A 57,671-nucleotide genomic window follows, 5' to 3' on the forward strand; every position below is an offset into this window, starting at 1 on the left:
CAACCCCCCTAAAGTTCCGCTTGCTGTGCAAGATTACTGCCGATTGCCAGCAAGACTTTCGCCCCTTCAAAGGCCCGATGTACCAGCCGGTTAGCAATGATGTTTTAGCTGCAAGTGCGATCGGATAATCAGCAACAATAAGTAAAATTACGATCGCAGAATTAGGAAAAAAGTCAAGTTAATTATTGTGAATTGAATACAGATTGAATACAGAAAATTGCACAATTTAGACGAATAATTAGCTAGCTGTTGACATTTTTTACATAATAGAGTATCTTTGAGCTAATTTATCGATTCCAAATTCCGCATTCTCAGTTAAGCCCATGCAATTTATGAAAATCATTAGAGCTATACGCTGCTAATAATTTTCATTAGTATTGTTGCGCTAAATGAAACAAATTCGAGTTCTAATTTTTATACTTAGAACTCGTATGGGTGCGAAATTGACCGATTAGAAACTTCCGCAAATTGTAAGTATGAACAAAAAAATAAAGATTGGGGTTGCTGAAGCTTTTGGTACTTTTGTGTTGGTATTAGGTGGATGTGGCAGTGCGGTTTTAGCTGGAGACAAAATCGGTTTTTTGGGAGTTTCGATCGCCTTTGGTCTATCCCTCTTAATCATGGCTTATACCATCGGCCCTATCTCTGGATGCCACATTAATCCGGCGGTAAGCATCGGTTTAGTAGTTGCCAAACTGATCGATGCTGTTTTGCTTCCTTATTATATAGGAGGTCAGATTGTAGGGGGAATTCTAGGCGGTCTTGTTTTGTATATGATAGCATCAGGAAAACCAGGTTTTGATGCGGCAGCTTCGGGATTTGCATCTAACGGTTTTGGAGAACATTCTCCCACTGGTTACGGACTTTTGGCAGCAGCTTTGACGGAAATTGTACTGACTGCTTTTCTGTTATTTACAATCATGGGTACTACCCATCCCAAATATCCAGTCGGTTTTGGTGGAATTCCCATCGGCTTGATGCTGGTGTTGATTCACTTAGTCGGAATTCCCATAACTAATACTTCAGTTAACCCAGCTAGAAGTATCGGTGTTGCACTTTTTCAAGGCGGATGGGCAATCCAACAGTTGTGGGCGTTTATTGTATTCCCAGTGATTGGTGGAATTATCGGCGTTTTGGCTTATAATCTCATTAAACCCACTATGGAAGAAATTTGATCGAGAATCAAAAATAAACCGGGTTTATTGATTTTTTTAGGGTGGTAGAATTCATCCGGCAACTTAAGAAACCCGGTTTGTCGATCGCACAACTTGATAAAATTGCAAGTATTCGGTAAATAGGTGCCATGATTACGATCGTGATGGGAGTCTCAGGTTCTGGGAAAACAACTGTTGGCAAGTTGCTGGCGCAATCTCTCAATTGGGATTTCAGCGATGCCGACGATTTTCACCCATCAGCTAATATCGATAAAATGAGTCGGGGCATTCCTTTAGAAGATGCTGATCGCCTTCCTTGGCTATTACAATTGCAAGCTACAATAGACAGGTGGCTGTTAGAAAATAAAAATGTGGTTTTGGCTTGTTCTGCTTTAAAAACATCTTACCGCGAAATGCTCTACCGAGACCACAAGCGAATGAAGATAGTTTATCTAAAATGTTCTTTTCAGCTATTAGCCACAAGGTTAAAAACTCGCGAAAATCACTACATGAAAGCAGATTTGCTGTTAAGTCAGTTAGACAGTCTCGAAGAACCTGAAGATGCAATTATCATAGATGCTTCGCAGCCGTTAGAGTTAATCTTGCGCCAAATTAGAATTCATCTGATGTGCCGTTAATTGGACACAATAAAACCTCTAATACCAAATCTAGCTTCAATACCCCTTAATTTCTTAGTTTCTCTCCGCTAGGAGAGATTTTTAAGGCGGATTTAGTATAAAAGTTATTTTTTTATGAAAAACCTAGTTTCTGAACTAAATTTAGCCCCCTCTTCGTTTCCAGGCTGATAGGTTTGCGGCCCTAATTTTTGTACAAATACAAGAAAGCTTCTACTTCAGCCCCAGTAGGTTGAGCTCTAATGGCCCCGGGTTTCATCGCTGTCATCGCACCTACCGCACTGGCATAAGTTACAATTGTTTGGGCTATTTTTGGATCGGCTAAATTCTTAATTCCCTGCTTGCACAACTGTCGCACAAAACCAGCCAGAAATGCGTCGCCTGCACCTGTTGTATCCTCAACATCTACTGTAAATGCGGGGATTTTTCCTTCATTTTCAGAGATACAATAAGCGCAACCTTTCTCGCCTGCTGTCACCAAAACGCCTTCTACAGAATCGAGACGGTAGGTAATAGCTCCAGCGTCGGTAGTGTCAAACAACCATTCGGCTTCTTCCTCAGATAACTTGACAAAATCAACTTTTTTTAATATTTTTCTAATGCGCGCTTTTGCTTCGTCTGGATTTGGCCAAAACACGGGACGCCAATTGATGTCAAGTATAATTTTAACGTCGTACTGTTCTGCTAGTTCGATCGCTCGGACGATCGCCTCTCGACTTTCAGGATAAGCTAATTCTAAAGTGCCTAGCACTAAATATTCGGCATTTTCAAACAGCACTTCGGGTAGTTGTGCAGCGAGGAGGCGGGTGTCAGCAAAATCCGCAGTATCAAATTTGCCAAAACCGGCAAAAGATCGATCGCCCACTTCATTTCGCAAGACATAAACTTGTCGCGTCGGCGCACTTGGATGTCGCTGCAATCCAGCAAGATCAACCCCTACTTCTTGCAACACCTGCACTAGGGAATTCCCCAATTCATCCCCACCTACAGCACCGATAAATCCCGCCGCCGTCCCCAATTTAACCAAAGCACAGGCAACATTAGCAGGAGCACCGCCGGGATATGCAGTCCAAGATTCTACCTCTTCGAGAGATACTCCTGGTTTGTCTGCTAAACAATCAAATAAAACTTCACCCAGACACAGAACGCGAGGATAAGTCATAGAAAGTTGAGATTTGAGATTTGAGATTTTAGACCAGCAGTAGACAGGTCAATAATGATTTTTAACCCATCCCAGGAAAATTGCAAGCTATTTTTTTATGGCTGCTCCTATAATATCAGACTTACTGATATTGGCAGTTACTCCCTAAAGGCTCAAATATAGTGCGGGGGTATCAGTTAGTTGTTTTACGCGCCAACATCTGCAGGTTGGGCCCGGATGTCAGATGGAGGTAGGTAAAGGCAGCATCCGCCACCCGACGCACAAGGAGTGGTGGCTGCCCGTCTTGCCTTGTGCGCGCTGGGTTTGCACTCGTGGCGATTCTGCAAGCGAGTTGGTGCTTCTGGCCCGAAAAAGTAGCACAGCAAATTTAATTTTCTCTTCATACTTGATCCCTCATCCTTTAGAATTGTAGATAGGTAAATATGCAGACATAGGAAAAATTTATGAGTGGGATTGTCTCTGGAACCCCTGTCACCCTGTCGGACAGAGAATTGCAAGTGGTAGAGTTAGTAGCAGCGGGATTGACTAATGAGAAAATCGCCGAAAAGTTAGAGATTAGCAAGCGTACAGTTGACAACCACATTAGCAATATCTTGAACAAGACGCGGGCTGACAATCGAGTTACGCTTGTACGCTGGGCGTTGCAGTGGGGAAAGGTATGTTTGGACAATATTAACTGCTGTCCTCTACCGCGGCCGATCGATAAAGAAGTATCTTAAGTAGGGATTTTGGTTGGAGACAGGCAAAGAAATGATGCAAACGGCACAAGAAAAACAACTCCGCTATCAAATTCAAAGCCCTGGATTGCCGCTGGCGGTGTATCGCGAAGTGGCGACCCATTTGCGTCAAGTTGAAGGGGTGCAAACCGGTTTAATTCCGCAGCAGTCGCAGCGGTTTGATTACTACGACAGCCAAGTTGGGGGTTTGTGGATACAGTATCCTGAAGGGTTCGATTTGGCAGGTCGCGAGCGGGTCGATCGCATTTTGGCTTATTATGGCGATCGTTACGGAGCGTGGGAATTATTAAGTCATTAGTTATTGGTAATTGTTGACTGCTAACTGTTGACTGTTAACTAATGACTAATGACTAATGACTACTGACTAATGACTAATGACTACTGACTAATGACTACTGACTAACAAAATGAGTGCAATTAAAACTTTACCGGGAACGCGGGATATTTTGCCCGCTGAAATTCAATATTGGCAAAATATAGAAGAAGTCGCTAGAACCATTTTAAAAAAAGCGGCTTATCGAGAAATTCGGACGCCAATTTTTGAACAGACATCTTTATTTGAACGCGGCATCGGCGAAGCTACCGATGTTGTGGGCAAAGAAATGTACACTTTTAAGGATAAGGGCGATCGATCGACTACTTTGCGACCAGAAGGCACAGCCGGAGTAGTCCGAGCTTTTATTCAAAACAGTTTGTACGCGGCGGGAGACGTGCAGCGTCTGTGGTATGCGGGGCCGATGTTTCGCTACGAACGCGCGCAAGAGGGAAGACAGCGGCAGTTTAATCAAATTGGCGTGGAAGTCTTGGGGAGTGCGAATCCTCGTGCGGATGTCGAGGTAATGGCGATCGCCTGTGATATCCTGCAAACTCTCGGTTTAAAAAATTTGCGCCTCGATATTAACTCTGTCGGAAATAAGGAAGACCGACAAAATTATCGACAAGCATTAATAGATTATTTTACACCGCACAAAGACGAATTAGACGCCGATTCTCAAGACCGCTTGACTAGAAACCCGCTGCGGATTTTGGATAGTAAAAATGAGCGCACTCAGGAAATTGTCAAGGGTGCACCGAGTATTTTAGAATATTTGGGCGATGAGTCGCGATCGCACTTCGAGCAAGTGCAGCTTATGCTCACAAATTTAGGAATTAGCTATCAGTTAAATCCCAGATTAGTGCGCGGTTTAGATTACTATACCTACACCGCATTTGAAATTATCTCCGACGATTTGGGAGCGCAAGCAACAGTTTGCGGAGGCGGCAGATACGACGGTTTAGTCAAGGAATTGGGCGGCCCAGATACGGCGGCAGTCGGTTGGGCAATGGGTATCGAAAGGTTGATTATCCTGCTGCAAAAGTTACAACCTTTGCCCGCGCCGAAGTTAGATTTCTATTTTGTATCTAGGGGCGAAAAAGCAGAACAGCAATCGGTATTGTTAGCTCAAAAATTGCGAAGTGCGGGGTTTAGTGTCGAGATAGATTTGAGCGGCAGTGCTTTCGGGAAACAGTTTAAAAGAGCCGACAGAAGCGGTGCTGTTGCGTGTTTAGTTTTGGGAGATGCGGAAGCTGAAAACGAGACGGTACAATTGAAGTGGTTGGCGAGTGGTGAACAAAGTGCGATCGCCCAATCGGAACTACTAGCAATGACAAACGAGCTACAGCAGAAAATTAACAACCCTTAGAACTCTCGGTTTTAGCCCAGTCTATATCCCCCTAAATCCCCCTTAATAAGGGGGACTTTGACGGCACTCTTGTCCCCCCTGATTGAGAATGGCTTTGACGGCACTCTTGTCCCCCCCTTATTAAGGGGGGCTAGGGGGGATCTAGACTTCGATACAAACAAAAGAAACGGTCGGTTTCCTCGTTACCAGGCTCTGCCCGGTAACGCATATCCAGAGGATCTGCCTCGTCATTAAGCCATTAACATGAATCCGAAAAACCAAAAGATATAATTTAAACATTAAAACATTTAACCTCTGATAAACTATGTCTGTAGCCACTAAAACCCCAGCAACAAAACTCACAATCACCTGGCCGCTACTACCAGAAGATTTCCAACTACCAGACGACCCCGTGGAAGACGAAAGCCAACCATTATTAGCCGCCGCTTTGCGCCAGCCGCTAACAGCATTTCCAGAATTAATGCAGGATGCCTTAATTGTTTCCAACTTTGTCGTGTGTGCCGGTATAAGTTTTCCAGGTTCAACCAGCGAGGAACAGCGTATTATCTGCAAAGCACCAGATTGGATGTACGTGAAACCCGTCAATCCAAAAAATGTCTCGCAAGTCCGCCGTAGTTACACTCCACACACAGAAGGAACCATCCCCCAAATCGTGATGGAATTTCTTTCAGAAACCTATGGAGAAGAATACTCTGTAGAGTTTACCTCGCGGGTGGGAAAGTGGTATTTTTACGAGCAAGTAATCAAAGTCCCCCGATACGTCATATTCCGAGCCAAAACAGCTCATTTAGAAGTTTACGCTTTAGAATCAGAGCACTACAACTTGCAAAAACCTGATAAAAACGGACGTTATTGGATACCGGGATTAGACTTGTTTTTAGGAGTTTGGGAAGGAACCCACGAAGGAAGGACAGGCTGTTGGTTGAGGTGGTGGAATCCTGAAGGCGAATTGTTGCTTTGGTCGGAAGAACGGGGCGATCGCGAAAGACTCCGCGCTGAAAAATTGGCCGAAAAACTGCGTCAAGCGGGGATCGAGTTAGATGACGAAGAGTGAAATATCAATTGATGAGTCGAATTCGATCGGGTTTTGGTATGATGACACTCTTGTGGTGCGGGCATCCAGCCCGCCCTTGGCTAACTTTGCACTCCTATGTTAATCGAACGTCTCCAGCCGATCGCCTGGGCAAAAAAACCGCGACTCATATCTTTATTTTCTGGTTGCGGCGGCATGGACTTGCCCTTCCACCAAGCCGGATTTGAGGTAGTTTGGGCGATCGACTCCAATAAATACGCCTGCAAAACATTCAGCCGAAACATTGCTGATGTCATCGTCAACGACAGCATAGAAAATATAGACATTGCACAAGTTCCCGAAGCAGAAATATGTATAGGAGGGTTCCCCTGTCAAGATTTCTCCCTAATTTGGAAGCGCCCCGGACTTGAAGGAACCAGAGGCAATTTATATACATACTTTCTCGATTTTGTCAACAAAAAAAAGCCCAAAGCTTTTGTAGCAGAAAATGTCAAAGGCTTATTAAGTGCCAATAATTATCAAGCAATAAAACAAATAATTTCTGACTTTGAAAGTATAGCTCCCGGCTACTTAGTTAAACCTAAACTCTACAACTTTGCCGATTACGGAGTTCCGCAATTTCGGCAAAGAGTGTTATTAGTTGGGATTCGGATGGATACAGGATTTAACTTTGTGCATCCTCAGCCAGAATACGGTCAAAATCGCAAACATCCTTATCGAACAGCGGGCGAAGCACTCAAAAATGTGGAAGCAGTTCTTGACAATAACCAACATCATAAAATTCAAGCCCGCACCGTTGAAATTTTAAATCGAATTAAACCGGGAGGCAATTTCTCTGATATTCCCAAGGATAGTCCATACTATGTCAAAGGCATGATCAGTCACGTTTATCGGCGAATTCATCCTGATAAACCATCATCGACAATTATTGCTGGTGGAGGTGGCGGAACTTGGGGTTATCATTATTTAGAACCGCGTTCTTTGACAAATCGTGAAAGGGCAAGATTGCAAACATTTCCCGATGATTTTGTTTTTGAAGGTTCTACGACAGAAGTGCGGCGGCAGATTGGCAATGCAGTGCCGCCGCAGGGAATCGCTGCTGTTGTTGAGGCTTTAATTCCGCTATTTAAGGGGGATTATCCGCAAGTGGATTTATATGAAATGAGTAAAAAGTTGCAGGGGATGTCTATTCAAGAACGATTAAAATGGGCTGAATAAGAGGGGTACGAGCAGAGTTTTCCGTTAATTTAAAAGTGTGGTATAATCAAAATACCTGAGTCAGACGAAGCTTAAATCTTATATCTAAGTCAGGTTATATATTTTTATTTATCGGTGTGTGCAAAATGAATCATTACTCACGTGAACAAAAACTTCACTACAGGAAACCCCTCTAGAAACACACCTCATTACGAGTATCCCGAAGGCATACCTGAGTGCCATGCGGACATCGTAGAGGAACTACAGACGAAAGTTCAAGATATTCGGTTGATCCATATCCAAAAAGGAGATTCAAATAAAAAAAATCGTTCTGGCAATGCTGCTGTTGTCAAGTTGGAGATCCCGACAGGCAAAGTCTATAACCTAGAAGCTACCAGCAAGCGAGATCCTCTGAATATTCCAGGTGAAGAGGATGGGCCAAAGCAGTTTTTTGTACCGAGGTTTGATAGAGCAAGAGGCTGTTTGAATGAGTGTGACGCTGAGTATAAGCTTTTTAATGCACTCGCACAAGACTTGGAAAGAGATGATGTTTCCTTGGATGTAGAAGGAATACTCTACCTCTACACTGAGAAAGATATGTGTTCTGGCTGTAACATTACTTGTGATGAGGACTTTAAAATGAGATTTCCGAATATTCAAGTGATTATCTTCTACAACCAGCCATATCCGTAGAAGTACAGGATAGAAAGTCAGTAGAGCTTACCAGGGCTTTACTGGCTTTTCTGGGTAAGGTAGAATGGAGGTGATATGAAGCTTAATATTACCTGGCTCCTAGTTTACGATTAAGAAAAATACCTAAGGAGGGAAGTCAATGATACAGTTTGACATAGGTCATTACACCGATTTCAAGTTGCCCAACAATTCAGATATTCCAGAGCAATTACAACAAACACTTCACACAGTTTGGGACAGAAAGTATCGCGATTTATACGAAAGAGGCGGAAACAGCGATGTAGAAGAAGCCTTTGTAGAAGTAATGACATCCTTTGGGATGCCTAATAATCAAATATCCCATCAGCGATACGTCTATATGGCTTATGGAATAGCATTAGCAGCTAAACCGACGATTAAACATTACTTTCCTGAAGAAGACAAGGCTGATAGAGTTCAAAAAATTGTATTTTCTTGGCTGAAGGATGGTTGTGAAATTCCCGAAACTTGTGCAGATACCTTGTTTCCTAATATCAACAAAATTGGAAAATATCAAGCTACTGACGAAGCTTATAATATCTTCTATGGCTTGCTGCAAACACTCAATACAAAAACAGCCTATAATGCCATCTTAGATATTCTGTATGATGCCATTACCGGCGATGCTATTTCTGGTTTTGCTGTGGCAAAACGAGATATGTTTAATTGGTGGTTGATTGAGGTGATTCCGGCTGCCTATTGTTTAAAGTTGCCATCTACTTTATATTCAGGAAAATGGGAATTTCCGCCACTGAGTCAGTGCGCTTAAGTGATGACCAAAGTGATTGGCACAGCTTAATTAGTTAATAATCATGGGAATCCAGTTATTGACAATTACGAGCGCTCTCATTCATACTATAACTAAGCGTTGTAGGAGCTAACTTTAATGTCGGAGCTACTCGCAAGAATCACTGTTAATCCTAGACAGTGCGACAGTCGCCCTTGCATTCGCGGCATGAGAATTCGGGTATCAGACGTACTGGACTTATTTGTGGCTGGTTTGAGTGAGGAACAAATACTAGAAGAAATGCCCGATCTTGAAGCTGACGATCTGAAAGCATCTCTTTTGTATGCTTAGCGCAAACTCAATCATCCGGTATTGGTTGTATGACAATAATTTGGGTAGATACAGAATCAATCAAAATTACATCAGCGTTAATCAGCGTTCATCGGCGGTTCAAAAAATCTCAACTATTAAATTAGTTAATCATCAATCTGGAATTATCAATCAGGCACCATCAAACCCTTCAATATTCTCCCCTTTTCCTCCTCCCTCAACCCCTTACACTGCACCAAAACCCCAAAACCCCCCAAACCCATCGGATCGATCAATTGATGCAAAGCCTCCCGGCGCTGCAAAAACGTTGCCACATCCAATACTTCTGCATCATTTGTTGATAAAGAAGCAATACGATCGCCCAAACCCAACGCCATCAAAAACAAAGCCTGCTGAGTAAACCCTACCACATCCAAACCGCACAATTCACCCTGCCTTTCCAGCGCCGTAAAATTAACATGAGCCGTCAAATCCTGCCGCCCCACATTAATATAAGGATTGCTGTGATATCGGTGGCGATAATAACACTGTAGCGTCCCCTCCCTGCGCCTCGGATTGTAATAGCGGTGCGCCGCATAGCCATAATCAATAGTTAACAAATATCCTCGCTGCAACTTTTGAGCAACTGTACTCATCCAGTTCAAAGCAGCCAAATTTACCTCACTGCGATATCCGTCCCCATAAACACTCGCCGACAAATCGATGCCCACAAAATCCAAATACTCGCCAATTTTAGGGGTGGAAACTTCGTCAATTACTTCAATAAATTTTATCTCTTTTTGTTCATTCTTGGGCGTTTCTGCGGCAACGTAAATCTCCCTAACTTGCCCTTCTTCCAGAATGAATTGATGCACTGGCAAAGCATCCACTAACTCGTTAGAAAAGAAACAGCCCACAATCGAATTATTAACTATCTCATCCCAATCGCACCACTTAACACACTTGATATCACTTAAGCTTTGGCGTTGTTCCGCTTGAAGTATTGGCGAAATTTCAACAATTATGTATGTTAAAGCTTTAAATAAGTCGGGATGTTGCCGTTGCAGATATTGCAGCACATTTTCTGCAAAATTCCCCCGCCCAGCGCCCATTTCTACGATCGCGAAATTGAAGGGGCGATCGAGCAATTCCCACATTTCCAAAAACTGCTGTGCCAAAACCTCCGCAAAATCAGCACCCCAATGAGACGACGTGATAAAATCGCCTTGTTTGCCGATCGAGGGGCGATCGCTATTATAATATCCGTGCTGCGGATGATATAATGCCAAATCCATATATTCAGCAAAAGTAATTCGCTGCTGCGGAGTTGCCGCAATTCTTTCGCAGATTAAAGCGCAGAGCTCCGGGTTGCTGTCATTGATATCTGATTGCTGAACTTTCATAATTTATCGAATCAAAGTTGATGTTATTTCCTTTGTGAAGGAGAGATTTTTTTATTAACCGCAGAGGGCGCAGAGGGCGCAGAGGAAGAGAGAAGAGAGAAATAAGGTAGATTTTAGCGACGTTAATAGCAATATTAATCGATATCCATCCGCGTTTATCCGCGTTCATCTGCGGTTTAAAAAAATTAACCCGGTTCCACAAAAAAACCGGGTTAAGTTCTCAGATAAAAACCGACAAAACCTACCTGTCAACCGAGCCCATAATAATGTCGATACTCCCCAAAATCGCCACCAAATCCGCAATCTTCACGCCGCGCACAATGTGAGGCAAAATCTGCAAATTATTAAAATCCCCAGTCCGAATCTTCCAGCGCCAAGGAAAGACACTATCATCCCCGATAATATAAATCCCCAACTCACCTTTGCCGCTTTCAACGCGGACATAATGTTCGCCCTTGGGAATCTTAAAAGTCGGCGCTACTTTTTTGCCAATAAACTGATAGTCAAAACCATTCCATTCAGATTTTGGCCCGCTTTCGAGTCGCTTCGCTTCCAAATTCTCGTAAGAGCCACCGGGGAGTCCTTTCAAGGCTTGATAGATAATCTTAACCGACTCGCGCATCTCCCGAACCCGCACCACATACCGGGCCAAACAATCGCCAGCAGCTTCGGTACAAACTTCCCAGTCGAAGTCGTCATAACATTCGTAATGGTCAACTTTCCGCAAATCCCACTTAACGCCGGAAGCGCGCAACATCGGACCGGAAAGTCCCCAGTTAATCGCTTCTTCGCGAGAAATAGTACCCAGGCCTTCAATCCGGCGGCGGAAGATTGGATTGTTGGTAATTAAACGTTCGTACTCGTCAATTTTGGGAACGAAATAATCGCAGTAATCTTCGCACTTATCTACCCAACCGTAAGGCAAATCGGCGGCAACTCCGCCAATGCGGAAATAGTTATTATTCACCATGCGATAACCTGTGGCTGCTTCCCACAAGTCTAAAATCATCTCGCGATCACGCATAGTATAGAAAAAAGGAGTTTGCGCCCCCACGTCCGCCAAAAACGGCCCCAACCACAACAAATGGTTAGCAATCCGGTTCAACTCCAGCATGATTACCCGAATGTAACTCGCCCGTTTGGGGACAGCAATATTCGCTAACTTTTCCGGCGCATTTACTGTAACCGCTTCGTTAAACATCCCCTCAGCATAGTCCCAGCGGCTCACGTAGGGCACGTACATCACGTTGGTGCGATTTTCGGCGATTTTTTCCATCCCGCGGTGCAGATAGCCCAAAACAGGCTCGCAGTCCACTACGTCTTCCCCGTCTAAGGTGACGATTAACCGGAGTACCCCGTGCATGGATGGGTGGTGCGGCCCCATGTTGAGCACCATCGGTTCGGTTCTAGTCTCAATTCTTGACATAATTAAATGAATTAATGATTACTAGCTATTGTTGATTTTTGTTTGGCTTTTATGATTATGAAGGATATCGAGCTCTCTGAGAAGGAGACCCTTGGATCGGATGTGAGTATTGACACCTATCACGTTCCAGTTTTGGGTCAAGAGTTAATTGCCGGTTTGGCTGTGCGTCCAGGCGGGCACTATTTGGACGCGACGCTTGGGGGCGGGGGACACACGAGTTTGATTTTAGCGGCGGCGCCAGATGTTACAGTGGTGGCGATCGACCGCGATGAACAAGCCATCCGTTTTTGCCAAGCCCGATTTGCCAACTCGCCCGTTGAGTTTTGGCACGGCAACTTTGCTGAATATCAGTCCTCAGAGGCCGAATTTGATGGTATCATAGCAGACTTGGGCGTCAGCTCTGCTCAGTTCGATACACCGGAACGAGGATTTAGTTTTCGCCACCCAGCTCAACTAGATATGCGTATGAACCAGCAGCAATCTTTGACGGCAGAAGAGATTATCAACCACTGGGAAGAAGTTAAACTAGCAGATATTATTTACAAGTACGGCGAGGAGCGACTGTCGCGGCGGATCGCGAGGCGGATTGTGCAAAGCCGTCCTTTTCAAACTACAACAGAACTTGCAGGCGCGATCGCCTCCAGCTTCCCCCCCAAGCAGCGCAACGGCAGAATCCATCCGGCCACCCGTACTTTCCAAGCTTTAAGGATAGCTGTCAACTCCGAACTCGCTTCTTTAGAAACTTTCCTCAACCAAGCCCCACGGTGGTTAAAACCCGGTGGGAGAATCGGAATCATTACATTTCACAGTCTCGAAGACCGACCAGTCAAGCACCAACTCAGAGGAACACCCAATTTGCAGGTACTGACAAAAAAGCCGATCGTCCCACAATCCGAAGAAGTCGCTAGAAATCCCCGCTCTCGTTCTGCTAAGCTCAGACTGGCAGAAAGAATAACTTGATTCGGCAGTAGTAATATGCTTGCTGCAAAAAGTTCAGAGATTAAGGAGACTTGCATGCAGCAATCAAGTACGATTCGGCAAAGATGTAGGGAATAGCGCCAACAACCCACCACTAACCCTCCGGGTACAGTGGGGCTGGAAATACAGCCGGTGTTGACCAGACTTAGGTAGCAATACCTGCGTTAGTAGTAAGTGTTAAAATTCACACCGAGGACAGTACCCAGCTAGTTAAGAACTCTGCAATCAGAACATTAATTAGCCGTTTTGAATGCTGGTGTGTTTAGAAAAGTACCAACTGCTAACAAGGTCATTGCTCGTATCACAGCGTGAAAGCTGACTCGGGAATTTTCCCTATTGAAGCGGCCTACCGAGGCGGGTTACAGTATCGAAAGCCTCTCATCTGTGCGAACAGATGGTGCGAAAGGAATGCTCACCTTGAGGTAAAACGGGTTTCTTTAACTCAACTTGACGTAACTGATATGTTGCATATATCCAGCCCCCCTTTTCCTCCCGCCACCTTGCTGATTACAGCTATGGTGGGGGTTTTCAAGGGGGAAGAAAGATGAGTCGGGGAGATGGAAGCAAGCTGAAACTGATGGTAGTCGATGACGAACCCGACAACTTGGATTTATTGTACCGGACGTTTCGACGCGACTTTCAGGTTTACAAAGCAGATAGCGCCCTCAGCGCCCTGGAAGTTCTAGACGAACAGGGTGAGATGGCGGTGATTATATCTGACCAGCGGATGCCAGAAATGAATGGCACCGAGTTTTTGGGGAAAACAGTCGAGCGATTTCCCGATACGATTCGGATTCTGCTAACGGGATACACCGATGTTGAAGATTTGGTTGAGGCCATCAACTCAGGTCAAGTTTTCAAATACATCACCAAACCGTGGAATCCAGAAGAACTCAAATTGGTGATCAATCAAGCCTCAGATACTTACAAATACTACAAGCAGCGCAGCGTTGCATTGCGCCGCGCTTTACGCAAGGAATCTCTGTTCAATGAGGTAATGAGCGTGATTCGCGGGTCGCTTGATTACTCTAGTATGGTACAAACTATTGTTCAAACCGTAGGTCAAACTTTTGAGGCCAACTATTGTATGCTGCGGCCGGTAGAAGCCGATCGACTATTGCCGAGTACCTTCCCCTACCAATCCCAAACCTCTGAAGCCAGTAGCTTTTCTTTTGATGAAAATTTGCTGGTTCAAGCCGTAGCCAGCCGCCAAACTCAAGTGAACCCAAACAGTGGGGGGGATGGTAACTCGGTTGAGATTGCCGTGCCCCTGACTTACCAGCAAGAATTGCTGGCGGTACTGGCTTTGTGCCAGATTGGCGGCGCTAACCCTTGGTCGGCAGAAGATATAGAGTTAATAGAAGGTGTAGCAGCTCAAGCTGCTCTCGCCCTGTCTCAAGCTAAGCTCTACCAGCGGACTCTGGATTTAGCCAAGCAGATGCAAAACGAGTTGGAAGTGGCTCGCCAAATCCAAACAAACTTGTTGCGCCAAAGTTGGCCGGATTTTGAAACAGTCAGGGTGCAAGCTTGCTGTTATCCCGCGCGGGAAGTTGGCGGCGACTTTTTTGAAGTCTACGTTCACTCTCAGGGGGATATTTGGATAGCGGTGGGAGATGTTTCGGGTAAGGGAGTTCCGGCTGCTCTATTTATGGCCAGCGCGATTTCGGTGATGCGGCGGGAACTTTCCCAAGAAGTTTCTCCAGAGCCCGATCAAGTTATGCAGAACATGAATAGCACTATGTCTGACGACCTGATCGGCAACAACCATTTTATTACAATGGTTGTAGCTCGTTACACTCCGTCAACCGGACACCTAGCCTTTGCTAATGCCGGTCACATTTACCCGATTGTTTGGTCTCACTCGGAGGTGAAAGCTCAAGCCGCTAGCGGTAAAACGCCAGCCGAGCCGAATTTCCTGAAAGCTCGTGGCATTCCCTTGGGGATACTACCAGTTTGGAGAGGCAAAGCAGGTGCGATCGAACTAAAGTCAGGAGATGTATTTCTGCTGACGAGTGACGGAATTACTGAAGCTAGCGTGACAAGTCAAGCGGTAGCAGGGGGTGTACCAACCCGTTCTATGCTACAACAAGAAGGGCTTTGGCAACTCTTGATTCAAGAACCTGGTTCTTTCAACTTGGACAATTTGTTGGCTCACATCCGAGCCGATAATCCCGTTCAGGAAGACGACCAAACCATACTCTCTCTGGAGGTTCTTTGAATCTGTCAGCGACTCCCGACGCATAGTCGGGGGTGAGAGCCGAAAAAACTTAAGCCCTGCTTGTTGACGGCCCATAGAGTAGTCCTGCAAAGGACGGCGTTATCGTCAACAGTCAAAAACCACAGTAAAAAACCTAGCCGGCGATGACGCAGCTAGTTTCCTGAATCGCTTTACTGGGGGATTAAATACCTGTCAAGGGTTAAGGTAGAAGGCATTTGTCAGAAAAAACCAACGCTTAAAAGCAAAGGATTGAAACACAGATTTTTATACTTCGCTGCTTGCAGTCTCGGTATAATTATCAATTGTTAATGGGCTTTAAGCCCCTAACAAAATTTTTCAACTATACTCTTAACTTCTGCCTTCTACCGAATGACGAATGCCTGATTTTTAAACAGAAAAGGCTAGTATCCTCCAAGTAGCGACAAGTATTGAGGCCGAATCCATTCGGCGCGTCGTGTTTCATACCTGGTGTGAAGACACAGGGGTTTTCAAACTTACGGGATTTTTTTATGAATACTGAGCTTCATGTGCCAAGCGACTTGCGGTTTTTAACAATTGTTGAAAATTGGTTGCTGAGCAGTTTGGAAGTAGAGCTAGGAGAGCACGTCGATTGGCCACGTCAGTCGAATCGTTTGCGCTTGGTGTTAGCAGAAGCCTATTCTAACGTGATCCGCCATGCTCACAAAGATCAACCCAATTTGCCCGTGTTAATTCGCTTGAATTTAAAAAATAGGGATATTGGTTTAGAAATTTGGGATTACGGTAAAGGTTACGAAATGGATACTTACAATCCGCCGAGGCCGGAAGCTAAACAGGAAAGCGGCTACGGCTGGCTGATTATGAGTAGACTTATGGATCGGGTGGACTACACTTTGCAAATAGACGGTCGCAACTGTCTAAAGTTGGAAGCGAGTTTGCCGGAAAAATCTTAATTAGTCATTAGTCATTAGTCATTAATGATTGGCAATGCACTTTTTGACTCGCTTTGGCTGTCTGTCGCACGCTGCGGTGACAGCCAGTTTTTCGTGCAGTAGCGTCCCTCTCTAAGAAACTGTAAGATTGTAGGGGTACAGTCCAGATCGCACAAATACCGCAGAAACGGGATTTTTATACCGTGAGTGGCACTTTACCAAAGATTTGGAAAAAACCCGGTTTCTGCCTGATTCTGGCGATAAAGAGCCGATTAACCTGGCGATCGCACGACTTTAGCTATTACGTGCGATCGACAGGTCAAACCGCAATAGGCAATTTAAATCTGAAACAGTTTATCAAACAGCTTATTTCTTATGTGACCGCAGATTTAGCAATTCTTGGGGAGAAGCTAACAGTTTGACCGTAACAGAAAGGATTTTTGGGTCAGAATTGAGCAAGAACAGCCATCCGACATTAACACCAAATGCGGAAGTTTTCACCCGGCCGCTGACCTGAACTTCCACAGTGCCATCTTCTAAAATTTGGCTGACACCTTTCTGGGGTTCTAGCTGCATTCCTCGTGCTTCTTTTTTTAGATAAGTGGCGATCGCAATCCTGCCGATAATTGGATCTTCAAACGGCGCGTGCAGAACCCCATCATCGGCAAATAAATTAGCCGTCGCTTCAAAATCCCCCGCGTTTAAAGTTTCAAAATATTGCAGTATCCCTGGCATTGTGATGCCTGCAATCTTTATAGAGTTAGTTAAAATAGGTCGAGTTGTTGCGGTCATAAAACAAGTGATTTCAAATGAATGATTATACTGTAATCATTCTCTTTGTCGCAGCAAATCCCTCAAAAGATATAAGTAGGGGTAGGGAAATAATTCTCCGAAAAAAGGAGGAATCGGGAAGCGCAGAGCGTCGATCGCAGATTTCAGAGCGATCGACCAAAATCAATCCTACTTTCAAAAAATACAAGTGTAGCCAAGCTGTAAACCCTGATACAATCACTCATTTTTCATCCTTTAATTCTTGAATCTAAAATTTAACATCTAAAATCTAAAATGATATAAACCCAGACACCTAATGGCATCTGGGTTTCTGGGCCAGCCTGTTTAACAGAGCCAACAAGAATATTCTATTTGCGGATCAAATTGAGCAATTCTTTAGGAGATGCCAACAAGTCGATCGCCACAAAGAAAATTTGACCTTGGGGATCGAGCAAAAACCGCCACGCGATGTTCATACCCACATTCGATCCGAACCAGGGAGTTTCGACTTTGCCAGTGACTTTCACTTGTCGGTAGCCATCTTCGGCAGGTTCCGATACGCCTTGCTGGGGCATCATTTTCAGTCCTACGCACTCTTCCCGCATATAGTTGAGGATAGCGTCGCGACCAACGATCGGCTTTTGGAAAGGTGGTTGCAGGGCACCTTCTTCAGCAAATAAACCGACGGCTGGCGTGAAGTCGAAGGCGTTCATGTAGTCGATGTAGCTGAGTACAGTTTGCTCGCTAATACCCTCAATTTGGGTTTTCACCCGCTCTTCTGGAGCGGTGGGAGTGCTGCGGGGGGCTGAGCGTTTGCCGTACTCTTGGTTAAAAGCAGGGTCATAGCCCATGTTAACTACGGTGTTGCGAAGTACGGTAATTTGTTGACCCGGATCGAGTTTTTTGATGGTTTCGAGAACTTGGGTGGCTTCGGGAGACATTTGATAGCCAGCGGGGATCGGAGCGACAAGGCCCTGTTTCATCAACTGTCCCAACTCATACCAGAAACCGAGTTTGGTATTGACGCGCAAAGAAGTGTAAATCCGGCCAATTGTTGTGTCGGCGTTGCTGGCTAGGTCAAACATGGTTTTGCTTTGAGCAGCCGGCGACATTTGCTTGATTTCGCTCAGAATGCCTTCGACAAGCGCCATGCTGGCTACTCCCGGTGCTGCTGCGGTAATGGAAACGCCCATTTCGGTGTAGGCATACCAGAGCAGTGCGAGTTGGTCTTCAACGCTGAGTTTGTAGAACGCTTCCGTGGTAGCCGGAACAACGCTAGCGATCTCGGTGTTGGAAAAAATAGATTGAGCTGATTGAATACTAACTGCCATATGTATGCTGTGGGATTCGCTGTCGGTTTTACTTGCGTACTTGAATTAGCGAATCGAATTCTCCCTAAATTAAATTATGTAACATTTTTGACATTTTGGAGTTCAAACTTATAAATATAAAGATTGTAAAAGAATTATCAATACTGTCCCAAAAATACTCTTAAAACTACTAGACTTATGGCACAAATTGTGCAGTGGTTTCTTACGTGATGAAAAAATCAATTAATAGCGATCGCATTAAGCAAAAAGCCCTTGAGTTGGGATTTCACAAAGTGGGGATAGCCTCAACAGACGCGGATTTTGATTTAGAAAAACAAAGATTGCAAGCTTGGCTGGACAAGGGTTATGAGGCAGATATGGCATGGATGGCAAACCCGAAACGGCAGGATATTCGATTAATAATGCCAGAGGTGCAGTCATTAATATGTGTCGCCATCAACTACTACACGCCCCACCAACGCCCCGAAAATCCCCTGTGTGAGGGGGGGGACGATGCAGCGGTCGAATATGCTAAAATCTCTCGCTACGGTTGGGGGCGGGATTACCACAGAATTTTTCACAAAAAACTGAAGGTTTTGGCAAATTGGGTGCGATCGCAAGGCGAGGGAATTGAAGCGCGGTATTATGCTGATACCGGGCCAATTCAGGATAAAATGTGGGCGCAGCGTGCCGGGATTGGCTGGATTGCCAAAAATGGTAATGTAATTTCGCGCGAATACGGTTCTTGGGTGTTTTTGGGCGAAATCTTGACTAATTTGGAGTTAGCGTCGGATGAGTCTCATACGGAACATTGCGGTACTTGTACTCGCTGCATTGAGGCGTGTCCGACGGGAGCAATTACTGAGCCTTTTGTGGTGAATGCCGATCGATGTATAGCCTATCACACGATCGAGAATCGAGCCGAAAAATTGCCCTACGAAATTGCATCTAATTTACAAGGTTGGGTAGCAGGTTGCGACATTTGTCAGGATGTTTGTCCTTGGAATCAGCGATTTGCTAAACCAACTGATGTGGCAGAGTTTGAGCCTTATCCTGAAAATATAGCACCGACACTTGCAGAATTAGCCGACATTTCCGACGAGGAATGGAACCGCAGATTTACAGCTTCCGCGCTGCGGCGCATTAAACCGGAAATGCTGCGGCGAAATGCCAAAGCCAATCAAATTAACCCTTAAAATTTGAGATGTTCGTCAGGGTGCTTAGGGGGCACATTACCCTATAGATAATAACCCTAGGGTATGTACGGAGCGCCAATAGTCAATACATTATGCAGTAAGTCATTCCCCATCTAAAATCTAAAATCTAAAATCTAAAATTGTATGATCCCCGGTTCCTTATTTGCTATTGTCCCATGACCAAAGTAATTATTTTTGATTTTGACGGTACTTTAGCAGATACAATCGATATTCTTCTGAGCATCACCAACCGTTTGTCAGTAGAATTGGGCTTTAAGTCTGCGACCAAGGAGCAAATCGCTCAACTGAGCAATTTAACTTCTTGGCAACTCCTTCAGTATTCTGGCATTTCTATCTTCAAATTCCCGCTGTTGATTAGAATGTTGAAAGCAGAGTTACGCAGCGAAATTCCCAACATTCAATTATTTCCGGGAATTAAAGAAGTTTTACTGGAGTTAAAAAAACTGGGATTTCAACTGGGCATTATCACATCTAATTCCAGAGAAAACGTCTTGGCATCGATGGAAAAAAACGGTTTGCAAGACACTTTCACATTTATTTACTCGGGTTCAACTTTTGGCAAACATAAAGTTATTAATAGCTGGCTAAAAAGAGAAAATATAAATGCTAAAGAAGTTGTTTATGTGGGAGATGAGATTAGAGATATAGAAGCTGCTCGAAAAACAGGAATTAAGGTAATGGCTGTAGCTTGGGGTTTTAATTCTCAGGAGGCTTTGGCTGCACACAATCCCGATTTTTTGATTAAACGCCCCCAGGAATTGATAGAGATTATGAGTAATTTGCGGGAAGTGTAAACTGAAATTGCCAAAAGTAAGACTCCTCGGTGGAAATCAATTCTACCCAAACTCTCGTTGCAGCAGAGAGGGACTAAAGAATAAAAGGGGTATTAAAGCCTGATTTGTTATCAGCTATAGTCCCTATTATACTCTGTAAAAGTAAAATGTATTAATCTCCTTCGCCCCGTTTTAGTGCTGCTAAAACTGCTTGCTGGCTAACTGCTTGGTAGATTTTGCTAAAATGTTGCTTGAGTGCGTCAGATGCGGGCGAGGATTTACTAGCGCTTCCTTTTCCGTCGGTGGCGATGGGAATTGGGCCTAAAATATCTAATACTGTTTCGCTGCTGGGTGGGGGTACAATAACTACTAAAGATGATTCTAGCTGCTGATTGTATTCCCAAAAGCGATCGACCTTTGGCAATTTAGAATTCGCTGTGGGCGCATTTTCGCCGGAGTTGAGTTGAGAATTTTCCTCTCCTTGCGTACCTCGTCTTTGACGAAGTGCTGTCAAAATTTGCTCTTTGGTTCTCCCCCGCAGTTGAAAGAGTACGAAGGGGTCTTCACTGAAGCGATCGCCCAATAAGTAGTATACTGCACTGATGTGTTTGCAAGGGTTTTGCGGGTCAGGACAGCTACAGCGCGATCGAATATCAGATAAACTTAACGGAAATAGCGTTTTGCCCGCCGCTGCAAATACATCTTCAATATTGTGCGGCATTTCTCCTGCTAAGAGTTTAGCTGAAAAAACTGCTCTTTGAGACATATTTTCAATCACATAATCCCAATCTTCATCGCTTAAGGTGTCTAGGCCTAAAGAAACTTGATAGGGTTTTGGATCAGTGCCTTGAACTACGGCAATTACTTCTTGGTTAGGGAATTTAATGCTGAGAACTTTACCTTCGCGCGCATATTGCCAGCCACGTTCTAAGCGCTTTTTGAAGCGATAGGTATTGATTAAATCTAACCACTGTTGTGTCCACCATTCTCTGTCAATCATTTATTTGGGAATTGGGAATTGGGCATCGGTCATAGGGCATCGGGCATTGGGCATTGGTAATTGGGATGTTGAATTCAGAAAGAAAAAAACAGCTATCCGTGTATTCGTAACTTCCGTGTCATGCTGTTTGGAATGGGTTATATAGCGGTTCTCAAGAAAGTGAGGTATGCCCTATGCCCTATGCCCTATGCCCTATGACCGATAGCACGTGATCTTTATGAGAAATGCTATATTATTATTCTTCTGTTTCTATAATAGCATTGCGATCGAGAATCAGTAAATTCCGAAGTTGGTCTGTATCTAGCTCGGTGAGCCAGTTTTCGCCAGCGCTGACAACTTGTTCGGCTAACGCTTTTTTGCTTTCGATCATATCGTGTATTTTCTCCTCTAACGTACCTGTGCAGACAAATTTGTGAACTTGTACATTGCGGGTTTGACCGATGCGAAATACGCGGTCAGTTGCCTGATTTTCGACTGCAGGATTCCACCATCTGTCATAGTGGAAAACGTGAGTTGCTCTGGTTAAGTTCAAACCTGTCCCGCCTGCTTTTAAAGATAAAATCATAATCGGCGGGCCTTGGGGGTCGTGCTGGAAGCGATCGATCATTTCTTCCCGCTGCTGTTGCCGAATTCCTCCGTACAAGAACAAAACTTCTCGCCCTAAATGCTGTTCTAGATGTGGTTTCAGGAGTTTTCCCCATTCAGCAAATTGAGTGAAAATTAAAGCCCGATCGCCCTCCGCGAGCACCTCTTCTAACATTTCCACCAACCGCTGCAATTTCCCCGATTCCTGACTCTTAATCTCCAATTCTTTCGGCTTTGCTTCTGCTTTCACAAGAGCCGGATGGTTGCAAAGTTGCTTGAGTTTTACCAGCAAAGCCAGAATCATTCCGCGACGCTGAATGCCTTCGGCTGAGTCTAATTCAGCTATTGACTCTTCGACTATTTTCTGATATAATACCGCCTGTTGAGCCGCCAGCCCGCAAAACACAGTCATCTCCTGTTTTTCGGGCAAATCTTGGATGATTTCTTTGTCAGTTTTCAGGCGGCGGAGGATGAAAGGCCGAACGAGCGATCGCAAAGTCTGCAAAGATTCTCGATCGCCGTATTTCTCGATCGGAATTGCAAATCGGCGCTGAAAGAAATTGCGCGGCCCCAAATAGCCAGGATTGAGAAAGTCCAAAATAGACCACAATTCTTGCAGTCTATTTTCCACGGGAGTTCCCGTCAGCGCAATTCTAAAAGATGCCTCGATTTGTCGCACCGCTTGCGACTGCTTCGCCTCGGAATTTTTAATATTTTGCGCTTCATCCAAAACCAATCCTTGCCATTTAATGCCTTGAAATTCCTTAGCATCCCGAAACACCAGCGCGTAACTGGTAATTATTAAATCCTTTCCCTTAATTGCCGTCGCAAATGCTTTGCCTTTAGGGCGTTTGTCTCCGTGGTGAACTAACACTTTCAGCGTCGGGCCAAATTTCTTGACTTCGCGCTCCCAATTGCCCAATACTGATGTGGGACAAACCAGTAATGTTGGCGCTTCTAGGGCATCTTGTTCCTGTAAGTGCAGGAGAAAAGTAATAAGCTGAATAGTATTGTGGCACAAGATATTATTGGCAACAAAATTGTGATGCTTGCTCACCTCAAAATCATAAACCCACCCACTGTACTCAAAATCCTCAATTTCTTCTATTCTGCAATAAAATACTTCTTGGTCTAGAAAAAGTTGTAAGCCTTCTCTGATTGTATCTAGCTGTTGTGTGTCTAAATTTGCATAAGCTTCTAAAGTTTGATTCGTCCACTTTGAAGGCTTGAGCTGACGGTATTCTTGTTCTGCCGAGCCATTTAAAATATTTTCCATCCCTGCGACTACCCTGGCCAGACTCCTGTGGGAAAACTCCTGAGAACCGTTGATGTAAACCGGGTTGTGCATTCCGAAATGGCGCAATGGTAATTTTGTAATTTCCACTGCACGAGCGACGATATCGGAAGCAGGAATTCCCTCAACATTGGTGTTGCAAGCCGATTCGCAATTCTGCTCTAATTTACGCTGTTTTTCGGGATAACCGAAGCCAATTTCCTGCAAAAATATGCGCGCTGAGTTACCGCCGAAAGTGCCAATATAATAGGTGCGAAAAATCCCGCTGCCATTGGTGGCGCATTTCTGTCTGGTGGCGATTCGCAGCCAAATTCCAAAGCGCCGCAGCAGTGTAGAAAGTTGTTGGATGATTAAAGGCGAAGCGGTGCTAATTTCGATATTTCGCGTGTTAAGGAAGACAGAACCTTCAGCATCAAAGTAGTTTTTGAGGAAAATCCGTATGGTGTCAAGATTGGCTTGCATGATAAATTGCGGGAAGCTTTTCTCGGCTGACAGCTTCCCCCACTCGTAGCCTTTAGACTCAAGAAAGCTTTGGTACGATCGACTACATACAACCAAGTCTGCTGCTGTCTGCTTAGCACGAGTACGAACAGCAGGATTATTGATTTTTACTCCATACTTTTTGCCGATCCGGTGCAGTGCGACACGTAACTCTTGAAGAACTGTCGCATCTTTTTGTGCGATCGAGAGTACAGCTCGATCGCGCTGCTCATATCCCTCAGCAATCTGCCAAGCCAGAAACTTGACCAAATCGGGATCTTCCGGCTTTCCTTCCCAATACAATTTAGCAGGAACGCAAACATAATCTCCAACCTTGAGGTCATTTGTCCAGCCATCGCGTCCTAACAATTTGTGGCGGCGGGTAATTGTGATGCTGCTACCATCTTGTAGTTTGATGGTTCGCAACTTTTCTTGCACTTGCTGCCGGTAAAGCCGTCGAATAGTCGCCTGTACAATTTTGCCTGTTTCCTGATTTATGGAATTTACCAATAATTGCTCGTTAGGTTCAGACCAAAAGCCCTCACCGTCGAATTCTGTTTTTCCGGCATAAGTTTCCCATATTTTTTCAGCTTTTTGTAAAAAACCATTGACAAAAAGCAAAGTTTGTGGTAAGGCGCATTTACCGAGCCCCATATCGTCCGCGAGACAAGCGCCCAAACCCCAGCGTTCTAAGAATGCTAACCAGCCTGCTCCTAGCGCTTGATAAGGCCGCAATTGTCCTCGGAAACTAGCCGGAGTTGCGATCGCACTTACCGCTTGATTATCGCTCAAAGTATTCAACAATTCCTGAAGTTGACCCGTAGCCTCAAAATTCACCACAGGCAATTTTTCGATCATCTGAGTATCGCCCGACGCCAAACGCAAAGCATCCTCCAAAGAAAGAGTCATTTGCTCTTTGCGGCTGGCAAAAAAAGTTTGAGCCGCTTTCACATCCGGCGCGCGCAACTCCACCCACTCGCCGTTAATTTCCACCAAAGGCGAATTCAACGCGGTCAATCTGTCAAATTCTGCCTTAGAAATGCGCTGTCCGCCGATCGTCAATTCCCACTTAAAATTTAGCAGACTTTGCAATCCCAGCCCACCTTTCGCCGGAGTCACTTTCGGAGTTTCCGCTTGAATGCTCAAACCCAAGCGACTCGCCCAACCATCCGTCTTTGTCAAACTAGGCGGCAAAACTACGCCCAATCCGCTATCAGTAAAACGCCAAGCCACAGACTTGATAAAATTGTAGGCATCTAACGGTTTTAAAAGACAAGATTGAGGCCGCTGTGCTTGCAAACTCGGTTCAATTAACGGATAGAGTTTTGAGGCTAAGCCCAAGCCGCTGAGCAAAGTTTCTTGAGGTAATTCTATAGTCCTGCCTGCATAATTCAAACGCTCGACTGAGTTGTTCCAAATGGTTGTCGCGTCTACCAAAAATTCTGCTTCATCTGCTGCTTGCAAGCAATAATTTAAACTCCAGTCGGCTTTACCGGGCGCTGGTGGTATGAGTTGAAAGCAAGTGCGAAATTGATTGTGTTGAGATAATTGGTTTTGCAGCGGTGCAGTCCAAGCACTCAGCTTGGTTGCCAAGTTTTCCAATGCTGCTGTTTCTACTTGCACAATTCCAGATTCCTGCTGCAAAGCTTGCAGCCAGTCGCGCACAGGAGAAACTGCTTTGATGTCTAAAGTAAAGCTACCAGTCGTTAGCGCAGCCCTCGAAGAGGATCGCACTTGACTATCTACAATACTGCTCAAAAAGCCTAACACCAATTCCTCCGCCCCCATCGGCAAATCGACCGCTAAAGGCAATTGACTAGATTCTTCTTCCTTTTCCCCTCTTCCTTCTTTTTCCCCTCTTCCTTCTTCCTTTTCCCCTCTTCCTTCTTCCTTCTTCCTTCTTCCTTCTTCCTTCTTCCTGACATCCGTTACATCCGTTACAGAATCCGTTGCCGAACTTCCTTCTTCCTTCTTCTGATATGTTCTGCAAGCCGTCGGCATTTGCTTGACAAAAGTGGCGAGGCGGAGTGTATCTGTAGAACTATCTAACAACGGTTGCCATTTGGCAATAGCAGAACCGTCCGACTGTTTCTCCAATCCAGGCAAAAACTTGCATCTTGCCAACAAATCCAAACTCCACCTAGCAATATGAGACCAAAAACGCAAATCTGAGCCGACAAAAGAGTCTGTTTCTGTGCTGTTAAGGGGTAGTGATTGCAAGAAAACAAAAGCTGCTTGAGGGTTGAGACAAAAACCCTGGACTTGCCAGGGATAAAGGTAAATTTCCTCGGTTTTAGTGGGTTCCTCAAGTGCTGCTGCTGAGTGCTGCGGCATCAGAGTTGCGTTTGATTCTGAGATTTGGGTGGGAAGTGCGATCGCCCGAATTTCCCTTTTAATCGAGGAGTTTTGGGCGGGAATTTCTGCTGCGTTTTGAGTTTTAGGCGATCGCCTAGTTTTTTTGCTTTTTTCCGGTGGAGTTTCTGCGGTTTCCGGTAATTGCCAATCCAGTTTTCCCGACTGTTGCAAGGAATTTAGGAAACTCTTAAATTCAGCTTCGGTCATAGCTAAGGGATGCTGTAGATTTATCCCCACCTTGGTGTCAATTGCCCCTATTTTTCGCCAAGTTTCTCCCCATATAAATAAGCAATTTTTCTCATCCTCTAGGAGCCAACTGCCGTGTAAAATTGCCATATTTTTTTACCCTGATATTTGTATTTAAGTGCGAGGTTGACTACAGCATTTATATGGAATTTGTGAAAATTTTATTTAAAACAAACCGAGGAAATTTTGAGCCAGATAGGAATTAGGTAGAACCTGTATATTTAGGTACTTAGGGCACACCTTACCGCTTATTGCCAGGCCTAGATAACTAAATCCCTCTTCCTTCTTCCTTCAACGTCCCAATTCCCAAACGAAAATTGATCGTACCATCTATGGAAGGCGTTTAGCGGACGATCGACCAGAGAATCGACCCCAGACTGCAAAAAATAATTCGAGAGTATAAATGCTTATAAGCCAGACGCAGACAGTCGATCGCGAGGCGATTATCCCTGTCTTTTGGCGTCGGACTCTCAAACATCCTGTGGTAATGTTACGATCCCGACAGAGAAAGAATGTGGTAGATAAGGAAGCAGTGCTACATGGTAGAGATAGACAAGTCAATATCCTTCGATGGACGGGATATTAGACTGAAGATTGGTTTACTAGCGCCTCAAGCAGGCGGTGCAGTTTTGATTCAGTCGGGTGACACGGCCGTTTTGGTGACAGCGACTCGATCGCAGGGGAGAGAGGGAATTGATTTCCTGCCCCTGTTGGTGGATTACGAAGAGAGACTCTACGCTGGCGGTAAAATTCCCGGTGGATTTTTGCGCCGGGAAGGGCGTCCCCCAGAAAAAGTGACTCTGACGGGTCGTTTGATTGATCGACCCCTGCGTCCCCTATTTCCAAGCTGGCTGCGAGATGACATCCAAGTTGTAGCCACAACGGTTTCGATGGACGAACAAGTGCCACCGGATGTTTTGGCGGTGACGGGGGCTTCAGTAGCGATACTGCTGGCGAAAATGCCGTTTTACGGGCCGATGGCTGCGGTGCGAGTCGGTTTGGTAGGAGATGATTTCATCATCAACCCAACTTACAGCGAAATCAGAGAAGGCGAGTTGGATCTCGTGGTAGCTGGTTCTCCTGACGGAGTAATCATGGTAGAAGCCGGCGCCAACCAGTTGCCGGAACAGGATATCATCGAGGCGATCGACTTCGGCTATGAAGCAGCCTGTGACTTGATTCAAGCCCAGCGCGAAATTATGGCGGAATTGGGTATCGATTTGGTGGTAGAGGAACGGCCATCCCAAGATTCGGCCCTAGAAAACTTCATTCGCGATCGCGCCCAAGAACCCATCCGCATCATTTTGTCAAGATTTGAAAAAGACAAAACAATACGGAATGCAGCTTTGGACGAAGTTAAGGCAAATGCAGTCGAATCTGCGATCGCCGAACTTGCCGAAGACGATCCGGTAAAACTAGCCGCCAGCGCCAACAGCAAGGCGATCGGCAACGTTTTCAAAGACGTTACCAAAAAAATGATGCGGAAGCAGATCCTCGAAGATGGCATTCGCGTAGACGGTCGCAAGCTAGACGAGGTGCGACCCGTTTCTTGTCGCGTAGGCGTGCTGCCGTCGCGAGTACACGGCTGTGCGTTGTTTAATCGGGGGTTAACCCAAGTCTTGTCCGCAGCTACCCTGGGAACCCCAGGCGACGCCCAAGACTTAGGAGACGACTTGCACCCGCAGCAAGACAAACGCTACCTGCATCACTACAATTTCCCGCCGTTTTCGGTAGGAGAAACCAAGCCGATGCGATCGCCCGGCCGCCGAGAAATCGGTCACGGAGCCCTCGCAGAACGCGCTTTGCTGCCCGTGTTGCCATCCAAAGAAGATTTCCCCTATGTGATTCGCGTAGTTTCCGAAATCCTTTCTTCCGACGGTTCCACCTCAATGGGTTCAGTTTGCGCCTCAACGCTAGCATTAATGGATGCAGGCGTTCCCCTTTCCCAACCCGTCAGCGGCGCGGCAATGGGCTTAATTAAAGAAGGCGATGAAGTCCGAATTTTGACTGACATTCAGGCAATTGAAGACTTCTTAGGCGACATGGACTTCAAAGTAGCCGGTACCGACACCGGCATTACTGCTTTGCAGATGGACATGAAAATCAAAGGTTTGCCCTTAGATGTGATTGCCACCGCCATCCGACAAGCCAAACCAGCCAGACTGCACATTTTAGAAAGAATGCTGGCAACCATCGACACTCCCCGCAAGGAAATGTCGCCGTTTGCACCGCGTTTGCTAACCCTGAAAATCGATCCAGAATTTATCGGTTTGGTAATTGGGCCTGGTGGCAAAACGATCAAAGCCATCACCGAAGAAACCGGTGTCAAAATTGACATTGAAGACGACGGAACCGTGACAATTGCTGGCAACGACAGCGAAAAAGCTCAGCGGGCTTACAACATTGTCCAAGGCATGACGCGCAAGTTGAATGCAGGAGATGTGTATGTCGGCCGTGTAACTCGAATTATTCCGATCGGCGCTTTTGTGGAAATTTTGCCCGGAAAAGAAGGAATGATTCACATTTCCCAGTTAGCGGACTACCGCGTTGGCAAAGTGGAAGACGAGTTAGCTGTGAACGATGAAGTGATTGTCAAAGTACGAGAAATTGACAACAAAGGTCGAATTAATTTGACCCGCTTGAATATTCATCCCGACGAAGCGGTAGCCGCCCGCGAAGCGCTGAATAAATAGTTTACGGTTGGTAATTGGTAATTACTTGTAGAGTAATTGCTAATTGCTAATTGCTAACTGGTGATTAGTAATTGCTAATTGCTAATTGAGATGAAATCTGATTGTTTCAGATTGATTTGGGAGTAGGTGCGCGACAGCGACAGATCGACAAAAGTGCGATCGGCTGTGGAAGTTAATAAAGTCGCGCACTTTACCCTCGGCGGTTGAAACCGTAACTACATAATCGATCGCAACTGTGATTCAAGAGTGACAATCTTCTATGTCCCCGTTATAGCCGCAGGATATCTTCTATGACCGAAAGCATCCAGGATACCCGCCACGTGATTCATCCGTCCAGAAATAAAAAACCTGTATCCGATAAAGGAGCCCCCGAATTTATCTCGCGCAAGTCAATGCTTCAAATCTAAAATCTAAAATCTAAAATCTAAAATCGATTGACAGGGGCAGTTCTATTTGAAACAGAGAACCTTTCCCAACCTCGCTACTTACTGTTAGGTGTCCGCCGTGAGCTTCCACAATTTGCTGGGCGATCGCCAATCCCAATCCAGAGCCGCCTTTCTTCCGTGTTCGTACCTCATCAACTCGGTAAAATCGATCAAAAATGTGTGGCAAATCTGCCTCTGGAATGCCGATTCCCCTATCTTCTATTTGAATTAAAATGCGATGAGACTGATTCAATAACCGCAGCCACACTGTTCCTTCAGGTAAGGTATATTTGCAGGCATTGGTGAGTAGATTAGTGATAGCTTGTTTTAATAAATCAGAATTGCCTTTGATCATAACTCTCTCTTCAGGCAGTTCTAAATGAAGTCTTAAATGCTGGGCAACACCCTGTATTGATGAAGTGGCGATCGTATCTTTTAACAGGTCATTCAAGTGAATCGATTGAATCGAGTTTGCGTCTAACTGTCCTGCCTGTCGTGCTAAAAACAAGAGATCAGTCACCAACCGATTCATCGACTTAGCCGTTTCAGCAATCTTTTCCAATCGAGAGTGCTTAGGCTTGCCGGCATCGACTGGGCTGAGTAAGCCAACTTGGGCATTGCTGAGTATGGTGGCAAGCGGTGCTCTTAGTTCGTGGGAAGCATCAGATGTAAATCGTTGCATTTGGGCATAGGCGTTTTGAATGGGTTGCATAGCCAATCCGCCTAAAAACCAACCTACTAGACTAATCGCGCCCAGGGTCAAGGGCAATGTTACCACCATTACCATCAGTAACTCTCTCAGTGTTTTCTGAGCATCAGTCAATGGGATGGCAATCTGGAGGTAGCCAATCGTGCGTCCCTTGTAGTCAACCGGAAGCGTTAATTGTCGCAGCCACTCGGGGGAAGACTGAATGGTTTGAAACGCCGCGCGAGCCTGAATCTGAGCCGAGGGCTGCGCCCCATAAAACTGTTGCAGTTGTCCAGTCGCTGAATACCACCGAGCATAAACAACTTCACTGTCAGAGGGAGGAGAATAATTCCCAAGAATCGGAACGTTACTCAGATCGATGTGTTCTTTTCCCTGCCGCAAACCATAGTCAATATTGGCAGCCATGACTCTTGCTTTTTTGTAGAGTAGTCGATCGCTCTCTTCTAAGCGGTTAACTGCTCGCTGGTAGTAAATGATCCCTGCAAAAATGATCAGAATAGCCCCCATCGAGAGCGTAAACCAGTGGGCAAGATTGCGGCGGCTACGATTAAACATCTGGATTCAAGCGATATCCCATACCATATACGGTTTCTAGCCAACGGACAGCACCTATCATCTGCAATCGCTGCCGCAGACGACGCACTAGGACAGTAATCGCATTACTCTCCGGTTCGCTGCCCCACTCCCACAAAGCTTGTTCTATTTGGCTACGGGAGAGTATCTGACGCGGATGGCGCATCAGATACTCTAGAAATAGAAATTCACGAGTCGATAACTGCATACTTTGCTCCCCCCGTTCAATAGTCAGCGTTGATAGATGTAGAGTCATATCTTCAACCTGTAAAGTATCTCCTTTCCAAAGTGGCGATCGTCGTCCCAATGCCCGCACCCGTGCCAGCAGTTCAAACACATCGGCAGGTTTGATCAGATAATCATCAGCTCCAGCGTCTAAACCGCTAATTTTGTCAACAATCGCATCTTTGGCAGTCAACAGCAACACTGGGGCCGTTTTTCCCAGACGGCGGTATTGCTGGCATAAGCTTAAGCCACTGATCTCAGGTAATAACCAATCCAGGATCAACAGATCATAGTCCCGCTTCGATAAAATCCACTGGGCCGTCGCCCCATCTTCTACACCATCGACAATATGTCCAGCCTCAGAGAGAGCAGCTTGAAGTGGCTCCAGTTGATCTACATCGTCTTCTACCAGGAGAATTCGCATCCGTCTAACCATTGTTTGGCAAATTTTACGTATGGTAGAGAAGAAATTTAGGCAAAGCCTCCATCACAGGTAAGATTTATGCCAATCTGTTGCTAACTAAAATGTTGGTAGTTTCTCCAGATTATTTCGAGCCATCTAAATCTAAAATCCAACATTCCAATGGCTTTACCTCGCCTCCTACCGCTTCTACACCGCGCTGCCTGGGAATTCTGGTTACCCCTGCCTTTGGTAGCAGCCTTATTCTGGACTACAGGTAACTTCCTCGCGGTTCAAGTTCTCAGCCGTCCTTATAACTCTGTCCACAAACTCCAGGCAGATAGACCGTTAAATCGGAGATTACCAGTAACAATCTTGACCATAAATGCAGAAATCGATCGCAGCCTAGGTGTTACCACTATTTTTGTCAACACCAGTGACTCAACTCTAAAGAAGCTGGAATACGAGTTTCCAGTAACCCAAGCCAGTCAGGTCGAAGCAACGATCGCCCAAGAATTAGCAATGCCGGTTGAAAATGTCCGCAAATTGATCAGCTACCGTATTAAGAACTAAGCGGATGATCGAAAAATTGCTGCACCATTCGCGAGTGGGAAATAGATCGAGTGCCGCCGATCCTAAGCAGGGATTTAGTGCCTGTGATGAGAAGGACTAGAAATTGTGTCTTCTGTAATATCGATAGGCTCCCAGTAATTAATTGGAGAAATGTGGGGATTGTCACCTTTGAGTCACATTTGCTGTTGACGCTAAGAGTAGACCTTGATTGTCAACCCTCTCCTCAATAGATTTTTGAGGATGAACAGTTCACGTTTCCAGCAACTCTTTTTAATTTCTGGTATCGCAGGAATTTTAATTCTTCTGAGTGGGCGTCGGATTTTTGGGCAAAACGGAAATTGCTTTACGCCTGGGTGTCGTTACAAATTCTACTCGTTGAGAAGCTAAAACTGTGGATAGATTAGAGAACACTGCACTGGTGGAACGTAACGAACCCCAAACAGGGACTCCAAAACCCTCTATTACTCTAATTGAAGCGATCGCCTTGATTGTCGGGCTAGTAATCGGCGCAGGCATTTTTGAAACCCCTGCTCTGGTCGCTGCTAATACCGGAACGGTTGGTGGTGTCATAGGAGTCTGGCTAATGGGCGGTGTTGTGTCATTGCTGGGGGCACTTTGCTACGCCGAATTGGCAACGACTTATCCCCATGTCGGCGGCAACTACTACTACCTGAAACGGGCATTTGGGCAACCGATCGCGGTTTTATTTGCTTGGGCGCGCATGACTGTGATTCAGACTGGCTCGATCGCGCTGCTGGCATTTGTGTTTGGCGACTATGCCTCGGAGCTATTTCGACTAGGTGGCTACTCGCCTGCAATTTACGCAGCAGTCGCAATCGCCCTGCTCACAATGCTGAACATCATTGGACTGCGCCAGAGTAAAGGCCTCCAGAACTGGCTAGCGGTGATACTCGTTTTAGGCTTACTCCTAGTGATCGTGGTTGGTCTGGCATCCTCCCCTCCTCCCGTCGGGCCCCTTCCCTTCGATGCCTCTCCTACCTCTTCCTGGGGCTTAGCGCTGGTCTTCGTGCTGCTGTCCTATGGTGGTTGGAATGAAGCCGCTTACATTTCTGCCGAAATTCACCACCCGCAGCGCAATATTTTGCGATCGTTCCTCTGGAGCATTGGCATCATTACAGCACTTTATCTGCTGATTAATCTGGCATATCTGCGGGGATTGGGTATCGCAGGCATGGCAGACTCTCAAGCCGTTGCATCAGATTTACTGCGGCGAGTGCTGGGTGAACCGGGAGCCACGTTTGTGAGTTTACTGGTTGTGACCGCCACGCTGGGGTCGATCAACGGCAGCATCTTTACGGGGGCACGCAGCAGCTTTGCTCTGGGGCAGGATAGGTCTGCGTTTCGCTGGTTGGGACGCTGGCACCCGCATCCGAGTTCACCAACAACCGCTTATTTATTGCAAGGTGCGATCGCGCTGACGCTGATTGGGCTGGGAACCTTCACCCGCAAAGGATTTGAAACAATGGTGGACTACACTGCCCCCATTTTCTGGTTTTTCTTTTTGATCAGCACCCTGTCGTTAATTGTTTTACGCATTCGAGAACCTGATCAACTCCGCCCGTTTAGCGTACCGCTTTACCCGATCGTTCCCATAATGTTCTGCGCCATTTGTGGCTATTTGCTCTATTCCAGTCTGGTCTATACAGGCATCGGCGCGATCGTAGGGGTCATCGTTGTTCTACTGGGTATTCCCTTTGCCCGTCATACTACATAGCAACTTTTTTTGGAGATTTACGATCATGCAACTCAAAACCATTAGGCAATCAGTCTTTGTTGGCGTTAGCATTCTCAGTTTTGCTGCGATCGGCTGTAGCGAACAACGTAACTTTGAGACAGTGGCTCCCACCCCGGCTGCCACATCCCAAACTAATTCTGTTTCTGATCTAGCTCAAGCGAGTCCTAGCCCCACAACAGAAGCTCCCACTCGTCAACCCGATGTCGTTTACGTTCCAACGCCTGTACCGGTTGTGAATGAAATGCTGCGGCTCGCAAACGTGCAATCCAATGACGTGGTTTACGACCTAGGTAGTGGCGACGGTAGGATTGTGATTGCAGCCGCTCAAAAGGTTGGCGCGCGGGGCATTGGTATTGACATCAGCCCAGAACGCATTCGAGAAGCTAACGAGAACGCCAAAAAGGCTGGCGTGACCGATCGTGTCGAGTTTCGTCAGGAAGATTTATTCCAAACAGACTTCAGTGAGGCAACAGTTGTCACGCTTTACCTACTGCCAGAACTTAACATAAAACTGCGCCCCAAATTACTCAGTGAATTAAAACCAGGTACGCGCATTGTGTCCCATGAATTCGATATGGGCGACTGGAAACCTGAGCAGGTAGTAAAAGTGGGCGAGAGAACAGTCTACTACTGGGTTGTACCTGAAACTGCTTCGTAAAACTTATCTAAACTTGTCTAAACTCATTTTCAGACACAGTTTTTAGTTCACTTCCTACGCTATTGGGTAGACGGCTAATCCCAAGATAAGTAGGCTATCTCCCTCAAGCCGAGGGTTCCCAGTTTAAAATATTAACGCTTGCATTCCAATCGCGATCTAAAGATATACCGCAAGCAGGACAGTCAAAAGTCCGAACGCTTAGTGGCATATCTTTTTTTGTGCCACAATTCGAGCAAGTCTTGCTGCTGGGAAACCACTGGTCTACCAACACTAAATTAGCTCCGTACATTTGGCACTTGTAGTCGAGTTGACGTTTGAATTCGTAAAATCCAAGGTCAGATATTGCCCCGGCTAATTTGTGATTTGCCATCATTCCTTGAACGTTTAAGTTCTCAATCTTAATTACCCTGAAAGTTTTGGCTAAATAAGTTGTCAACTTGTGGAGAAAGTCCAAACGAATGCGAGCTATCCGGGCATGAAGCTGACTAATTTTGCTGTAAGTTTTGCGCTGATTGCGAGAGCCTTTTACCTGTTTTGATGCTTGGCGCTGTAAAGTAGCAAGCTTGGTTTTCGCTTGTTTTAGCGGCTTTGGTGCATCAAAAGTCTGCTGGGTTGATAGCGTGGCCGCATACTTGATGCCGACATCAATTCCCACGGAGCCTTCAAAGTGCTGGACGGGCAAGCGCTCTGCGTCAACGCAGAAGGAAACGAACCAGCGATTCCCTTCTTTTGAAATAGTAAAAGTTTGAGAGATGAAACTGCATTCTAATGGTTCATAGAGTCGAAAAGTTCCCAAAGTAGGAATCTTGATCTTGCTGCCAGCGGCTAACAAAACTTTACCGTTCGACGAGTCAACAGTGAAAGATTGACCGGAGCGTCGGCTAGCAAATTTCGGATGACCTGAAGAACCAGAACGGTAGCGACTAAACGCATCTTTCAAATCGATTAACGCATTTTGATAAACTCGACTGGATAACTGATTCATCCAAGCAAATTCAGGTTTTTTCTTGACGTAGTTGGTGAGAACTTTCTTGACTTCGTTGATTACCTTCGAGTCGGTAAATTTCCCATCACTGTACATTTGAGTCCGCAAGCTCAATCCAAAGTTAAAAACCACGCGCCGGAATCCTGCGTGTTTTGCCATCAACGTCGCTTCCTTATTATTTAGTTTTAGCGCTCGTTTGATGGCAAACATAAAACTCCCTCAAGCGTGATTAACTATGAATAAGTTTAGCAAACTATTTGGCACTTAAGTTAAACTCCTGCTAATTTGAAGAAGTAGTGAGACTATTGCAGCTTGAGGAGTCAGACTCTATATACCTGGCACGTCGATCCGATCGACGTGCCAGGTCAGCACTCTAACTCACGTTAAATAACCGCAATACAGTCAATCTCTACTAACACATCTTTCGGCAAACGCGAAACCTCCACACAAGCGCGCGCCGGTGCAGTTTCCGCATCAAAATATTTCGCATAAACCGCATTCACGGCGGCAAAATCATTCATATCTTTGAGGAAAACCGTAGTTTTTACGACATCCAACCAAGTAGCGCCCGCTTCTGTGAGAATGGCTTCGAGATTTGCCATAACTTGTTCGGTTTGTTTTGCCACATCGTCGGTGTAGACAATATCGTTTAGTCTAATGTCGATCGCAATTTGACCAGCTACAAACAGCATAGTGCCCGTAGCGGCGATCGCTTGATTGTAAGGGCCCACGGGTGCCGGTGCTTTGTCAGTACGAATAATTTTGCGGGTCATAGATGTCACTTTTTGGGATTCTTGTTGAGAGGTTTCCGGTTTGTAGTCGATTTCTGGTTCTGAGATTTCTGGCTGGTAGATTTCTCCATCTGGCATTATCGCACCAGTCAAGCCTGCATTTTTAATATTCCAATCATAGGTTTGAGCATCAGTCAAGTCTGCTTCCTGAAGGTAGGCTTCCTCCAGATTTGCTCTTATCAAATTTGCTTTTTGAAGAATCGCTCTTTCGAGATTTGTCCCTGCCAGACAGGCTTTTTTCAAATTGGTTCCTGTGAGGTCCGCTGCACTAATATCCGCCTCAGCCAGATTCATGCCTGATAAGTTAAGTGCAGACAGATTGACTCCTCGGAGTTTGGCTTTCTGGAGATTGGCATTTTGGAGGTTAGCACCCTCTAAGTTCACTTGAATCAATTCTGCTCCTGTCAAGTTTGCCCTCGTCAAATTTGACTTGCTCAGATTTGCTCTCTTTAAATTTGCTTCCTTCAAGGAAGCTTTAGTTAACCATAGAGAGATTAATTGAGCACCACTTAGGTTTGCATTGTCCAGTTTAGTATTACTCAAATTGGCTCCAGTGAGGTTTGCCATACTCAAGTCAGCACCGCTGAGGTCTGCAAAACTGAAGTTGACATTACCTGTCACCCCACTTAAGTTTGCTCCTACCAAGGATGCTCTACTGAAGTTTGCTCCTCGGAGGTCTGCACCATTCAAAGTGGCCTCACTCAAATCAGCTCCCGACAGATTTGCATTCACTAGGTGTATGCCACTCAAGTCTGCACCTTTGAGGTCTATCCCGCTTAACAGTTGTCCCCCAAAGCTTCGTTCGCCTTTGGCGTATTTTTCTAAAAGTTCTTCAGCCGTCATTCATAACCTCGATCGCCCTTCCGCTACACCCCACATTCCCAGCCTACCACCAAAACCGAAAGCGCGAGCTAAATGTGCGTTAATCTGCGTCAATCCATTTTCATCTGCGGTTAACAAATTCCCTTTTTTGCAACCGCAGATAGAGGCAGATAAACACAGATTCACGCAGATGAATTAGAGATTATCTGCGTGAATCCGCGTCTATCAATTCTTATCTGCGGTTAAGAAATTACCTTTTTTAACCGCAGATAAATGCCGATTTACACATTACACACCAACCGGAGCACCAACAACCTCACCTTTCAACATCCGAGAAGCAGCATCAAGCAATTGCTCCTCCAAATAAGGCTTAGTGAAATAACCTTTCGCGCCCAAACTGTAAGCCATTTGGCGGTGTCTGTCAGCACCGCGAGAAGTCAACATCGCGATCGGCAATTCACACAAAACCGCATCCTTCTGCATCCGAGAAAGTAGTTCCAAACCGTCCATTCTCGGCATTTCAATATCGCAGAAAACGATATCGCAAGGCAGACCAGATTTCATCTTTTCCCAAGCTTCCTTACCGTCGCGAGCTTCTTCTACACGATAGCCAGACTTCTCGAAAGTAATCGACAATAGCGATCGCACCGTAATCGAGTCATCCACAATCAGCACAGTCGGCTCAGTCTTCTCGAGTTCCGCTTCGGCAGCAGCCCGATCGCCCTCATCCCAAAGCGTACCGCCAGTGTCCTTCCGCAGCCTTCCAGTAGCCAAATCGATCAGCTCCAGAACGTCCGCAATCGCCACGATCCGACCGTCTCCGAGCACCGTGGCCCCAGCAATCCCGATCGGCTTCGGCACCGGCCCCTCCAACGGCTTGATCACAATTTCCTGTTCCGTCGAAACCTGATCCACCTGCACCGCCAAGAAATTGCCAGCAGACCGCAGCACAATCACCGAAATCATGTCATCGTCAGTATTGAACCCGTAAACACTGCCCCGACCCAAATGGCGGCTGTAAGCCAGCAGATCCCGCAGCGGCCGGAACGGCAAGCTTTGACCCCGCCACTCAATGCAAGGCAAACCGTCCGCCCCCGTCGTCACCTGATCGCGAGGGACATCGATCATATCCTCGACCCCATCCATCGGGAAAGCAATGCGAGCTCGATCGCTAATGCAAGTCAGAGCCTTAGAAATGCTCAACACCAGAGGTAAACGGATTGTAAACACAGTCCCCTTGCCGATGGTTGAATCGATCGACACAGTGCCCCGAATTTCCTGCAACGAAGTCTGCACCACATTCATACCGACCCCCCGGCCGGCGTACTCCGTCGCCTGTTCCTGAGTGCTGAAACCCGGCATAAACAGCAAATCGTAAACTTCCGAGCGAGACATCCTCTGAGCCTGAGCCGCCGTCAGCATACCCTGCTTAATCGCCTTCGCCTTCACCCTTTGCGGGTCAATTCCGGCCCCGTCATCAGAAACCGAAACCACGGTTTGGTTCCCTTGGTGGAAAGCGCGAATCGTAATCCTGCCGACTGCAGGCTTCCCAGCCGCCAGACGCACCTCCGGCGCTTCGATCCCGTGAGTAATCGCATTGTTCACCAAATGAGTCATCGGGTCATATAGTTGATCCACAATCATCTTGTCGATCAAAATATCCTTACCCTCAACCTGCAATTGAGCCTGCTTGCCGCACTTAATCGCAATTTCCCGCACCGCCCGGAACAGCCTGTCCGTTGTCTCCGCAAACGGCTTCATCCGGGCGCGAGTTAAACCTTCTTGCAGTTGAGTCGTGACTTGCCGCAATTGGCGAGTCACCTGATCCGCCTCATCCACCAAAAACTCAATGTCCGCCGCCGACTCCCGTACCCGCACGATCAGCTCGATAATCTCCTGAGCCAAACTGTGGAAAGGAGTAAACCTGTCCATTTCCTCCGGTCTCCAGGCACTTTCCCTGGTGTGCGCCGAATCCTCAGAGCGCCAGGCCGATCGGTGTCCCTGCCGGTTTGCCAGCAAAGCAATCTCCAAAAGACTCCGCTCGTAGAAATCCTGAGTCCGCTGGCTCACATCGCTCAGCAGCGTTACCTGGTGCAGCAAATTGTCCAAAAACTGCCGCATCCGTTCTTGGTCTTGCTCCAAACTGTTGCGGTTCACAACCAGTTCCCCCATCAAATTGCTGAGGTTGTCCAGTTGCTTGACCGGCACCCGCATCGTCTGGTCGCCGAACCCGCCCGCGCGGGCATTCCGCCTGGGTCTGTTGATCGCCGACGGCCCCATATTGCCTTCCCCTTGGCGGCCACTGTCCTTGGGATCTTCCAGCAGTTTTTCCAAATCGCCAAATTCGTCGTCGCTCTCCTCGGCAGCAGCGCGCGAAACTTTACTGGCAGTTGTCGCCGGTGCAGAAATTTCCGGCATAGTTGCGCTCTCGCTGAGGAGTTCTTCGAGATCCGAGAAAACTTCTGTATTTACCGGACTCTGATTTGTGTTCCCAGAAGCTGCTATGACAGCTCCCGCACCCCCGGCAATTAACAGTGCTTCTAAATCGTCAAAATTGCCTTCGGCATCCTCATCGCCTGATTCGCCCTCGCCAAAAAAGTCTGCCAGCGACGCCTCTTCTAACTCTGAGGAATCGGCCTGGGCCGACTCGTCCTCAGCGTCCCAAAAGCCCGTCGTCAGTTCCGAAGTCACCAGAACCTCAGCATCGATCGAATCCAACAAATCATCAAAACCCTCCAACTCTTCGTTGTTGAGAGTAGCCCCGGTTTCCATCGCCGAGAGCAAGTCAGCATCCCCATCAAACATACCATCGAGAGATTCTGCAGGCAGTGCCTCTAAATCCACACTCGAAAAATCCGTTTCCAGGGCATCAAACAAATCATCTTCGCCCTCAAACTCCCCGGCGGCATCTGTTTCGGCTCGATCGAACAAATCCGCACTCGCCTGGTCGAACAAACCATCGGCAGGTTGGGCAGACAACTCCTTCACATCCGCAGCGCCGTCATCTGGCGCCGATCCAGCATCCCCCTGCTGCACCATGCCTTCCCCAAACATATCCTCCAAGAAATCGAAAGCTGCGCCCTCATCAGATTCGACATTTAAAATTTCCGACTCAGGACGATCGTCGGACAAAGCCTCTAGTTCAGCCTCTGCCGAATTTGCCAAGCCTTGGTCGGAAACCGCCGCACCATTGTTCTCGAACAAACTCCCCAAGTCGCCCTCATCAACTCCCACATCCGCACTCAGCAATTCTGAATGCCCATCATTGGGCCAACTCCCACGGGCTTGCCCCGAAGCTTCTCCGTCATACTCAGTACCCGTAGGTACAGAACCGAACAGCTCAGCCAAATCCGCCGCTTCTCGGGAAGTAGCCGATCCTTTGCCATCCCGCACAGTTTGTTCATCCTCAGAAATCGCGTCCGAGGTCATATCCCCAAACAGCGCATCTAAATCCGTATCGTCCACTTCCAGGTTGAGCGATTGCACAGACTCGTCTTCCATGCCGAAAGAATCTTCTAGCCAGTTTTCATCCGCAGAGATATCTAAATCAGAATTTGATGTCATGTTAAGAACGTTGCCCATTTCCTCATTTTGTTCGGTGCCTGCAGCTTGAGCTCGATCGCCCCCGTTCTCCCCACCTTCGTCTTCTGAAGAAAGGAAATTAGAAGTAATCCCCAACAACTCGCTCAAATCCGAATCCTCGCCAAGCTCAGAGAACAACTCGAAATCATCGATTTCAGGCAGACCAACCGCTTCGGCCTCCGCTGAATCATTGCCCCCCCCTGCTGCAGGTTTCTTCGATTCTCCATCTAAAGCCTCAGACTTCAGGGAATACTCCGAAGAGACTGCCAGCCCACCTGTTGCCTCAGATAAGCCTAAATCGCTGAACAAGTTCTCGAAATCAGCATTGTCCGTACCACCTGCAGAAGTTTGGGCAGCCACTTCGTCCAAAAGCGTACCGAGAGCATCTTCGTCAGCTTGTCCCCTGGCTGGGGCCACCGTCTCGTCTCGCCGCTCCAAACCGCCCTTACCGTTACCCGTTTTAACCTGTTTGCGAGTTAACCGCTGGCTCGAACCCGCATTTTTCTGACCGGCAGCTACTGCCGTGCCCTCTGCCTCCTCTCCAAACAGCAAATCCTCCCCAAACAAACTCGTCAGGTCATCAATCGGAGGCTTCGTGTTCGTTTCGGAACTTTCCGCATCGTATTCGTCAAACAACAAATCAGTAAAATCGCCGGAATTGTCATCGTCTGACCCCAGCATTCCCGCCGATATCCCAGAAGACTGTGCATAGTCGAGGTCTTCTTCTTCTTCCCAAGCGCCGTCGAGATCCGGGGACTCGCCGTCAAACAAGTCAGCTAAAGTGTTGAGTTCTGCCGCGCCCACTTCCGGGCCGGTGCGGGTCGAGCCTCTAAATGCACCCGTCTCTATATCCGATTCTGCGAAGGCGGAATCCGCGTCGAACTGGGACGATCGAATGCCACTTTCATCGTTGCTGTTGCCACTGTCGAGTTGGTCGAACAGCTCGTCTATACTCAGCCCCGAAATAGTCGGCAGCAACTTGTTCAATCCATCCGGGGCATCGCCCGATCCCACCAGATCCCAGGCCTCATCCTCAACAGAAACCACATTTTTCCCGGATTTACTCGGTTGAGCGAAGGCCAGCAAATCTTCAAAATCTGTTTCTGGAACCAGAACAGCCGGCTGCAGCGCCAGAAGTTTTGCACTTGGTGCGATCGACGATTCTAGACCAGAAATGACCAGTTCTTGCGCTTGTTTGATGTCTTTGATCACCGTTGGGGCTAAGGTACGGTAGGTATTGTCTGGGTTGGCGATCGCCTTGGATACAGCTTGGATCAATTCTATCCAGCAGGGCAGTTCAAATTCTTCCCCCGCCCTGAGCAAGTTCCGACAAATGTTCTTGAGTTGCCGCCTGCTTTCTGGCCCTTCGGGCTGTTTGAACTCTTGCAGAAGTTCCCGCATCCTCGCCGGTACGTCCGAGTCAAATACTAGCTGCAGCGCGCTGTCTTCTGTTGCTCTGGCATCAGGTGCATAAACTGACCGCGAATCCTGAATACTCCTTGATGAGGCCAACGCCCCGACTCCCATCCCCGCCATAACTGGTTCGGGTACGGCCAGAGCGCTGCTCTCGTATGCATGGTATTCTCCGTGTCCAACGAGTCCCCCCAAGTGCCCATTAAGTTCTTCAAATACTGGTTCTAATTCTCGAACCATCTGTTCTCCCAATTCTTCTGTCAGTCCAAAAGGCCCCGACAGTTGCTCTAACAGCCCTTGCAATGTGTCAAAAATTCGCAGAAACAGGGACTCTAGCTGTTGGTCTACTTTAACGCTGCACTCTTTTAATACTTTAAAACTATCTTCTAGTCGGTGAGCTGTTTGCTGAATGCTCGTCAGCCCCAGCATTGCTGCTCCTCCTTTGACAGAGTGAGCGGCCCTAAATACTTCGTTGACCAGTTCTGGGTCTTCGATCGTGGTTTGCAGATTCAGCAAGCCTTGTTCGATCGTATTGAGGTGGTCTTTGGCCTCCTCAATAAAGTAGCCCATTATCCTCTGTTGTTGCTCCGGCAGCATAGTTTTATTCCTGATTTTAAGCGTTATTGTATTGGGTCTATGTTAGTAATTCTAGAGAAGGTCTCTGTATATCTCGCCCCTTGCCAAGAGAATAATCTGACTGCGAGATATGGCAAATGTCCTGGCTATTTTTCTTTTCGATATGCCCTCACTTAAAAGATAGCGAATCTCCCGCACCTGTTCGGGTTGGAGTTTGCGGTGGACAGATATCTTGCCGGGAACGAAAGGAAAGCGGTTTTTTTCTATAGCATCGCGGGAGTTATCGGCGGGGGTTCCTTCCCACAAATGGTCTGGATTGACACAACCGCGATCGTCGCAACTGTGGCAAGCAAAATAACCGGGTTTGACAGGCCTTCCCAGTTTGTGTTCCAGTACCAGCCTGTGGGGATAGAAACTTTGATTTTTCCCATTAATCTTGATAGTTTTCACCGAGTAACCATCACTTCTTTTAGCCAAGGTACAAACCATGCAGCCGTTCGGCTGTATTTGGGCCCGAATGCCTGGAATTACTTCTATGCCTCGCACTTGTTTTTGAGGTTTCGGCGCAGATGTACTTTCTACATCTTTAATTCGTCCTTTCTTAAACCTATCTTGAGAATTTTCCAGTCTAGAACCTTCCCATAAATGGTTTGGATTAATGCAGTTGCGGACATCACAAGTGTGGCAAGCAAAGTATTCCGGTCTAATCGGACGACCTAAGATATTTTCTAATACTAAACGGTGGACAGTAAACGTTTTCGATTCACCGTTAATGCGAAGTCTTTTATTGGCATAGCCACTGCTAGATTTGGTTAGGGTAGAGATAATACAGCCCGTCGGCTGAACTTCACCAAAGATGCCCGGTATTACCTCTACTATGTTATCGTCCATCTGTGCAACTCCTACTTTGTTTAGGTGTTGGATTGGCATCCCCGCAGCGGTTTCAAGACTGCGAGGTTGCTTTTTGTCTGTCATCATTGCCACACTAACGTGCTTGTAAATCAGCCAGCAAAAAAAGCATTAGACAATTGATTACTGCCTTTCTGCTGTTTCTACTCGGAATCTTTCCACCGATGTCAAAAGGTCGCGAGCAACGCCCACCAAATTTTGCAAAGCACCCGAAACTCGCTGCGCTTCTTGGGAGGTTTCCTGAGCAGTTAGCTCGACTGCTTGCATCACACTGGCGACTGCGCGAGCTGTTTCGTTTTGCTCTACTGTGTCGGCAGTAATCGATCGCACTAACACGTCAATTCGGTTAGTTACTTGAATGATATCTTCAAGCGATCGCTTCGCCTGTTCTGCCAATCTTGTCCCCTCAATAACCTGCTGCGTCCCTTCTTCCATCGCCGTCATTACCGCGCCGGTTTCGCTTTGAATTTGCATCACGATCTGTTCGATTTCTTTCAAAGACTTAGCCGATCGGTCTGCCAATTGTCGCACCTCATCTGCCACGATCGCGAAACCCCTGCCCGCTTCCCCAGCTCTCGCCGCCTCAATACTGGCGTTGAGGGCCAACAAATTCGTCCGGGAGGCGATCGTCGCAATTAAAGCCACAATCTTAGAAATTTCTTGAGAAGCTTCCGCCAACCTCTTGACTTTTCTCGTGGTTTCTGCTACTGTTTCGCGAATTTCCAAAATCCCGGCCACCGTCCGCTCCACAGCCTCGCCCCCTTTCAGAGCCGTTGCCGCCGCGCCCCTGGCCACTTCTTCCGCCTCTCTAGCGCTCTCTGCGACCCGCTGAATCGCATCGGTGAGGACTTGCACGGAATTCAGCGTTGCCGCCAGTTCCTCAGCTTGCCGCAGCGCATCGGAAGACAAATCGCCCGCAAACTTGGCACTATCCGTAGCGCCTTTGCTGACCTCCCGAGCCGCCTGCTTCACCTGATGGACAATTTCGCGCAGATTTTGAATTGTCAAGTTAAACGAGTCAGCAACAGCACCCAAAACGTCTGCGGTCACTTCTGCCGTCACCGTCAAGTCACCCCGGGCCGCTCCTTCCACGTCGTCTAGCAAGCGAATCACTTGGCGCTGCAAGTCTTCTTTTGCCTGTTCCTGCTCGTCAGACTTGCGCCTGGTATCGCTAATCGTGGTTTGGATGACCTTCGCCATGTGGTTGAATTTAGCAGCCATTTTGCCAAATTCATCTTCCGAGTAAACCGTAGCGCGAGCGTCCAAAGTTCCTTGAGATACGGCATCGAACTGAGCTTGCAAATTATCCGACGACTTGCGTACCTGCTTGGCGATCAACTGGCCGATGCCCCAAGAAGTTAAAAAGCTGGTAAAGCCTGCGGCTGCGGTCATTACCCAGCCTGTTTGGCGCAGGTAAACGATCGCCTCCGGTTTGTCTTGCCGCAGAGCTTGATAGGAGGCAATGTTGGTGACGAAAGCCACAGCTACCAGAGAAACCAGTCCCGCCCCGATTGCCGTGTACAACTGTTTTGTAAACAAAGGGGCATTTTCCAAGAAAGCCAGTCCCCCCTGTTCTACTGTTACCGAAGTATCGACTGCTTCTGTTTCGGTGGGAGAAAAACTCGACACAGACGCATCAGCCGGGCCGCTTATGCTAAATATTTCGTCATCCCGAATTGCTGAGCCATCGCTGTTGTCAAAGTCCAGGCTGCTGCCTGTCGTTCCCATCATGCCGCTGGTCGAGTTGCCGAAATTGGTGTTACCTCTAGTCAATATCGAACTGCTGGCATCTTCTGAGATATCAAAGTCAGGCAAATTTCCCAAATCGTCAAATTCGTCAAATTCGTCTAAAAAGTCGCTGTGTTCTTGAGCGTTCCCAGTTTTTGACGACCAGGCGCTGTTGTTCTTGTCGGACGCCCCGAAAGCTGTCGCTTGTTCGTTTTCGTCGAAAGAGAAAGAATCGCTAAAAGCGTCGTCTTCAAAAGCATCTAACTCGAAGTTGTCTCTAGAGCTAAATGCCGGGGGTTCCGAGTCGCTGTAACCGTTGCTGTTGGCGGAAGCTCGATCGACTGAATTAAATTGTCCCCGGCTCGACCTTTGACTTTGAGAGTTGGGGACAGCACCTCCCATCAACAGCGTTTCGTCTTCCGCCAGCGAATAGTTTGACGAGTAGTCCGACCCGTTATTCGGCTGTTTGTTTTGAGATCGAGAAGACCCCAAACCCGACGAGGGCATCGCCTCGGCAAAAGGGTCTTCCTCTTCTTCGGCATAGGGTGCGTTATGACCGTAATTTTGACCACTCTGGGGCGGGGATTGGTAGTCGTAGTCGGAGTTATCGTCGAATTCGTCTGGCAAATCGAGCGCAGCAAAAGGTTCGCCCAAATTGTCCGAGGGCGCGATGGGGGAGTCTAGTGGGTTCGAGTCGAAGGAATTCCCGACTTCTGAAGAGGCAAAACTTTGACCGTTGAGCATCTGAGTCGGAGCTTCGGAAAACGAATCTCCTGAGTAAGGTGCGCTTGAACCAGACACTTTGCTGCTAGACAAGTCAGCAGCATCAAACCCTCCATCATCTAAGGCAAAAGGGTCTCCAAAGTCCGAGTCGGCAAATTCGTCTATCTCTAGGGAGCCGGAGTTCTCAGCATAAGCTGCCATTCCGCCGCTGTCGCCACCAAAGGGGTTAGAATGTGAGGCTAAATCTGGGACTGAGCCTGCGCCATCGTCGTCTTCTGGTTCCCACCCCAAGCCACTCATCCCCAAGTCAGCCAAGTCCTCGTTTTCCATGTCGTCTGGGGATTGACTTCTATAGGAAAGGGATGGTGAATTTCCTTGGAAAAGTCCTAAATCCGGGTCTTCTAAACCTTCATCAATAGATAAGTCTGGATAAAATTCTAATTCCGTTTCAGCAGACAAAGCCTCGAAATTTTCCGTTTGCAGCTCTCCAGATAAAAATTGGTCAGTGTAGGTAATTCCGCTGTGAGCGTGTTCCACCAAACTCTGGTCATCACTCAGGCCTAGCACAACCGTGTACTGTTCCCGCGCCACCTCATACTGTTGCAGTCCGTAGCAGTAAATGTGTCCGCACAGCAGGCGAGCGCTGGGGTCTTCGGGAAAATCTTCTACTAATTGATAAACTAGGGCTGCGGCTTCTGAATAATTGCCATCCATGTAGGCCGCTTCTGCCCGTTGGTAGTCCTGCTGAAAGTTGGTACTTGTTGCCATTTGCCGCCCTCTTTGGATTTTAGATTTTAGATTTGAGATTTTTGATTTTTATCTTGAATTGAATGTTTAGATGCGCGCCTCAAGTCGTGTGACTGTTGATGGTTAGACCTCAATCGAAAATCGCAAATCGCAAATCTAAAATCGATTTCACGCTGCCCACCGCGCCGAGCGCAGAATTTTCACTTGATCTAGCAGTCGGAGCACTTTCTGAGCTGGTGCACCTAACATCCATTCTCCCCTCAGAAATGGAATCATGCCGTCTGGTGCATTGTTCTGAGAGTGCAGTTGCTCTACGTCGAGCCAGTCCATCCCCACAATTCGATCGACTGCCAGCCCCAAAATCGTGTCTTGGTCTTCCACAGCCACGATCGGGATTTCGGGTCTATCTGTGTTCAGAGGTGTTTGGTCTCCCAGAAATTGGCCGAGGTCTGCCACCCAAATCACTCGTCCTCTCATATTTAGCGTACCTAAAAGCAAAGAGGAAACGTTGGGGATCGGTGTCATGCGGTCTGGGGAAGGGGATAGTACCTCTCTAATCCCTGTCGCCGGCAGAGCGAACTCGTTCCCCGAAGGAACGTAGAACCGCAGGTGCAGCTCGCCTTCGGGAGTTTCTAGTTCTTGGAATTCCGGAGCCGGATCTACACCTAGTCCTGGTAATATAAAGTCTGGGCTACCGCTAATCATAATTCTGACACCTGCATTTCTAGCAAATTGTTGAGGTTTCCCGCCAAGAAAAACTTGATCGAAACTTCGATGGTCGAAACTTGACACAGCCAAGCTTGACACAGCCAAGGGGTGAATGGCGCTACTGCCGGAGGTACTTGGCAATAAATTTGTTCCGTCAATAATTGACTGCCATCAATAAATTCGCGCGACCAATGCTTACAAATTAGCTCAAATAGAGTACGAACAATTAATTTGAAACCCCTAGAGCTTGACTTTGTAATCCCACCGCCGTCTCCATTGGTAAAACTCTGGGTAATTTCTGCGATGAATGCTAAACCGATACTCGGATTAGCGAGGAGTTGTTGACATGGCTGGTGTCGCGACAATCATGAACGGAGTCACTTAAGACTGACAATTGCACTCTCTGACTTTGTACAGAAATACCTAGCAATAAGTAGCTCTGTACATCAGTTTTTCGGAGCGGCTACAAGTGGAGAACAAGTATATTATATTTGCACTTTGAGCGTGTTAGACCACTTGGGTCTAGAAATTGAACAGAGTTTTACCGACGCCCTTATGCCAGGGCGCGGATTAATACATTCTAGTTTATGGTGCGATCGCCAATAGTACCCCCAGCTTTCTCTTTGTGGTGACCGAGACTTGAGCTAACCGCAGGTACAAAAAAGCTCCCATCCTGCCATCGGTGCGAAAGTTATTTTTCTTCTAATTGGTCTTCTAGCGATCGGTCTAATAATCTTTCTGAGAGATTGACCCGAGGGTAGCCCGGACCCACATATTTTTCTACCAGCATCAATAACTCGCTTTCACCAAAAGGTTTGGTGTAAAAGTCTGTAGCTCCGGCCATGCGGGCTTTAACGCGGTCGATAAATCCGTCGATGCCCGTCAGCATCACGATCGGCGTCTGCCGGAAAGCGCTCGAACTACGCAGCATAGCGCAAATTTCGTAGCCGTCGAGTTCCGGCATGGCGATATCACACAGAATTAAATCGGGTTTGAGTGGAAACACCAAACTCAGGGCTTGGAGGGGATTGCCGATCGTAGTAGCTTCGTAACCGTGTTCATTTAAAATTGACTCGACTGTTTTGCGAATAGTATTGTCGTCGTCAATACAGACAACTCTCGGAACCTTGGTTTCTGGGGATGACCATTCTTTTTTATTGTTGGCCGGGGCAACAGAGGGTTCGTAAAATACTTGCACCAATCCCTGCTGCACAAAGGGGTAAATCGCCTTAGCGACAGTGAGCACGTCTCGGTTGAGGTAGCGCGCCATTTGGCGGATCGAAGTGTGCCCATCGGCCCAGCGTCGGAGAGTATTAAAGGTATTGACAGGCAGCGCGACTCGCAGCTCGGAGGGGTCTGAAATCACCGGACATTGGTTGGGCGACTGAATGTGAGGGTGAAACTGCTTCCACTGCTGCACCTGTTTGACAATCTTGGCCAGCAGGGAGCTAATTTCTAAGCTGGTCAGTTGAGGAGCCAAAGCTGGGCCCATTTCAAAAGTGAAGGAACCCTGGTGGAGACTGAGCAAGTCAAATAGGGTTTCGTGGATCATGCTCTGGATGATGTTGCGCCCTTGAGCTGGGGTGAGGATGTGGTTTTCTAGCAGGGCCCATAGGTAGCCGTATTCTGGGGCATTGGTAGATGCCATATAGGGAACTTGGATTTTGTCGAGGGCGGTATCTGCTTTGTAGCGGCGCAGGTAGTCGCGCAACCGAAACAAACTGCCCGCACTCTGGGTAGCGTAAATAATCTGACCGTTGAAGCAGAAGACATACCAGGATTGTCCTGCAAGGGAGCGCGGGGTAGGTTGAGTACCCGTGCTGCTGCCGGTGGAGGTGTAGGCCTCTACGAACAGTTCTCCGGTTCGCTGACCTAACTCAATCAATTGCAGGATGCTGCGGATGTCTATTTCACTCAAATTTCCCTGCATGCAGCTAAAGTATCCTCCTTAAAACCGTTGGCGTCTGAGCTCGGAAAGACTGTGTGCTGGCGAAAAGATTGACTTTAGTTTCCGTCAATAATTTACGCGCTGATGCCGATCTCACAATTGGGCATTGACGAAAGGGCGATACTTGCTGCCGATCCTCGGCCGCGCTACCAGTCCACAAGCTGAAACCGCGAAACTCGCGGCATTCTCTAAGTGTAGAGTTTCACATTGTATTCCCACGGCATTGCCTAAACTCGTAGAATCCACATTGCACGATTGCACGGGTTCTTCGAGTGTGCAACACTGGCATTCCCGACTGGTTCAAGTCTTCGATCGCCAAAGTTTTGAAGTTTTTGCCTGAGTATGCCGTCAGTTTCTCCAGCACATCTTGGCGTAGGTCAACTTCAAAATACCGAGGATTCTCTGGTTTTACCGCTGCTACCAGCAGCAAGTGCCGATCGATCCCCTATGGGAACTTGAGGCTAGTCTGTTGGGTTGGATGAGTTGCGATCGAGGTTTTTTTTGGGTTTGCCACAGCCCTAAAATCAGGTGCAGTCAAAATGAACCTTTGTTGGCAATTGTCAGGAAAACCCTCAGTGCCGATCGACCTTTTTGCTCGCCCGCGGCGAGCGTCATAGGCTCGCGTCATTACCCTATTCTAAGGCAGCGCGGTTCAAATCCCTAGTCCGCCGAACCCCGGCGCCGGCTTGGGGCCGCAACGGCTTTTCTCACGATCGACCCATAACTAAAGCTTTGTCAAATCAATAGAAAGTTTTGGATCGAAACGCCAGAGGCAAGCCCTGGGCTAACGACATGGGGATTTAGACTTGGGGATCAGTCGGTAGGGACTTTTAAGTCTCGTGAAACGATTGTGTTGCTAAAACCAGAGTGGTATAATTGGCCCAGAGCCATTCGCCAGAGTAAGAATAACTTTCAACCCATTGAAATATCCAAGAGGGCGAGCAACCCCGGCAACGCACTAATCCTATTAATTCGGAATAGTTAACGGGGAAATAAGTGCAGCATAGGTCACGTTCAACCTTAAAAATATGAATAACTCAGCAAGTCTGCGCTCCTGGAGAAGTAAAGTTCTTTGAGTGAGTAGAGGGATATTTGAATGTCCCGTTGTCGTCTTGAACGTGGGCAAGAATCCCCCGGCTTTAGAGGTAGGGAGGTTCAAGGACTGACCTTTTTCAGGTTTGGGCTATGGCAGTCTCCGAAGTTTTGCTAGTCTTTAATCAAGCGGCATTGGTACTGCTCTCTCATTCCTCCAGACAACTGGCGGCGGCTGTACTTTCTGGAAGTTCTCCCGTGAGGGCGTGCTATGCGTGAGTGCTGAAGAAAAGTTAGAAAAAAATGCTATCCCCCGATTGGGTAAACGATACCAAAAAGTAAGACTTAAGTGGCAAAAAGTTATCATTACTTGCCTATACTTGTTTACTTTAGGTAAGTTGACTAAAGATCACACGCAGTGTTATGTTTAGTCAAGAACCTTTGGCTTAAGGGGGATAGCCTACTTATGTTGGAATTAGCCGTCTACCCAACAGCGTAGGAAGTAAACACCACTTATCTTTTAAGCCTTTAAGTAACTTAAAGTAAGTTGGGATAGGTTTTACGAAGCAGAGGACTATTAGTGTGCTGTATCTAGCGGAAGTACAAAAACAGAAAAGCGGCTTTGGTCTCGGTGGCGGTAAGGCTGAACTGAAACTGCTAGCTTGTCAGCGGGGCGAACATAACTGGAGCGCCGTACCAGGCGATGACGGGATCCCAGTTGAGGAAGCTAATAAGTTTAACGACGGCACGCTGGTGCTGGTTGAGTTGAGCGCTAGCAAGCAAGTGCAGCGGATTCAGGAGGCGGCCCGCCAGTTGGTGAGCATTCTGCAAAATTTCTCGCGATTGCAGGACAAGTTTAAGGATAAGGAAGAGGAAATTGAACAGTGGAAGGCTTCTCTGACGTTTTCGAGTCAGGAACTCAATCGCCGGGAAATGGAAATGCAAGCCCGCGAAGAGCAGTTGGCTCAAATGGAAGAGGAGTTGGAGCGGCTGGAAGCTCAGCGCTCGGAAATTGAAAATACTAGAGATGAAGCTAACCGATTGCGAGAAGAAGTCGATCGCAGTCGCGTGGAAATTGAGACGGCTTGGGAACAGTTACGGGGCGAGCAGCAACGGGTGGCCCAGCAGCAGTCTGAGGTTCCGCAGGGGGCAGTAGTTGATGAGCAGCAGACGCAGAGGATTCAGGAGTTGATGCAGAAGCTGGGAGGGGCAATTGCTTCGGCCCACGGGGTGCGGGAACAACTGAATCAGTCTTTTAGTGCCGTGGGCGCTCAGCAGGCAATTCTGGATCAGCACTGGCAGCAGTTGGAGCAAAAACAAAGCATAGCTCAACAGCAACAAGAAGAGGTCGATCGACAAAATCAGAGCCTCCAAAACCGCTGGCAAGAGTGGTACCAATCTCAAGAAGCTTTGGCCGGGGCTCGGGCGGAGCTTAAAGGGCAGCAAAGTACCCTCAGCGCTAAGCAGGACCAGGCTCGGTCTGTGTCTTTGCAGGTGCGGGCTGTTGAGGATATTTACCAGCAAGTTTCCAGTCTCGCATCTGCTTCGGGTGCTGCGGGTACGGAGCAGAAAGTAGATGTGTCAGCTTTGGAGAAGATGCCTGTTGATGAGTTACAGGGGCTGGTGCAACACCTGCAACAGGATTTGGAAAAGGTGTTCCGGTTTGTTAACGATCAAGAGGAGGAGTTGACTCTGCAGCGGGAGACAATCGAGGAGCTGCAAGAGAAAATTCAAGCTGCTAGCGAGTACGATCGCATGGCTTTGGAAAATGAAATGGCAGATGAACTCGAAAGTTATCAGATGTTAAACGAAACTCTGGTGGGACAGCGCCTCCGGTTGCAGGAACGGGAAGATGTTTTAAAGCAGCATCAGGCGGTGCTGTGGCGGCGGCTGGGTACTGCTAATGCTCCAAAACAAGAGCGAGGAGATATTGATTTGGGGCCTATTGTCGCACAGCTCAATACTCAGCGGGAGCAGCAAAGCCAAGAATTGCAAAGACTGGAAAACGAAATTCAGCAGGTGCGGGAAGCCTTATCCCAAATTGAGGCAAATGTCAACCGCCAAAATGGGGAAAGTGAGGCGAAACGCTACGAACTCAAGCAGTTAGAGCAGAATTTGTTCAACCAGAAAGGTGCAGTGGCGCAACTATGGGGCAGAGTGAATGTTTATCAAGAAATGTTGCAGCCGGTGCAGGACAATTTGACTGCGCTACGCCAAAAGCTCGAAGCGGCGGCGGGGGAACTCGATCGCGTGCAGCAGACAGGAGAGGAGCAAGATCGGGTAGTTTCCGATTTGCGACAAGTCCTTTCGGGTTTGATCACAGCTTAAAATTTAATATCTAAAATTATCGAAGGGTGTTCGACTCGACCGATCGCTCCTCCAGGAAATGGATCGGTTTGCGATCGGTTGGGCGCTACGATTAAGCTGGTTAGTTTTTCTACGCTTTCAAAACTCGATGCCGATGGCAATATTTGTTGCAGTAGTTGCCGCATTGCCCGTCGCTGTAGTGCCAGGGGTGCTTCCCGCAAAATCGGGCGATTTAACTTGACGGGAAGTTGAAAATTCACCTGGGGGCTGTCTGCAATTGGAGACATTGCTCGCTTTAGCAAGTCGCTGGCTGCAAGTTCGAGATATTCTACATCGGCGCGGAGGAGTTCGGCTGTTTGAGCTAGGGCTTGTTGGGCTTTTGGGTTGAAATGAGTTTCCAAATAAGGCAATAATTCCGATCGAATCCGGTTGCGACTATATTGCAAGTCTTGATTTGTGGAATCTTCCCAAATGGGTAGTTTTTGCTCTTGACAAAATTGACCTGTTTGCGATCGAGTTATTTCGAGCAAGGGACGAACTAAATAGATTTTAGATTTTAGATTTTGGATTTTCGATTGGGAATTGTCATCCTGATTTTCCCATCTAAAATCGGCAGATATTTGGGAGTTGGGATTTTCGCCGGAATTCCCCAGTCTAAAATCTAAAATCGGCAATCCAAAATCGAGCAGGGGCCGCCTCCAGGTGAGGGCGGAAAGTCCATCGGCGCCACTGCCGCGAATCAGGTTGTAGAGGAGTGTTTCGGCGCGATCGCTGGCTGTGTGGCCTGTAACAATGTAGGGGTAGTTGTGGGCGATCGCAATTTCGGTTAAAGCTTGATATCTCCACTGTCTAGCCGCTGCTTCTGTTTTGGGGATGTCCGAGGCTGTTTCCAAATAGTAGGATATTCCCCAGTTTTTAGCTAATTGTTCTACATGATTGGCCGACGCTTGCGAGTCAGAACGCCAACGATGATCGCAGTGAACAATAGCTAGGTTCCACCCCCATTTAGGCTGCAAATCTAGCAGTAATTTAATTAAACACAGAGAATCTTGTCCGCCGGATACTGCTACTAGCAATCGCTGATTTGAGGGCAATATTTGTCTGTATAGCAGCGTCCTGTGCAGTTGAGCGTGCAGGTGCGTCCAATTGGAAGATTCAGCCATGAGAGCAGTTTTTCATTAAGCAAAAATCAGGAAGTTAGGAAACGAGCAGTGTCCGGGATTTAACGGAGGGATTTTAAGCAAAGAAGGGGAAGCATCCCCCTCTCCCAATCTCTCAATTTTTGCCTTTTTAGCTCCACATTCCTATACTTTGGGGGTCGCGGTCGGGATACCTTGAAATAGGAAAATGATTACTTATTTCTGTTGAGTCACATTGATTTAATGGCTCATCTATATTGGTTTGATTTGAGCTAGCTACGGCGTAGTTTTGCACGGTATCTGATCTTTCTGCAGCGGCAGGAAGGGCTTTTTGTTCTTTAATTTCCGCTTCAAGCGGAATGAACTCCAGACGCATTCTAAGTTTTCCTTTAGTCCAATCTTTGCCAGCACTTAAGAACTCGCAATCCAGACCATCTGAAAATAATTTTTCGTCTACCAATTTCGCCTGCATAATGGCCATAAATTCGCTGACTTTGAATGTACATTGATACATCAAAGCGCTGGTAGGGGCAGACACCACATCGTCTTCTCGGGGAAATATTGGCGATTCGTCCATATTAATTGTCGTTATTTTAATGAAGGAAGGAAGTTCGGCAACGGATTTTGTAACGGATGTAACGGATGTGAGGAAGAGCGAAGTTATAAGAAGGAAGAAGGCCATTCGACTTCGCGATCTGGTAAAAAAAGGGAAGAAGGAAGAGGGAGTTGATTATTAGAAACTCGCTGGTTGAGTAAGGTGGGAATTGCCCACCCTACAACCGGAGATGATATTAATCCCGATTCTTTGACTTATCCTGTTCTTCTGTGGCCCATTGGTGGATCAGGAATTAGAAAAACCAACCGTAGGAATGTAAACCTTTGCCTAACAGATTAACGCCTAGATAGCAAATCCAAACTACCACAAAACCTGTGGCGGCTAAAATTGCTGGGCGTCTTCCCTGCCAGCCGCGAGTAATGCGGGCGTGCAGGTAGGCAGCAAATACCAACCAAGTAATTAGTGCCCAAGTTTCTTTCGGGTCCCAACTCCAGTATGATCCCCAAGCTTCGTTAGCCCAAACCGCACCGGCAATAATGCCAACTGTCAGTAAAGGGAATCCTAAACCGATGATGCGATAGCTAATGTTATCAAGAGTTTCTGCTAGATTCAAGCGCTGGGGCGATAGAAGTTCTGCGGTTTGAGTTGGGGCGGTTGATGCGGTTTGAACGGTGGCTAATTCGAGCACTGCGGTGGTGCCTAAACCGTTATTGTTGGAGTTGAAAGAGGGTTCGCTGAAAACTAAGGCGCTGTCGGCGCTGGTTTCTGCATTTTGAAGTTCGGGGTTTTGAGGGCGTTGGAGGCGGTAGTTGCCGTTGCGGTTGCTGTTGGTGCCGAAGGAACTACCGGTGAGTTCGATTTTTTGGCCGCGGGTGACGATTAAAAAGGCGATCGCCAGTAACGCTCCTACCATTAAAGTTGAGTAACTGAGCATCATGACGCTAACGTGCATCATCAGCCAGTTTGATTTGAGGGCGGGTACTAGGGGCTCTGCAGACTGCATGGTGGCGGGCAGAGTCAGGGCTGCAAAGGCGGATATTGCCATTGCTACGGGGGATGTGGCTACTCCTACTAAGCGGGAACGACTCATGTTTTCCGCGACTAGGTGGATGGCGGTGATTCCCCAAACTAGGAAAAATAGGGATTCGTAGAGATTGCTTAAGGGGAAGTAGCCGGCTTCTATCCATCGAGAACCGAGTAAAGCGGCGATGGAGAGGTTGGCGACGGCCATTCCTGCGGTTCCTAGGGCTGATAGGTAGGGAATGCCGGGGAATGCTGCGCCAACCCAGTAAATGAGCATTGTGGAGAACAAAACGGCAAAGGAGATGTTGTCCAGCCAGTTCTGGAGTACGACCAGATCCATAAAAATTACTCCGGTAGTGTTTTTACTTATTTTTGCTAACTAGATCGATCGTACTGGCGTTGGGCAGTTTTGGGTTTGGGATTTTGAATTTTTGTGGCAATTATGAGTGATTGGCGGTTGTTGAGGTACGGGCGGGCGATCGCGCGGACGCATCAAACAAGCTACTATTGACCCACCAGACGAGTGTCACCCCGTCAAGTCACGCTTGTTGATTCTGGCTGAGGGCTTGAGGTTGGATGAGTTCCCAGTAAGGAAACACGGAATGCTGATGGGCGAAATTCGATCGCCGATTAACAAAATTAGGACTTACGCGCGGGGGGCCAGAAACCGGGTTTTTTTAGGAAAATCCTTCGTTCGTACTCGAAGATTAAGTAAAAAACCCGGTTTCTTTGTCGGGAGTGCGTCTAGGACTGAAAATATAGGATGTTTTTTGATCTGGGGCGATCTGGAATCCTTTAGAATTGATTGAGCTGATTACCGACTTGCTGTTTTTGCAACCAGCAAAAAAACGGAAGCCCCCGACAATCGTTGTGGATACTCCCCAAATTTTAGACTAAAGCTCAACCTCCCAGATTTATCAAGCCGAGTCAAATCTAAAATCTAAAATCTAAAATCGACTGAGGGTTCTAGCAGTTGCATAGGTTAGAGGAGATGTTGGGTTAATGCGTCGAGATTCAATATTTTACAAGTTATTTCAAGAAGCTCCGACGCTGCTGTTTGAGCTATTGGAAGAGTCACCATCGAATGCGGAACAGTATCGATTTGACTCCGTGGCGGTGAAGGAACCGAAGTTTGAAATTGATGGGGTGTTTTTGCCGCCGGATGCTGAGCCGGGACTTGTATATTTCTGTGAGGTGCAGTTTCAGCGGGATGAATTGTTGTATGAGCGATTGTTTGGTGAGTCGTTTTTGTATTTTTATCGCAACCGTCAGCGATTTACAGATTGGGAAGCGGTGGTAATTTATCCGAGTCGATCGACTGAACAATCTGAAACGCATCCGTATAGATATCTCTTGAACTGCAATCAGGTGCATCGCGTATATTTGGATGAGTTGGGGGATATTGAACAGTTGCCGCTGGGGGTGGCGCTGATGGCTTTGACGACGATCGACGAAGCGAGTACGCCGGAAGCGGCGCGATTGTTGCTGGCGCGATCGCAGCGGGAGGAATCTGAGGCAGCGAGTCGCGCCATAATAGATATGCTGACGACGATACTGGTTTACAAGTTTACAAATTTGAACCGAAGGGAGGCAGAGGCGATGTTAGGGATTACGCTTGAGGAAACTCGGTTTTATCGGGAAGCGAAGGAAGAAGGCATCGAACAAGGCATTGAACAAGGCATTGTGCAAGGCCGCGAACAAGAAGGAAGAGCCTTGATTTTACGTCAGTTAAATCGCCGTCTGTTAAATCAGCGAGTTGGAACATTACCGGAATCTATCACCACTAGAATTGCTGATTTGTCGATCGAGCAAATTGAAACTCTAGCAGAGGAATTGTTAGATTTTCAGTCGATCGAGGATTTAGAGGTTTGGCTGGAGAATTTGCCGCAGGGAGAGTGATACGAGGTTAGGAATTGTACTTGAGGGGGCGATCGCGCCATTTACGCGCACAAACAAATCAAACGTACCCCCCCTCTACTTCCTGGGTTTTGGGGTTCTTTTGGTGCATCCGCCGTTGCTGAGAGGATGTTCAGGGTGCGATCGGGGATGATTCCGGCGGATTAGAAGCGGATTGATGATGGTGGAAGATGTTTTGGGCGATCGAACTTTTTTAATCTTCGTCAACTACTTTTTTTGAAACGTTCAGAAACAGCAAGTACTTTTGGTCCTTCAGCTTCTACCGTTGAAGAATTCTCTCTAAAAAAAGCTTTTTTACCCACAAATGACATAGCTTTTTGAGATGGAATATTAATGATAATCACAGAGAATCCCTTGTAGAATATAGTATCAATTTTCATCAGAACCTGAGTCTTTAATGTGTCAGTCAAAGCAGATTTTTTGATTGCATTAATTAATA

General features: G+C 47.1%; 45 protein-coding genes (2 of these 45 running past the window's edge). 23 read left to right on the top strand and 22 right to left on the bottom strand.

What is annotated here, in order from left to right; all coding sequences use genetic code 11:
- The 3 genes from QT979_RS08950 to QT979_RS08960 form a co-directional block, all read left to right on the top strand.
- On the top strand, positions 1-128 hold the end of the coding sequence (locus QT979_RS08950; protein ID WP_333309315.1) for a DNA-binding protein. 634 nt of this gene lie to the left of the window's left edge; the window shows 128 of its 762 coding nt (coding positions 635-762); its start codon lies beyond the left edge, outside the window; its stop codon occupies positions 126-128.
- A gap of 348 nt (positions 129-476) precedes the next feature.
- Complete coding sequence (gene aqpZ, locus QT979_RS08955; protein ID WP_333210231.1) at positions 477-1,175, top strand: aquaporin Z; 699 nt, start codon at positions 477-479, stop codon at positions 1,173-1,175.
- Positions 1,176-1,303: 128 nt separating this feature from the next.
- Positions 1,304-1,792, top strand: coding sequence for a gluconokinase (locus QT979_RS08960; protein WP_333210233.1), 489 nt, complete (start codon positions 1,304-1,306; stop codon positions 1,790-1,792).
- Positions 1,793-1,973: 181 nt separating this feature from the next.
- On the opposite strand, the gene QT979_RS08965 is transcribed toward QT979_RS08960, so the two are convergent.
- Both QT979_RS08965 and QT979_RS08970 read right to left on the bottom strand, forming a co-directional pair.
- The gene (locus QT979_RS08965) at positions 1,974-2,951 is read right to left on the bottom strand and encodes a carbohydrate kinase (RefSeq protein WP_333309317.1); all 978 of its coding nucleotides are present in this window, start codon (positions 2,949-2,951) and stop codon (positions 1,974-1,976) included.
- A 185-nt stretch (positions 2,952-3,136) separates the two neighbouring features.
- A complete protein-coding gene (locus QT979_RS08970) occupies positions 3,137-3,334 on the bottom strand; it encodes a hypothetical protein (RefSeq protein ID WP_333230737.1) in 198 nt (65 codons plus the stop codon).
- A 60-nt stretch (positions 3,335-3,394) separates the two neighbouring features.
- Here QT979_RS08970 and QT979_RS08975 point away from each other — a divergent pair, with 60 nt between their 5' ends.
- The 8 genes from QT979_RS08975 (at position 3,395) to QT979_RS09010 (ending at position 9,389) form a co-directional block, all read left to right on the top strand.
- Positions 3,395-3,670 (top strand): photosynthetic electron transport-dependent transcriptional regulator PedR, encoded by a 276-nt coding sequence (locus QT979_RS08975; protein WP_006633901.1) that lies wholly within the window; start codon positions 3,395-3,397, stop codon positions 3,668-3,670.
- A gap of 34 nt (positions 3,671-3,704) precedes the next feature.
- Positions 3,705-3,986, top strand: coding sequence for a hypothetical protein (locus QT979_RS08980; RefSeq protein ID WP_333083165.1), 282 nt, complete (start codon positions 3,705-3,707; stop codon positions 3,984-3,986).
- Positions 3,987-4,095: 109 nt separating this feature from the next.
- Positions 4,096-5,370 (top strand): histidine--tRNA ligase, encoded by a 1,275-nt coding sequence (gene hisS / locus QT979_RS08985; RefSeq protein WP_333309319.1) that lies wholly within the window; start codon positions 4,096-4,098, stop codon positions 5,368-5,370.
- A gap of 304 nt (positions 5,371-5,674) precedes the next feature.
- Positions 5,675-6,424, top strand: coding sequence for a Uma2 family endonuclease (locus tag QT979_RS08990; protein WP_333309321.1), 750 nt, complete (start codon positions 5,675-5,677; stop codon positions 6,422-6,424).
- Positions 6,425-6,520: 96 nt separating this feature from the next.
- Positions 6,521-7,621: a DNA cytosine methyltransferase gene (locus tag QT979_RS08995; protein WP_333210242.1), complete on the top strand. Its 1,101-nt coding sequence runs from the start codon at positions 6,521-6,523 to the stop codon at positions 7,619-7,621.
- Positions 7,622-7,762: 141 nt separating this feature from the next.
- Entirely contained in the window at positions 7,763-8,293 is a 531-nt protein-coding gene (locus QT979_RS09000; protein WP_333210244.1) for a deaminase domain-containing protein, read from the top strand.
- Between the two features lie 139 nt (positions 8,294-8,432).
- The gene (locus tag QT979_RS09005; RefSeq protein WP_333210246.1) at positions 8,433-9,080 is read left to right on the top strand and encodes a hypothetical protein; all 648 of its coding nucleotides are present in this window, start codon (positions 8,433-8,435) and stop codon (positions 9,078-9,080) included.
- Between the two features lie 117 nt (positions 9,081-9,197).
- Positions 9,198-9,389 carry a DUF433 domain-containing protein gene (locus tag QT979_RS09010; protein ID WP_333210247.1) on the top strand — a complete coding sequence of 64 codons (192 nt, stop codon included), beginning with the start codon at positions 9,198-9,200 and terminating at the stop codon, positions 9,387-9,389.
- Positions 9,390-9,535: 146 nt separating this feature from the next.
- Here the strand turns inward: QT979_RS09010 and QT979_RS09015 are convergent, their stop codons facing one another.
- Both QT979_RS09015 and QT979_RS09020 read right to left on the bottom strand, forming a co-directional pair.
- Positions 9,536-10,750 (bottom strand): class I SAM-dependent methyltransferase, encoded by a 1,215-nt coding sequence (locus tag QT979_RS09015; RefSeq protein ID WP_333210249.1) that lies wholly within the window; start codon positions 10,748-10,750, stop codon positions 9,536-9,538.
- Positions 10,751-10,991: 241 nt separating this feature from the next.
- The gene (locus QT979_RS09020) at positions 10,992-12,176 is read right to left on the bottom strand and encodes an NAD(P)H-quinone oxidoreductase subunit H (RefSeq protein ID WP_333210250.1); all 1,185 of its coding nucleotides are present in this window, start codon (positions 12,174-12,176) and stop codon (positions 10,992-10,994) included.
- A gap of 57 nt (positions 12,177-12,233) precedes the next feature.
- Here QT979_RS09020 and rsmH point away from each other — a divergent pair, with 57 nt between their 5' ends.
- The 3 genes from rsmH (at position 12,234) to QT979_RS09035 (ending at position 16,304) form a co-directional block, all read left to right on the top strand.
- Positions 12,234-13,136 (top strand): 16S rRNA (cytosine(1402)-N(4))-methyltransferase RsmH, encoded by a 903-nt coding sequence (gene rsmH / locus QT979_RS09025; RefSeq protein ID WP_333309324.1) that lies wholly within the window; start codon positions 12,234-12,236, stop codon positions 13,134-13,136.
- Between the two features lie 562 nt (positions 13,137-13,698).
- Positions 13,699-15,372 carry a SpoIIE family protein phosphatase gene (locus tag QT979_RS09030; RefSeq protein WP_333230745.1) on the top strand — a complete coding sequence of 558 codons (1,674 nt, stop codon included), beginning with the start codon at positions 13,699-13,701 and terminating at the stop codon, positions 15,370-15,372.
- A 509-nt stretch (positions 15,373-15,881) separates the two neighbouring features.
- Positions 15,882-16,304 (top strand): ATP-binding protein, encoded by a 423-nt coding sequence (locus tag QT979_RS09035; protein ID WP_006633914.1) that lies wholly within the window; start codon positions 15,882-15,884, stop codon positions 16,302-16,304.
- A 345-nt stretch (positions 16,305-16,649) separates the two neighbouring features.
- Here the strand turns inward: QT979_RS09035 and QT979_RS09040 are convergent, their stop codons facing one another.
- Together QT979_RS09040 and QT979_RS09045 are read right to left on the bottom strand one after the other, a co-directional pair.
- Positions 16,650-17,075 (bottom strand): nuclear transport factor 2 family protein, encoded by a 426-nt coding sequence (locus QT979_RS09040; protein WP_333210256.1) that lies wholly within the window; start codon positions 17,073-17,075, stop codon positions 16,650-16,652.
- Between the two features lie 347 nt (positions 17,076-17,422).
- A complete protein-coding gene (locus tag QT979_RS09045; protein WP_333210258.1) occupies positions 17,423-18,385 on the bottom strand; it encodes an orange carotenoid protein N-terminal domain-containing protein in 963 nt (320 codons plus the stop codon).
- Positions 18,386-18,594: 209 nt separating this feature from the next.
- On the opposite strand from QT979_RS09045, the gene queG reads away from it, so the two are divergent.
- Positions 18,595-19,560: a tRNA epoxyqueuosine(34) reductase QueG gene (gene queG / locus QT979_RS09050; RefSeq protein ID WP_333309327.1), complete on the top strand. Its 966-nt coding sequence runs from the start codon at positions 18,595-18,597 to the stop codon at positions 19,558-19,560.
- Between the two features lie 176 nt (positions 19,561-19,736).
- The gene (locus QT979_RS09055) at positions 19,737-20,375 is read left to right on the top strand and encodes an HAD-IA family hydrolase (protein WP_333210261.1); all 639 of its coding nucleotides are present in this window, start codon (positions 19,737-19,739) and stop codon (positions 20,373-20,375) included.
- A gap of 151 nt (positions 20,376-20,526) precedes the next feature.
- On the opposite strand, the gene QT979_RS09060 is transcribed toward QT979_RS09055, so the two are convergent.
- Both QT979_RS09060 and QT979_RS09065 read right to left on the bottom strand, forming a co-directional pair.
- A complete protein-coding gene (locus tag QT979_RS09060; protein ID WP_333210263.1) occupies positions 20,527-21,354 on the bottom strand; it encodes an SWIM zinc finger family protein in 828 nt (275 codons plus the stop codon).
- A 235-nt stretch (positions 21,355-21,589) separates the two neighbouring features.
- Entirely contained in the window at positions 21,590-26,404 is a 4,815-nt protein-coding gene (locus QT979_RS09065; RefSeq protein ID WP_333309330.1) for an SNF2-related protein, read from the bottom strand.
- A 449-nt stretch (positions 26,405-26,853) separates the two neighbouring features.
- Here QT979_RS09065 and QT979_RS09070 point away from each other — a divergent pair, with 449 nt between their 5' ends.
- Complete coding sequence (locus tag QT979_RS09070; RefSeq protein ID WP_333309332.1) at positions 26,854-29,007, top strand: polyribonucleotide nucleotidyltransferase; 2,154 nt, start codon at positions 26,854-26,856, stop codon at positions 29,005-29,007.
- Positions 29,008-29,424: 417 nt separating this feature from the next.
- On the opposite strand, the gene QT979_RS09075 is transcribed toward QT979_RS09070, so the two are convergent.
- Positions 29,425-30,696, bottom strand: coding sequence for a HAMP domain-containing sensor histidine kinase (locus QT979_RS09075; RefSeq protein WP_333210268.1), 1,272 nt, complete (start codon positions 30,694-30,696; stop codon positions 29,425-29,427).
- Complete coding sequence (rppA, locus tag QT979_RS09080; protein WP_333210331.1) at positions 30,689-31,363, bottom strand: two-component system response regulator RppA; 675 nt, start codon at positions 31,361-31,363, stop codon at positions 30,689-30,691. Before rppA ends, QT979_RS09075 begins: the two co-directional genes overlap by 8 nt.
- 159 nt (positions 31,364-31,522) lie before the next feature.
- Between rppA and QT979_RS09085 the strand changes: the two genes are divergently transcribed.
- From QT979_RS09085 to QT979_RS09095, 3 genes are all read left to right on the top strand, one after another.
- Positions 31,523-31,912, top strand: a complete 390-nt coding sequence (locus tag QT979_RS09085) for a hypothetical protein (protein WP_333309334.1) — start codon at positions 31,523-31,525, stop codon at positions 31,910-31,912.
- Between the two features lie 391 nt (positions 31,913-32,303).
- Complete coding sequence (locus QT979_RS09090; RefSeq protein ID WP_333210271.1) at positions 32,304-33,647, top strand: amino acid permease; 1,344 nt, start codon at positions 32,304-32,306, stop codon at positions 33,645-33,647.
- Positions 33,648-33,672: 25 nt separating this feature from the next.
- Positions 33,673-34,326, top strand: coding sequence for a class I SAM-dependent methyltransferase (locus QT979_RS09095; RefSeq protein ID WP_333210273.1), 654 nt, complete (start codon positions 33,673-33,675; stop codon positions 34,324-34,326).
- A 103-nt stretch (positions 34,327-34,429) separates the two neighbouring features.
- Here the strand turns inward: QT979_RS09095 and QT979_RS09100 are convergent, their stop codons facing one another.
- The 8 genes from QT979_RS09100 to QT979_RS09135 all read right to left on the bottom strand — a co-directional run bounded on the left by QT979_RS09100 (position 34,430) and on the right by QT979_RS09135 (position 49,240).
- The gene (locus QT979_RS09100) at positions 34,430-35,521 is read right to left on the bottom strand and encodes an RNA-guided endonuclease TnpB family protein (RefSeq protein ID WP_333309337.1); all 1,092 of its coding nucleotides are present in this window, start codon (positions 35,519-35,521) and stop codon (positions 34,430-34,432) included.
- Between the two features lie 173 nt (positions 35,522-35,694).
- Complete coding sequence (locus QT979_RS09105; RefSeq protein WP_333309339.1) at positions 35,695-36,945, bottom strand: Rid family detoxifying hydrolase; 1,251 nt, start codon at positions 36,943-36,945, stop codon at positions 35,695-35,697.
- A gap of 267 nt (positions 36,946-37,212) precedes the next feature.
- Positions 37,213-42,516: a response regulator gene (locus tag QT979_RS09110; RefSeq protein WP_333309341.1), complete on the bottom strand. Its 5,304-nt coding sequence runs from the start codon at positions 42,514-42,516 to the stop codon at positions 37,213-37,215.
- A gap of 51 nt (positions 42,517-42,567) precedes the next feature.
- On the bottom strand, positions 42,568-43,473 hold the full coding sequence (locus QT979_RS09115) for an HNH endonuclease (RefSeq protein WP_333309342.1): 906 nt from the start codon (positions 43,471-43,473) through the stop codon (positions 42,568-42,570).
- Between the two features lie 54 nt (positions 43,474-43,527).
- Positions 43,528-46,623: a methyl-accepting chemotaxis protein gene (locus QT979_RS09120; protein WP_333210281.1), complete on the bottom strand. Its 3,096-nt coding sequence runs from the start codon at positions 46,621-46,623 to the stop codon at positions 43,528-43,530.
- Between the two features lie 147 nt (positions 46,624-46,770).
- Entirely contained in the window at positions 46,771-47,304 is a 534-nt protein-coding gene (locus tag QT979_RS09125) for a chemotaxis protein CheW (RefSeq protein WP_039887356.1), read from the bottom strand.
- Positions 47,304-47,675, bottom strand: a complete 372-nt coding sequence (locus QT979_RS09130; RefSeq protein WP_333210282.1) for a hypothetical protein — start codon at positions 47,673-47,675, stop codon at positions 47,304-47,306. The genes QT979_RS09125 and QT979_RS09130 overlap by 1 nt, the downstream gene beginning before the upstream one ends.
- A gap of 326 nt (positions 47,676-48,001) precedes the next feature.
- Positions 48,002-49,240 carry a response regulator gene (locus QT979_RS09135; RefSeq protein ID WP_333210283.1) on the bottom strand — a complete coding sequence of 413 codons (1,239 nt, stop codon included), beginning with the start codon at positions 49,238-49,240 and terminating at the stop codon, positions 48,002-48,004.
- Positions 49,241-50,443: 1,203 nt separating this feature from the next.
- Here QT979_RS09135 and QT979_RS09140 point away from each other — a divergent pair.
- Together QT979_RS09140 and hmpF are read left to right on the top strand one after the other, a co-directional pair.
- Positions 50,444-50,569 carry a hypothetical protein gene (locus QT979_RS09140; protein WP_333210285.1) on the top strand — a complete coding sequence of 42 codons (126 nt, stop codon included), beginning with the start codon at positions 50,444-50,446 and terminating at the stop codon, positions 50,567-50,569.
- Between the two features lie 303 nt (positions 50,570-50,872).
- Positions 50,873-52,618 (top strand): pilus motility taxis protein HmpF, encoded by a 1,746-nt coding sequence (gene hmpF / locus QT979_RS09145; protein WP_333210287.1) that lies wholly within the window; start codon positions 50,873-50,875, stop codon positions 52,616-52,618.
- Here hmpF and tilS read toward each other — a convergent pair.
- The 3 genes from tilS to ccsB all read right to left on the bottom strand — a co-directional run bounded on the left by tilS (position 52,615) and on the right by ccsB (position 55,655).
- Complete coding sequence (tilS, locus tag QT979_RS09150; RefSeq protein ID WP_333210288.1) at positions 52,615-53,760, bottom strand: tRNA lysidine(34) synthetase TilS; 1,146 nt, start codon at positions 53,758-53,760, stop codon at positions 52,615-52,617. The genes hmpF and tilS overlap by 4 nt on opposite strands.
- A gap of 127 nt (positions 53,761-53,887) precedes the next feature.
- The gene (locus tag QT979_RS09155; protein ID WP_333309345.1) at positions 53,888-54,418 is read right to left on the bottom strand and encodes a KGK domain-containing protein; all 531 of its coding nucleotides are present in this window, start codon (positions 54,416-54,418) and stop codon (positions 53,888-53,890) included.
- Positions 54,419-54,584: 166 nt separating this feature from the next.
- On the bottom strand, positions 54,585-55,655 hold the full coding sequence (ccsB, locus tag QT979_RS09160) for a c-type cytochrome biogenesis protein CcsB (RefSeq protein WP_333210291.1): 1,071 nt from the start codon (positions 55,653-55,655) through the stop codon (positions 54,585-54,587).
- A gap of 662 nt (positions 55,656-56,317) precedes the next feature.
- Here ccsB and QT979_RS09165 point away from each other — a divergent pair.
- Positions 56,318-57,214: an Rpn family recombination-promoting nuclease/putative transposase gene (locus QT979_RS09165; protein WP_333210293.1), complete on the top strand. Its 897-nt coding sequence runs from the start codon at positions 56,318-56,320 to the stop codon at positions 57,212-57,214.
- A 221-nt stretch (positions 57,215-57,435) separates the two neighbouring features.
- On the opposite strand, the gene QT979_RS09170 is transcribed toward QT979_RS09165, so the two are convergent.
- Positions 57,436-57,671, bottom strand: partial view of a GmrSD restriction endonuclease domain-containing protein gene (locus QT979_RS09170; protein ID WP_333210294.1) — the end only. It continues 1,549 nt past the right edge of the window; only the last 236 of its 1,785 coding nucleotides appear in the window; its start codon lies beyond the right edge, outside the window; the stop codon is at positions 57,436-57,438.

It is taken from the genome of Microcoleus sp. w2-18bC1, assembly GCF_036700365.1.
Classification (GTDB): domain Bacteria; phylum Cyanobacteriota; class Cyanobacteriia; order Cyanobacteriales; family Microcoleaceae; genus Microcoleus.

Coding starts and splice junctions, on each gene's coding strand:
- tilS (WP_333210288.1), bottom strand. CDS start 53,760: ATGGCTGAATCTTCCAATTGGACGCACCTGCACGCTCAACTGCACAGG.
- queG (WP_333309327.1), top strand. CDS start 18,595: ATGAAAAAATCAATTAATAGCGATCGCATTAAGCAAAAAGCCCTTGAG.
- QT979_RS09055 (WP_333210261.1), top strand. CDS start 19,737: ATGACCAAAGTAATTATTTTTGATTTTGACGGTACTTTAGCAGATACA.
- QT979_RS09115 (WP_333309342.1), bottom strand. CDS start 43,473: ATGATGACAGACAAAAAGCAACCTCGCAGTCTTGAAACCGCTGCGGGG.
- QT979_RS09060 (WP_333210263.1), bottom strand. CDS start 21,354: ATGATTGACAGAGAATGGTGGACACAACAGTGGTTAGATTTAATCAAT.
- QT979_RS09010 (WP_333210247.1), top strand. CDS start 9,198: ATGTCGGAGCTACTCGCAAGAATCACTGTTAATCCTAGACAGTGCGAC.
- QT979_RS08975 (WP_006633901.1), top strand. CDS start 3,395: ATGAGTGGGATTGTCTCTGGAACCCCTGTCACCCTGTCGGACAGAGAA.
- QT979_RS09155 (WP_333309345.1), bottom strand. CDS start 54,418: ATGGCCTTCTTCCTTCTTATAACTTCGCTCTTCCTCACATCCGTTACA.
- QT979_RS09105 (WP_333309339.1), bottom strand. CDS start 36,945: ATGACGGCTGAAGAACTTTTAGAAAAATACGCCAAAGGCGAACGAAGC.
- QT979_RS09040 (WP_333210256.1), bottom strand. CDS start 17,075: ATGACCGCAACAACTCGACCTATTTTAACTAACTCTATAAAGATTGCA.
- QT979_RS09015 (WP_333210249.1), bottom strand. CDS start 10,750: ATGAAAGTTCAGCAATCAGATATCAATGACAGCAACCCGGAGCTCTGC.
- QT979_RS09165 (WP_333210293.1), top strand. CDS start 56,318: ATGCGTCGAGATTCAATATTTTACAAGTTATTTCAAGAAGCTCCGACG.
- QT979_RS09005 (WP_333210246.1), top strand. CDS start 8,433: ATGATACAGTTTGACATAGGTCATTACACCGATTTCAAGTTGCCCAAC.
- QT979_RS09085 (WP_333309334.1), top strand. CDS start 31,523: ATGGCTTTACCTCGCCTCCTACCGCTTCTACACCGCGCTGCCTGGGAA.
- ccsB (WP_333210291.1), bottom strand. CDS start 55,655: ATGGATCTGGTCGTACTCCAGAACTGGCTGGACAACATCTCCTTTGCC.
- QT979_RS09120 (WP_333210281.1), bottom strand. CDS start 46,623: ATGGCAACAAGTACCAACTTTCAGCAGGACTACCAACGGGCAGAAGCG.
- QT979_RS08960 (WP_333210233.1), top strand. CDS start 1,304: ATGATTACGATCGTGATGGGAGTCTCAGGTTCTGGGAAAACAACTGTT.
- QT979_RS08965 (WP_333309317.1), bottom strand. CDS start 2,951: ATGACTTATCCTCGCGTTCTGTGTCTGGGTGAAGTTTTATTTGATTGT.
- QT979_RS09100 (WP_333309337.1), bottom strand. CDS start 35,521: ATGTTTGCCATCAAACGAGCGCTAAAACTAAATAATAAGGAAGCGACG.
- QT979_RS09045 (WP_333210258.1), bottom strand. CDS start 18,385: ATGGCAGTTAGTATTCAATCAGCTCAATCTATTTTTTCCAACACCGAG.
- QT979_RS09065 (WP_333309330.1), bottom strand. CDS start 26,404: ATGGCAATTTTACACGGCAGTTGGCTCCTAGAGGATGAGAAAAATTGC.
- hisS (WP_333309319.1), top strand. CDS start 4,096: ATGAGTGCAATTAAAACTTTACCGGGAACGCGGGATATTTTGCCCGCT.
- QT979_RS09095 (WP_333210273.1), top strand. CDS start 33,673: ATGCAACTCAAAACCATTAGGCAATCAGTCTTTGTTGGCGTTAGCATT.
- QT979_RS09020 (WP_333210250.1), bottom strand. CDS start 12,176: ATGTCAAGAATTGAGACTAGAACCGAACCGATGGTGCTCAACATGGGG.
- QT979_RS08980 (WP_333083165.1), top strand. CDS start 3,705: ATGCAAACGGCACAAGAAAAACAACTCCGCTATCAAATTCAAAGCCCT.
- aqpZ (WP_333210231.1), top strand. CDS start 477: ATGAACAAAAAAATAAAGATTGGGGTTGCTGAAGCTTTTGGTACTTTT.
- QT979_RS09140 (WP_333210285.1), top strand. CDS start 50,444: ATGGCAGTCTCCGAAGTTTTGCTAGTCTTTAATCAAGCGGCATTGGTA.
- QT979_RS08995 (WP_333210242.1), top strand. CDS start 6,521: ATGTTAATCGAACGTCTCCAGCCGATCGCCTGGGCAAAAAAACCGCGA.
- QT979_RS09110 (WP_333309341.1), bottom strand. CDS start 42,516: ATGCTGCCGGAGCAACAACAGAGGATAATGGGCTACTTTATTGAGGAG.
- QT979_RS08970 (WP_333230737.1), bottom strand. CDS start 3,334: ATGAAGAGAAAATTAAATTTGCTGTGCTACTTTTTCGGGCCAGAAGCA.
- rsmH (WP_333309324.1), top strand. CDS start 12,234: ATGAAGGATATCGAGCTCTCTGAGAAGGAGACCCTTGGATCGGATGTG.
- QT979_RS09135 (WP_333210283.1), bottom strand. CDS start 49,240: ATGCAGGGAAATTTGAGTGAAATAGACATCCGCAGCATCCTGCAATTG.
- QT979_RS08990 (WP_333309321.1), top strand. CDS start 5,675: ATGTCTGTAGCCACTAAAACCCCAGCAACAAAACTCACAATCACCTGG.
- QT979_RS09075 (WP_333210268.1), bottom strand. CDS start 30,696: ATGTTTAATCGTAGCCGCCGCAATCTTGCCCACTGGTTTACGCTCTCG.
- QT979_RS09030 (WP_333230745.1), top strand. CDS start 13,699: ATGAGTCGGGGAGATGGAAGCAAGCTGAAACTGATGGTAGTCGATGAC.
- rppA (WP_333210331.1), bottom strand. CDS start 31,363: ATGCGAATTCTCCTGGTAGAAGACGATGTAGATCAACTGGAGCCACTT.
- QT979_RS09070 (WP_333309332.1), top strand. CDS start 26,854: ATGGTAGAGATAGACAAGTCAATATCCTTCGATGGACGGGATATTAGA.
- QT979_RS09035 (WP_006633914.1), top strand. CDS start 15,882: ATGAATACTGAGCTTCATGTGCCAAGCGACTTGCGGTTTTTAACAATT.